The 57,269-nt window shown below is 63.2% G+C and carries 55 protein-coding genes and 1 riboswitch (2 of these 56 cut by a window edge); of the genes, 35 read left to right on the top strand and 20 right to left on the bottom strand.

What is annotated here, in order from left to right:
* Positions 1–281 carry the 3' end of an ABC transporter ATP-binding protein gene (locus WBN73_RS04365; RefSeq protein WP_337339502.1) on the top strand. Its footprint begins 442 nt before the window's first position, so the window shows 281 of its 723 coding nt (coding positions 443–723); its start codon lies off the left edge, out of view; its stop codon occupies positions 279–281.
* Entirely contained in the window at positions 278–1,459 is a 1,182-nt protein-coding gene (locus tag WBN73_RS04360) for an ABC transporter permease (RefSeq protein ID WP_337339503.1), read from the top strand. Before WBN73_RS04365 ends, WBN73_RS04360 begins: the two co-directional genes overlap by 4 nt.
* Here the strand turns inward: WBN73_RS04360 and WBN73_RS04355 are convergent.
* From WBN73_RS04355 to WBN73_RS04330, 6 genes are all read right to left on the bottom strand, one after another.
* Positions 1,437–2,129, bottom strand: coding sequence for an ABC transporter ATP-binding protein (locus WBN73_RS04355; RefSeq protein ID WP_207596738.1), 693 nt, complete (start codon positions 2,127–2,129; stop codon positions 1,437–1,439). The genes WBN73_RS04360 and WBN73_RS04355 overlap by 23 nt on opposite strands.
* 2 nt (positions 2,130–2,131) lie before the next feature.
* The gene (locus WBN73_RS04350; RefSeq protein WP_337339504.1) at positions 2,132–3,604 is read right to left on the bottom strand and encodes an ABC transporter permease; all 1,473 of its coding nucleotides are present in this window, start codon (positions 3,602–3,604) and stop codon (positions 2,132–2,134) included.
* Positions 3,605–3,805: 201 nt separating this feature from the next.
* The gene (locus tag WBN73_RS04345) at positions 3,806–4,903 is read right to left on the bottom strand and encodes a sugar-binding protein (protein WP_337339505.1); all 1,098 of its coding nucleotides are present in this window, start codon (positions 4,901–4,903) and stop codon (positions 3,806–3,808) included.
* A 54-nt stretch (positions 4,904–4,957) separates the two neighbouring features.
* Entirely contained in the window at positions 4,958–6,226 is a 1,269-nt protein-coding gene (gene mmsB / locus WBN73_RS04340; protein ID WP_207596741.1) for a multiple monosaccharide ABC transporter permease, read from the bottom strand.
* Positions 6,227–6,271: 45 nt separating this feature from the next.
* The gene (mmsA, locus tag WBN73_RS04335; RefSeq protein WP_337339506.1) at positions 6,272–7,828 is read right to left on the bottom strand and encodes a multiple monosaccharide ABC transporter ATP-binding protein; all 1,557 of its coding nucleotides are present in this window, start codon (positions 7,826–7,828) and stop codon (positions 6,272–6,274) included.
* 129 nt (positions 7,829–7,957) lie between these two features.
* Positions 7,958–9,148, bottom strand: coding sequence for an ROK family transcriptional regulator (locus tag WBN73_RS04330; protein WP_089594117.1), 1,191 nt, complete (start codon positions 9,146–9,148; stop codon positions 7,958–7,960).
* A gap of 311 nt (positions 9,149–9,459) precedes the next feature.
* Here WBN73_RS04330 and WBN73_RS04325 point away from each other — a divergent pair, with 311 nt between their 5' ends.
* The gene (locus WBN73_RS04325; RefSeq protein ID WP_337339507.1) at positions 9,460–10,266 is read left to right on the top strand and encodes a carbon-nitrogen hydrolase family protein; all 807 of its coding nucleotides are present in this window, start codon (positions 9,460–9,462) and stop codon (positions 10,264–10,266) included.
* Here WBN73_RS04325 and WBN73_RS04320 read toward each other — a convergent pair.
* Together WBN73_RS04320 and alr are read right to left on the bottom strand one after the other, a co-directional pair.
* Complete coding sequence (locus WBN73_RS04320; protein WP_207596744.1) at positions 10,263–11,876, bottom strand: PucR family transcriptional regulator; 1,614 nt, start codon at positions 11,874–11,876, stop codon at positions 10,263–10,265. The two genes, WBN73_RS04325 and WBN73_RS04320, sit on opposite strands and share 4 nt — an antisense overlap.
* Complete coding sequence (gene alr / locus WBN73_RS04315) at positions 11,866–13,098, bottom strand: alanine racemase (RefSeq protein ID WP_337339508.1); 1,233 nt, start codon at positions 13,096–13,098, stop codon at positions 11,866–11,868. Before alr ends, WBN73_RS04320 begins: the two co-directional genes overlap by 11 nt.
* 194 nt (positions 13,099–13,292) lie before the next feature.
* On the opposite strand from alr, the gene WBN73_RS04310 reads away from it, so the two are divergent.
* The gene (locus WBN73_RS04310) at positions 13,293–14,723 is read left to right on the top strand and encodes an amino acid permease (protein WP_337339642.1); all 1,431 of its coding nucleotides are present in this window, start codon (positions 13,293–13,295) and stop codon (positions 14,721–14,723) included.
* Positions 14,720–16,417 (top strand): flavin monoamine oxidase family protein, encoded by a 1,698-nt coding sequence (locus tag WBN73_RS04305; RefSeq protein WP_337339509.1) that lies wholly within the window; start codon positions 14,720–14,722, stop codon positions 16,415–16,417. The genes WBN73_RS04310 and WBN73_RS04305 overlap by 4 nt, the downstream gene beginning before the upstream one ends.
* Before the next feature lie 57 nt (positions 16,418–16,474).
* On the opposite strand, the gene WBN73_RS04300 is transcribed toward WBN73_RS04305, so the two are convergent.
* The 5 genes from WBN73_RS04300 to purU all read right to left on the bottom strand — a co-directional run bounded on the left by WBN73_RS04300 (position 16,475) and on the right by purU (position 19,814).
* Complete coding sequence (locus WBN73_RS04300; RefSeq protein ID WP_337339510.1) at positions 16,475–17,188, bottom strand: hypothetical protein; 714 nt, start codon at positions 17,186–17,188, stop codon at positions 16,475–16,477.
* The gene (locus WBN73_RS04295; RefSeq protein ID WP_337339511.1) at positions 17,185–17,571 is read right to left on the bottom strand and encodes a PadR family transcriptional regulator; all 387 of its coding nucleotides are present in this window, start codon (positions 17,569–17,571) and stop codon (positions 17,185–17,187) included. The genes WBN73_RS04300 and WBN73_RS04295 overlap by 4 nt, the downstream gene beginning before the upstream one ends.
* A gap of 112 nt (positions 17,572–17,683) precedes the next feature.
* Positions 17,684–18,202: a gamma carbonic anhydrase family protein gene (locus tag WBN73_RS04290; RefSeq protein ID WP_089594121.1), complete on the bottom strand. Its 519-nt coding sequence runs from the start codon at positions 18,200–18,202 to the stop codon at positions 17,684–17,686.
* A 73-nt stretch (positions 18,203–18,275) separates the two neighbouring features.
* Entirely contained in the window at positions 18,276–18,941 is a 666-nt protein-coding gene (locus WBN73_RS04285) for a class I SAM-dependent methyltransferase (protein WP_337339512.1), read from the bottom strand.
* A 21-nt stretch (positions 18,942–18,962) separates the two neighbouring features.
* Positions 18,963–19,814 (bottom strand): formyltetrahydrofolate deformylase, encoded by an 852-nt coding sequence (gene purU, locus WBN73_RS04280; protein ID WP_280627422.1) that lies wholly within the window; start codon positions 19,812–19,814, stop codon positions 18,963–18,965.
* 35 nt (positions 19,815–19,849) lie between these two features.
* A riboswitch (ZMP/ZTP riboswitch) is annotated at positions 19,850–19,935 on the top strand.
* 115 nt (positions 19,936–20,050) lie between these two features.
* Here purU and glyA point away from each other — a divergent pair.
* The 11 genes from glyA (at position 20,051) to WBN73_RS04225 (ending at position 29,627) form a co-directional block, all read left to right on the top strand.
* The gene (glyA, locus tag WBN73_RS04275; protein WP_280627423.1) at positions 20,051–21,346 is read left to right on the top strand and encodes a serine hydroxymethyltransferase; all 1,296 of its coding nucleotides are present in this window, start codon (positions 20,051–20,053) and stop codon (positions 21,344–21,346) included.
* 133 nt (positions 21,347–21,479) lie between these two features.
* On the top strand, positions 21,480–22,373 hold the full coding sequence (locus WBN73_RS04270) for a bifunctional methylenetetrahydrofolate dehydrogenase/methenyltetrahydrofolate cyclohydrolase (RefSeq protein ID WP_207596753.1): 894 nt from the start codon (positions 21,480–21,482) through the stop codon (positions 22,371–22,373).
* 147 nt (positions 22,374–22,520) lie between these two features.
* On the top strand, positions 22,521–23,450 hold the full coding sequence (locus WBN73_RS04265; protein WP_337339643.1) for an ABC transporter ATP-binding protein: 930 nt from the start codon (positions 22,521–22,523) through the stop codon (positions 23,448–23,450).
* Between the two features lie 37 nt (positions 23,451–23,487).
* A complete protein-coding gene (locus WBN73_RS04260) occupies positions 23,488–24,306 on the top strand; it encodes an ABC transporter permease (protein WP_443193245.1) in 819 nt (272 codons plus the stop codon).
* A complete protein-coding gene (locus WBN73_RS04255) occupies positions 24,303–25,136 on the top strand; it encodes an ABC transporter permease (protein WP_337339514.1) in 834 nt (277 codons plus the stop codon). Before WBN73_RS04260 ends, WBN73_RS04255 begins: the two co-directional genes overlap by 4 nt.
* A gap of 67 nt (positions 25,137–25,203) precedes the next feature.
* Complete coding sequence (locus tag WBN73_RS04250; protein WP_207596755.1) at positions 25,204–25,770, top strand: hypothetical protein; 567 nt, start codon at positions 25,204–25,206, stop codon at positions 25,768–25,770.
* Positions 25,771–25,780: 10 nt separating this feature from the next.
* Positions 25,781–26,614: an exodeoxyribonuclease III gene (locus WBN73_RS04245; RefSeq protein WP_207596756.1), complete on the top strand. Its 834-nt coding sequence runs from the start codon at positions 25,781–25,783 to the stop codon at positions 26,612–26,614.
* Positions 26,615–26,634: 20 nt separating this feature from the next.
* Positions 26,635–27,756, top strand: a complete 1,122-nt coding sequence (gene trpS, locus WBN73_RS04240; protein WP_207596757.1) for a tryptophan--tRNA ligase — start codon at positions 26,635–26,637, stop codon at positions 27,754–27,756.
* Between the two features lie 4 nt (positions 27,757–27,760).
* A complete protein-coding gene (locus WBN73_RS04235; RefSeq protein WP_207596758.1) occupies positions 27,761–28,438 on the top strand; it encodes a 2'-5' RNA ligase family protein in 678 nt (225 codons plus the stop codon).
* Positions 28,365–29,450 (top strand): YihY/virulence factor BrkB family protein, encoded by a 1,086-nt coding sequence (locus tag WBN73_RS04230; RefSeq protein WP_337339515.1) that lies wholly within the window; start codon positions 28,365–28,367, stop codon positions 29,448–29,450. The genes WBN73_RS04235 and WBN73_RS04230 overlap by 74 nt, the downstream gene beginning before the upstream one ends.
* Positions 29,451–29,474: 24 nt before the next feature.
* Positions 29,475–29,627, top strand: coding sequence for a glycine zipper domain-containing protein (locus WBN73_RS04225; protein ID WP_280627428.1), 153 nt, complete (start codon positions 29,475–29,477; stop codon positions 29,625–29,627).
* A gap of 23 nt (positions 29,628–29,650) precedes the next feature.
* On the opposite strand, the gene WBN73_RS04220 is transcribed toward WBN73_RS04225, so the two are convergent.
* Together WBN73_RS04220 and WBN73_RS04215 are read right to left on the bottom strand one after the other, a co-directional pair.
* Positions 29,651–31,864 carry a hypothetical protein gene (locus tag WBN73_RS04220; RefSeq protein WP_337339516.1) on the bottom strand — a complete coding sequence of 738 codons (2,214 nt, stop codon included), beginning with the start codon at positions 31,862–31,864 and terminating at the stop codon, positions 29,651–29,653.
* A complete protein-coding gene (locus WBN73_RS04215; RefSeq protein ID WP_337339517.1) occupies positions 31,861–32,781 on the bottom strand; it encodes a glycoside hydrolase family 43 protein in 921 nt (306 codons plus the stop codon). Before WBN73_RS04215 ends, WBN73_RS04220 begins: the two co-directional genes overlap by 4 nt.
* 111 nt (positions 32,782–32,892) lie before the next feature.
* Between WBN73_RS04215 and WBN73_RS04210 the strand changes: the two genes are divergently transcribed.
* On the top strand, positions 32,893–34,194 hold the full coding sequence (locus WBN73_RS04210) for an ABC transporter substrate-binding protein (protein ID WP_337339518.1): 1,302 nt from the start codon (positions 32,893–32,895) through the stop codon (positions 34,192–34,194).
* 97 nt (positions 34,195–34,291) lie between these two features.
* Here WBN73_RS04210 and WBN73_RS04205 read toward each other — a convergent pair whose 3' ends face one another.
* From WBN73_RS04205 to sdhC, 5 genes are all read right to left on the bottom strand, one after another.
* On the bottom strand, positions 34,292–35,059 hold the full coding sequence (locus WBN73_RS04205) for an alpha/beta hydrolase (RefSeq protein ID WP_089594135.1): 768 nt from the start codon (positions 35,057–35,059) through the stop codon (positions 34,292–34,294).
* Positions 35,060–35,202: 143 nt separating this feature from the next.
* The gene (locus tag WBN73_RS04200) at positions 35,203–35,985 is read right to left on the bottom strand and encodes a succinate dehydrogenase iron-sulfur subunit (protein ID WP_026542862.1); all 783 of its coding nucleotides are present in this window, start codon (positions 35,983–35,985) and stop codon (positions 35,203–35,205) included.
* Positions 35,985–37,784 carry a succinate dehydrogenase flavoprotein subunit gene (sdhA, locus tag WBN73_RS04195; protein WP_207596763.1) on the bottom strand — a complete coding sequence of 600 codons (1,800 nt, stop codon included), beginning with the start codon at positions 37,782–37,784 and terminating at the stop codon, positions 35,985–35,987. Before sdhA ends, WBN73_RS04200 begins: the two co-directional genes overlap by 1 nt.
* A 97-nt stretch (positions 37,785–37,881) precedes the next feature.
* A complete protein-coding gene (locus tag WBN73_RS04190) occupies positions 37,882–38,343 on the bottom strand; it encodes a succinate dehydrogenase hydrophobic membrane anchor subunit (RefSeq protein WP_017197835.1) in 462 nt (153 codons plus the stop codon).
* 3 nt (positions 38,344–38,346) lie between these two features.
* The gene (gene sdhC / locus WBN73_RS04185) at positions 38,347–38,727 is read right to left on the bottom strand and encodes a succinate dehydrogenase, cytochrome b556 subunit (protein ID WP_089594138.1); all 381 of its coding nucleotides are present in this window, start codon (positions 38,725–38,727) and stop codon (positions 38,347–38,349) included.
* A gap of 289 nt (positions 38,728–39,016) precedes the next feature.
* Between sdhC and WBN73_RS04180 the strand changes: the two genes are divergently transcribed.
* The 18 genes from WBN73_RS04180 to WBN73_RS04095 all read left to right on the top strand — a co-directional run.
* A complete protein-coding gene (locus WBN73_RS04180) occupies positions 39,017–40,114 on the top strand; it encodes a mannose-1-phosphate guanylyltransferase (RefSeq protein ID WP_369746642.1) in 1,098 nt (365 codons plus the stop codon).
* A 110-nt stretch (positions 40,115–40,224) separates the two neighbouring features.
* Positions 40,225–41,430 carry an amidohydrolase gene (locus WBN73_RS04175; RefSeq protein WP_024820064.1) on the top strand — a complete coding sequence of 402 codons (1,206 nt, stop codon included), beginning with the start codon at positions 40,225–40,227 and terminating at the stop codon, positions 41,428–41,430.
* 122 nt (positions 41,431–41,552) lie between these two features.
* Positions 41,553–41,987, top strand: coding sequence for a MarR family winged helix-turn-helix transcriptional regulator (locus WBN73_RS04170; RefSeq protein WP_207596765.1), 435 nt, complete (start codon positions 41,553–41,555; stop codon positions 41,985–41,987).
* Positions 41,988–42,040: 53 nt separating this feature from the next.
* A complete protein-coding gene (locus tag WBN73_RS04165; RefSeq protein WP_207596766.1) occupies positions 42,041–42,472 on the top strand; it encodes an organic hydroperoxide resistance protein in 432 nt (143 codons plus the stop codon).
* On the top strand, positions 42,469–43,482 hold the full coding sequence (locus WBN73_RS04160; RefSeq protein ID WP_337339519.1) for an NADP-dependent oxidoreductase: 1,014 nt from the start codon (positions 42,469–42,471) through the stop codon (positions 43,480–43,482). Before WBN73_RS04165 ends, WBN73_RS04160 begins: the two co-directional genes overlap by 4 nt.
* A gap of 245 nt (positions 43,483–43,727) precedes the next feature.
* On the top strand, positions 43,728–44,834 hold the full coding sequence (locus WBN73_RS04155; RefSeq protein WP_443193241.1) for a BMP family lipoprotein: 1,107 nt from the start codon (positions 43,728–43,730) through the stop codon (positions 44,832–44,834).
* 134 nt (positions 44,835–44,968) lie between these two features.
* Positions 44,969–46,486, top strand: a complete 1,518-nt coding sequence (locus tag WBN73_RS04150) for an ABC transporter ATP-binding protein (RefSeq protein WP_337339520.1) — start codon at positions 44,969–44,971, stop codon at positions 46,484–46,486.
* Complete coding sequence (locus WBN73_RS04145; RefSeq protein ID WP_207596770.1) at positions 46,479–47,834, top strand: ABC transporter permease; 1,356 nt, start codon at positions 46,479–46,481, stop codon at positions 47,832–47,834. Before WBN73_RS04150 ends, WBN73_RS04145 begins: the two co-directional genes overlap by 8 nt.
* Entirely contained in the window at positions 47,831–49,120 is a 1,290-nt protein-coding gene (locus tag WBN73_RS04140; protein WP_089594145.1) for an ABC transporter permease, read from the top strand. The genes WBN73_RS04145 and WBN73_RS04140 overlap by 4 nt, the downstream gene beginning before the upstream one ends.
* Positions 49,121–49,122: 2 nt before the next feature.
* On the top strand, positions 49,123–49,527 hold the full coding sequence (locus WBN73_RS04135) for a cytidine deaminase (protein WP_207596771.1): 405 nt from the start codon (positions 49,123–49,125) through the stop codon (positions 49,525–49,527).
* Positions 49,524–50,834, top strand: a complete 1,311-nt coding sequence (locus WBN73_RS04130) for a thymidine phosphorylase (protein WP_337339521.1) — start codon at positions 49,524–49,526, stop codon at positions 50,832–50,834. The genes WBN73_RS04135 and WBN73_RS04130 overlap by 4 nt, the downstream gene beginning before the upstream one ends.
* 88 nt (positions 50,835–50,922) lie before the next feature.
* On the top strand, positions 50,923–51,573 hold the full coding sequence (locus tag WBN73_RS04125; protein WP_207596773.1) for a DedA family protein: 651 nt from the start codon (positions 50,923–50,925) through the stop codon (positions 51,571–51,573).
* 192 nt (positions 51,574–51,765) lie between these two features.
* Positions 51,766–52,449 carry a DedA family protein gene (locus WBN73_RS04120; protein ID WP_207597504.1) on the top strand — a complete coding sequence of 228 codons (684 nt, stop codon included), beginning with the start codon at positions 51,766–51,768 and terminating at the stop codon, positions 52,447–52,449.
* 49 nt (positions 52,450–52,498) lie between these two features.
* Positions 52,499–53,641 (top strand): adenosine deaminase, encoded by a 1,143-nt coding sequence (locus WBN73_RS04115; RefSeq protein WP_207596774.1) that lies wholly within the window; start codon positions 52,499–52,501, stop codon positions 53,639–53,641.
* The gene (locus tag WBN73_RS04110) at positions 53,619–54,314 is read left to right on the top strand and encodes a MazG nucleotide pyrophosphohydrolase domain-containing protein (protein ID WP_207596775.1); all 696 of its coding nucleotides are present in this window, start codon (positions 53,619–53,621) and stop codon (positions 54,312–54,314) included. The genes WBN73_RS04115 and WBN73_RS04110 overlap by 23 nt, the downstream gene beginning before the upstream one ends.
* 116 nt (positions 54,315–54,430) lie before the next feature.
* Positions 54,431–55,711 carry a phosphopyruvate hydratase gene (eno, locus tag WBN73_RS04105; RefSeq protein ID WP_207596776.1) on the top strand — a complete coding sequence of 427 codons (1,281 nt, stop codon included), beginning with the start codon at positions 54,431–54,433 and terminating at the stop codon, positions 55,709–55,711.
* Between the two features lie 132 nt (positions 55,712–55,843).
* The gene (locus WBN73_RS04100; RefSeq protein ID WP_337339522.1) at positions 55,844–56,584 is read left to right on the top strand and encodes an FtsB family cell division protein; all 741 of its coding nucleotides are present in this window, start codon (positions 55,844–55,846) and stop codon (positions 56,582–56,584) included.
* A 68-nt stretch (positions 56,585–56,652) separates the two neighbouring features.
* Positions 56,653–57,269, top strand: partial view of a DUF501 domain-containing protein gene (locus WBN73_RS04095; protein WP_207597505.1) — the 5' portion only. The gene runs 67 nt beyond the window's last position; 617 of the gene's 684 nt are visible here — the first part of the coding sequence; it begins with the start codon at positions 56,653–56,655; its stop codon lies beyond the right edge, outside the window.

Genomic DNA, 57,269 nt, shown 5'->3' with positions numbered 1-57,269 from the left:
ACATGCTCTCCGGCGGTGAGCAGCAGCGTGTAGCGATTGCCCGTGCCTTGGTCCGGAGGCCACGGCTCATCCTGGCTGATGAACCCACGGGGGCATTGGATGTGGAAACCGGCCAGTCCGTCATGGCACTGCTGGACACCGTCGCCACGGAAACCGCGGCGGCTTTGGTGACCATCACCCACGACACCAACGTGGCAGCCCTGGCCCGGGCCTGTTACCGGCTGGACTCCGGCGTGCTCAGTCCACTGTCGGTTCCCGCAGCAGCAGGTGCCAGGGCATGACCGGCTTTGTTTCCACGCTGGTTGAAGCGTGGCAGGAGCTTCGCATCAATAAAGTCCGGATCCTCTTGGCCCTGATGGGCGTGGCGTTGTCCGTAGCAGCGTTGACCTCCGTGGTGGGCGTCGGGAATCTGGCCCGTGAAGGCTACAAGGTACAGTCCGAACGAAACGGCGGACGGGTGGCAACGTTGTCGCTGAGCGTCAATGGACCAACCATGCCGGACCCGGTGAAACTCGAGAAGGCGTACCAAGGGATCCAGCAGCGCTACGGCATCACCACTTCCACCCACGTCGGTCAGACGCAGGCCGGCTTTCAATTTCCCCGCGGCGTGACCGCCGTGAGCATGACCATCGTGGACATCGGCTACGGCACCATCCACCGGGTTCCGCTTCAACAGGGAAGCTGGTTCGCTGCCGATGACGGTCAAAGGCTCGCACCCGCCGTCGTGGTTTCCGAGTCCTTCTACAACCAGGCGGGCAGGCCCAACCTCACCACCCATCCCACGGTGAGGATCCCCGGTGACCGGCCAGCTACGGCGGTGATTATCGGCGTTGTCCCTGATACGTACCCCGATACGCCGCCGTCCGCGTTCATCCTCAGCGAGGGTGCGGCCATGACTGGGATGGAACCGCAGACGTCCCAGTTCAAGATGTGGGTGGGGGAGGAGCAGTCCGACGCACTCAAAGCGGCGATCTCCGCTGACCTCCAAGGCCAGTTTCCCGGCTATTACGCCCAAGCCGACCGCATGGACTACGCGGCCTGGGGCGACCCCTTGGCTCCCGTGCAGTTGGTGGTAGGCGGTGTGGCCGGCTTGGTACTGCTGCTCGGCGCCGTGGGGATGCTGAACATCTCTATGGTCACTGTGCGCTACAGGGTCCGCGAGATCGGCATCCGCCGCAGCTTCGGAGCAACGTCGGGCCGGATCTTTGTTGGCGTGATGATGGAATCCGTGGTGGCCACCGCAGTCGCCGGCGTGGCCGGTGTCATGCTGGCGGTCGCGGTGGTCAAGCACCCGTGGATTGAATCGAAGGTTGCGCCCGGCCTCACCGAGTACCCGGCATTCCCCATCGACGCCGCGCTCCTTGGATTCGGTGCGGCCGTCCTGGTGGGCGCACTCGCCGGAGCCATTCCTGCACTCGTGGCGGTGCGCGTCAAGGTCATCGACGCGATCCGGTTCTGACCTCCTCCGTGAGCCTGCCCTGCTGAAGCCGGAAGCAACGCTCGGTTTTCTGCGCCAGGCTGCGGTCATGCGTAACCACCAGGATGGTGGTGTTGTGATCGCGGCTTAGTGAGCTGAGCAGCTCGATGATGTGCTCACCGGTTTGCTCGTCCAGGTTGCCTGTGGGCTCATCAGCGAGGATCAGCTTTGGCTCATTGGCCAGGGCACGGGCAATTGCCACGCGCTGCTGCTCGCCGCCGGACAGACGGTTGGTCCGGCGTGCGTGTTTCTCCGGATCCAACTGCACCTGCTCCAGCAACTCCTTGGCCCGCTGCAGCCTGGCTGCCTTGCGGACGCCCGCGAACTCCATGGGCAGCATGACGTTGTCCACGGCGCTGAGGTTGGGAATCAGGTTGAACTGCTGGAACACGAAGCCGATGTCCCGGCGACGGTACTCAGTCAGCTTGCCGTCCGGCAGTCCCGCCAGGCTGACGCCATCCACGACGACGTCACCTGAGGTGGGCTTATCCAGCGCACCCAAGAGGGACAACAGCGTGCTTTTGCCGCTGCCGCTTTTGCCCACGATGGATGCCAGCGAGCCCTTTTCGAGCTCGAAGCTCACGCCGTTGACGGGCTTGATGGTCCGGTCACCGGACTTGAACTGACGGACCAGGTCCTTGACGACGATCACGGCTATTCTCCTCGGAGTACTTCGATGGGACGGATACGGGCAGTCAGCAAGGCCGGGACCAGCGCGCCGATGATGGCCACCGCGAACACTGCTGCGATGCCGGCTGCGAGGACGCCGGGGGAGACACTCGCGGTCACGGAGGTGAGCAGTTGCGACGCGCCGCCGAAGGGGCCGCCTTGTCCGCCGCCCGGGAAGCCGCCGGGCATTCCGCCACCCGGGACCGCGCCGTTGGGCATGGCCCCGGCAAGACCGCCGCCCCGCTGGGTGGTGGTGGCCGCCGTCGTGCTTGAATTCGAACTGATGAGCGCCGATGCGATACCGCCGCTGGCCAGTGAGGCAATCACCGCACCCACCACGCTGCCGAGGGCCACCAGAACCAGCGACTCGAGGACGAACTGCAGGCCGATGGTGCGGTTACGGGCACCGATCGCCTTCAGGACGCCGATTTCGCGGCGGCGCTCGCGGACCAGCATCACCATGATGAGCAGGATGATGATGCCGGCGGTAGCCAGGGCTGCGATGAAGGCGACCAGGGAGATGTTCTTGACGCTGTCCAGTGAGCTGACAGCTGTCTCAAGGTTGCGCTGGCCCTGGGTGACGTCGGCCTTGTCCGTGCCGAGTGCGTCCTGGACAGCGGTTTTGGTGCTGTCTACGTTTTCCATGCTGTTAACCGTGACGATCATGCTTGAGAGTTCGTCAGGGGTTTCGGCCAACGTCTGGGCTTCCGGGAGCGTCACGTAGACGGCGTTGTTGCCAAAGGTGGTGCCGGCGTCGAAGATGCCCGCCACGGTGAAGGTTTTGTCCTGGATGGTGAACGTGGAACCGACTGTCAGGCTGTTCTTCTCCGCAAGCGAGGTGCCCACCAGTGCCTTGGCTTCGGCTGCGGTGTAGTCGCCCAGTCCTGCGCCGCTGGTGATGTCCAAAGCTTTGCCGGTGCTGTCCACTTCGGCACCGATGCCCGTTGCGGTGATCGGCAAAGTACGCACAGGCTGGGTGGGGCTGCCTGTTGTTCCCGCGGAGCCGTTCCGGTTGCCCAGCGTACCGGCGTCGACGGCGGCCGTCAGGTTGGTGCTGACCGTCGCCTGCTGCCCGCCGGGACCGAATCCGCCGCCGGGTCCAACCTGCTGGGTGGCGCCGGCGGCCGCGTCGCCGGTGGCTGTGGCAGTGGCCGCCGTCTGGAGGCGCAGTGCTTTGGTGCCCACCACCGATGTTACGTTGGCGACGGAAGCCGCAGTCTCGGCCTCCGCCGTCGTGAGTGGCTCGCCGCCGCCTTCAAAGCCTTGGCCGCCCGCGGGGTTCACCGTCAGGGTAGTTCCCACGGACGCGTTGAGCTCCTGGACCTTGGCGCCGACGGCCTGGTTGGCCACCAGCATGGCCAGCGCCAAGCCGATGGCGACGGCCAGCACGGCGACTACCGCTGCCGTTCTGATCTTGTTGCGGAAGGCATTGCCTACGCTTCGGGCAAGGACGCTCACGTTTCTCCTCTTGACCTGCAGGTGTGTTCGGCCCGCTGAACGCGGGCTGCAACTCCTACCTTGCTGAGCGCTGCTGTGCGGCAAGCCAGCCGAAGCTATGCGTGGGCTGTGAAAGCACCTGCGTCCGCGGTGCGGGAGGCAAGCGAAAGCCCCGGCCCGCCTGCTGGCGGACCGGGGCTGACTGTCGTGCTTTAAGGGGTGTTACTTGGTGATCGGGCCGAGTACCGGATCGTCAACGTAAGCCGTCTTGACGTTCTCTGCCGTAACAATCTGCGGCGGGAGGAGGTAAGCCGGGACGGTCTTAACGCCGTTCTTGTAGGAGTCCTTGTCGTTGATTTCCAGTTCCTTGCCGGCCTGGAGGTCCTTCACCATGGTGATGGCGTGCTCAACGAGCTTGCGGGTGTCCTTGTTGATGGTGGAGTACTGCTCGCCGGCGATGATCGACTTCACAGACTCAACTTCGGAGTCCTGGCCGGTGACAACCGGGAGCGGCTTGCCGGCGGCCTTGACGGACGTCAGCACTGCGCGGGCCAGGGTGTCGTTCGGGGACAGGACACCGTCCAGGGAAGCGGTGCCGTAGCTGCCGGTGAGCAGCGTGTCAGCGCGACGCTGGGCGTTTTCTGCCTTCCAACCCTGGGTCACAGCCTGCTCGAACGAGGTCTGGCCGGAGACTACCTTGAGGGTGCCGTCGTCGATCTTCGGCTTCAGGACGCTCATGGCGCCGTCAAAGAAGACCTTCGCATTGGCATCATCCGGGGAGCCTGCGAACAGCTCGATGTTGTACGGACCGTTTGCCTTCTTGGCCTTCATGCCGTCCAACAGGGCCTGGCCCTGCAGTTCGCCCACCTTGAAGTTGTCGTAGGCCACGTAGTAGTCCACGTTCTCGGTGTTCAGGAGCAGGCGGTCATAAGCGATGACCGTTGCGCCGGAGTCCTTGGCCTGCTGGAGCTGAGTGCCCAGCTGCGCACCGTCGATGGCACCGACGATGATGACCTTGGCACCCTTGGTGACCATGGCACTGATCTGGTTCTGCTGCTCGGATACGCCGCCGTTGGCGAACTGGACGTCCGGCTTGAAGCCGGCGCTGGTGAGGCCGTCGTTGAACAGCTTCTCCGCGAGGACCCAGTTTTCACTGGTCTTCTGCGGAAGTGCGACGCCGATCAGCGAGTCCTTGGGGAACGCTTCCCCGCCTGCTGTGCTGCTGCTTGAGCCGCTGTCAGAGCGGCCGCAGGCTGTCAGCGCCAGTGCCGCGATGGCAGCGACTGCTGCTGCCTTTCCTGCTTTACCAAACATTCGCATATCTTGGTTCACTTTCTGTGTGGGTGGGGTGGAGCGAGTCTGTGAGGAAGCGGATCACGCTTCCTTGGAGATGACCTCTTTGGTGGATGTGGTTTCGTCGGGCTTGATCTCGTTGTTGCGCTGGAAGTTCTTCATCAGCAGTCCGGTAATGGACCGCTTGCCCTGTGACTTGTTGTAGACATCGAAGGCGACTGCTGCCAGGAGCACCAGGCCCTTGATGATCTGGGTCAGGTCGGCGCCTACGCCCAGCAGCTGGAGGCCGTTGTTGAGCACAGCCATGACCAGGCCACCGACGATCGAGCCGATCACGGTGCCAACACCACCGGTGACGGCTGCGCCACCGATGAACACTGCTGCGATGGCGTCCAGTTCCCACCCGACGCCGTCAAAGGGGCCGGATGCGGTGGAACGTCCGACGAAGATCATGCCTGCCAAGCCCGCAAGGACGGACATGTTCATCATGACCAGGAAGTTGACCTTCTTGGACTGAACGCCGGACAGCTCAGCTGCGTGGCGGTTGCCACCCACGGCGTAGACGTGGCGGCCCAGGACGGTCTTGTCGGCGATGAATCCGTAGATGAGGACCAGGACGGCCAGGATCAAGCCGGGGATGGGGAAGGAAGTGCCGGGGCGGCCGGTGGCGAACAGGTACGTGGCGTAGAGGATCGCGCCGCAGATCAGGACCAGTTTGGTGACCTCGACCCAGAGCTCGGGTACGTCGGCGCCAAGTGCCTTGGCGGTAGCGCGGGCACGCAGGGACATGATGACCACGAAAGCTACGGCGATCAGGCCGAGCAACACCGTGAGGTTGTTGAAGCCCGTTTCCGGTCCAACCTCAGGCAGGTAGCCGGAACCGAGGAACTGGAACTCTTTAGGGACGGGGATGGTGTTGGACTTACCGACGAACTGGTTGAAGCCTCGGAACAGGAGCATGCCCGCCAGGGTCACGATGAAGGCAGGGATGCCCACATACGCCACCCAGAACCCTTGCCAGGCGCCGATCACAGCTCCCAGGACCAGTCCGAAGAGCACGCCTGCCCACCAGGGGAAGCCCCAGTCACGCATTGCGAGGGCTACGAAAACCCCCACGAAGGCAGCCACGGACCCCACGGAAAGGTCAATGTGTCCGGCGATAATGACCAGGACCATGCCGATGGCCAGGATCAGGATGTAGGAGTTGCCGTTGAACAGGTTGATCACGTTGCCGGGGGTCAGCGTGCGGCCCTCGGTGAAGATCTGGAAGAAGACGATAAGTGCCACCAGGGCGAAGATCATGCCAAACTGGCGGGTATTGCCACCAAATAGCTTCTTGAGCGCGTTCATTGTTTTGGTCCTTGTGTCAGGAAGGGGCGAGGCTGGGCCAACGGGTCAGGCGGTTTTGCGGGCGGAAGTCATGAGCTTCATGAGGCTTTCCTGGCTTGCTTCGTTCTTGTCCAGGACGCCGGTGATGGCGCCTTCGAAGATGGTGTAAATGCGGTCGGACAGGCCCAGGAGCTCCGGGAGCTCCGAGGAAATGACAATCACTCCCTTGCCCTGGTTGGCGAGCTTCTGAATGATGCCGTAAATCTCGTACTTGGCACCTACATCGATTCCGCGGGTGGGTTCGTCCAGGATCAGGAGGTCCGGATCGGTGAACATCCACTTGGCCAGGACCACTTTTTGCTGGTTGCCGCCGGAGAGCTTGGCTACGCCTTCTTCCACCGACGGGGTCTTTGTCCGCAAAGACTTCCGGTACTCCTCGGCAACGGAGAATTCCTTGCGGGTATCCACTACCGAGTAGTTGCTGATCTTGTTCAGCGCCGCCGAAACTGTGGTGGTCTTGATGTCATCCAGCAGGTTCAGGCCCAGGGACTTGCGGTCCTCAGTGACGTAACCCAGTCCGGCGTCGATTGCTGCTTTGACCGAGCGGAGATTGACCTGTTTGCCGTCCTTGTAGACCTGGCCCTTGATGAAGCGTCCGTAGGAGTGTCCAAAGAGGGACCGGGCAAGTTCCGTGCGGCCGGCGCCCATGAGGCCAGCAAAGCCGACAATCTCGCCGCGGCGTACATAGAAGTTGGAGCCCTTGCAGATCAGGCGGTCCTGGATCTGCGGGTGACCCACGGTCCAGTCCTTGACCTCGAAGAAGACCTCGCCGATCTTCGGTTCGTGGTCCGGGAAGCGGGACTCAAGGGTCCTGCCCACCATGCCCTTGATGATGCGGTCCTCATCCACGCCGTCACGCTTGACGTTCAGGGTCTCGATGGACTTGCCGTCACGGATGATGGTGATCTCGTCGGCAATCTGTTCGATCTCGTTGAGCTTGTGGGAAATGATGATCGAGGTGATGCCCTTGCCCTTGAGGCCCAGGATCAGGTCCAGGAGGTGCTGGGAGTCGGATTCATTCAGTGCAGCCGTGGGCTCATCCAGGATCAGGAGTTTCACGGACTTGTTCAATGCCTTGGCGATTTCCACCAGCTGCTGCTTGCCGACGCCGATTTCCTTAATGGGGGTATCGGGATCCTCGCGGAGCCCAACGCGGGCCAGGAGTTCGAGGGAGCGCTTGCGGGCCTCGGCCCAGTCGATCACACCCCACTTGGTGGGTTCGTTGCCGAGGAAGATGTTCTCCATGATGGACAGTTCCGGGATCAGGGCCAGTTCCTGGTGGATGATCACGATGCCGGCCGCTTCACTGGCGCGGATGTCCTTGAACTGCTGGGTTTCGGCTTGGTACACGATGTCTCCCGTGTAGCTTCCGTACCCGTAAACGCCGGAAAGAACCTTCATGAGCGTGGACTTGCCGGCACCGTTTTCCCCGCAGATTGCGTGGATTTCGCCGGCCATCACGCGCAGGCTCACGTTCGACAAGGCCTTCACGCCGGGAAATTCCTTCGTGATCGAGCGCATCTCCAAAAGGATGGGATCACCTTGCGTGTCGAGGGATGTCATCAGCCCTTACGCCTCCAATGCATGACTTCGTTGTCGGCCCCGCAATGGCGAGGCTGTCTGATGAAAAAGTAAACTGGATCACCCGTCTTGTCGTCAAGACTTGAACGCATGATCCAGCTAACGATTTCGTTACCTACCGGTAATACCTGCGTGTTGGAACACCAAAGCGGCAGCTCCCAAGGCCTCTGCACGTGCACCCAGCGACGACATCGCGAGGTGGGTTGTCTCGCCCACCACTGGCACGGCGTGCCGCACCAGGCCCCTGCGGATCGGGTCCAGCAAGAGGTCGCCGAGGCCCGCCAAGGGGCCGCCCACCACAATCACTTCAGGGTTGATGAGGTTGGAAACGTTGCCCAAAGCGCGTCCTACCGCCAGTCCGGCGTCGTCCACCACCCGCTGTGTTGCGGAGTCGCCGGAGAGGCAGTTGCGGACGATGTCCTGTGGCGTCAGCAAGGTCTCCTGGCCGCGGCCCAACAGTTCGATCATGGTGGTGGTGGACGCTATGGTTTCGAGGCAACCCCTGTTCCCACAGCGGCACACCAGGCCGTGCTCATGGATGGTGGCATGGCCTATTTCACCCGTGATGCCCACATTGCCGTAATAGGGGAAACCGTTGAGAATCAGGCCCGCGCCGATGCCCGAACCGATCTTGAGGAACATCAGGTTGGACACGCCGCTGTGGGGTCCCCACGTCACTTCGGACAACGCACCGAGGTTGGCGTCGTTGTCAACAAAGACGGGGCAATTCAGCGCTTCCTCCAGCCGGTGGAGAATATCGATGCCCACCCATTCCGGGAGGATTGCGCCTTGCGCCACCGTGCCGGAACGGCGGTCGATCGGGCCAGGAATGCCCGCGCCCGCGCCGACTACGGCAGTGCGGTCGATGCCGTTTTCGCGGAGCAGTTTTTCCAGCAGCAGGACAGCCGCCGCGATGCCTTCTTCCGCTTGGTGGCCCAGCGGTAATTCGATGTAATCCTCGGCAATGACGTGGTAGCCCAGTGAAGCAAGGACTACGCGCAGGTGGCGGCGTCCGAAGTCGATGCCGACGGCCACGGCGCCGTTGCTGTTCAGCCTGACGTTGGTTGCGCGGCGACCGGAGCTGGTGGTGGGTTCGGTGGAAACGAGGCCAGCGTCCTGCATGATTTTCACGATGTTGGAAATCGTTGCGGTGGACAGCCCGGTCTGCCGTGAAAGCTCGGCCTGCGTGGATGGTCCGCTCAGCAGGCACTCGATGATTCGCTGCTGGTTCAGGTGGCGCAGTGCGGACTGCGAGCCGGGTTTTCTTGGGTGGCTCTTCGTTGAGCGCTGCGTAGCGGGCATGACAAGAAGATTGCCCCACAAGCGACGTTGTAGTCAAGAAGTGAACACAAGGAGTCAACTCACCGCGACATACTCCAACGCAAGAACATGGGATAAGTACCCCCTTGAGGGCCCGCTAATCGTTCGAAATCCATGTCGTGGGGCGCAGGGCGGGCCCCGCAACCGAGGAATGGCGGGCAATGCGTCCCGCTTCGGCGGCCTCCGGGTCCAATTGCCCCACCCAGCGTCCGCGGGCCGCGCCTACGCTGGAAGCAAGAAACCTCCCGGGCACGTGTACGAGGCATCGGGAACAGGCGAAAACCTAGGTGGTAATGATGCTGCTCTCAGTCCTGCAGGCGAACGCTTCCGTCATGGACGTCGACGCCAATCTCCGAACGATCGACGACGCCGCGCAGCGCGCCGCCCAGGCAGGAGCAGGCCTGCTGCTCACTCCGGAGCTGTTCCCCGTGGGATACGCTCCGCTGCGCCTCCATGCCGAACTGGATCCGGCCACGCTTCCCATCATCCGGGAACGCCTGGCCGGCATCGCCCGCCGGCACAGCATAGGCCTGGTGTACAGCCTTCCGGCAGTCGCCAACGACCAGAACGCCTGGCACATCACCGCCACTCTGCTGGACGCATCAGGCGCCGAGATCCTGAACTACGCCAAGGTCCACCTCTTTGGCCCGGAAGAGCACAAGGCGTTCATTGGCGCCCAAGAACCTCCCGCCGTCGTGGATTTCAACGGGATCCGCACATCGATGCTGATCTGCTACGACGTCGAATTCCCGGAGGCGGTGCGGGCTGCTGCCACCCGCGGGGCTGAACTCCTCCTGGTGCCAACGGCCCTGTCCGCGGGGTTCGACAACGTGCCGCAGGTCCTGATCCGTGCCCGTGCGTTGGAAAGCCAGCTCAACGTGGCCTATGCCAACCACTCCGGCCACGAGGACGTCTACACCTTCCTGGGTGGCAGCGTCGTGGCCGGTCCTGACGGATCGTTGCTCGCCGCAGCCGGGGACTCCCCGGCTCTGCTGTTCGCGGAGGTCGGTACGGATTCAGTGAACGCAGCCCGCGAGGAAGTCCCCTACCTGCGCGAACGCCGGACGGAACTCTACGAGGAGTGGGACAAGCGCGCCTAGTCGCCGTTCCCGTCCGCGGGAAGGCCCGCCACCAACTCGTCCACGTACTGCAACGCAAACCACAGCTCGGCTCGAACCTGGGCCTGGTTGAGGTCCATGTCCAGAAGGTCGGCCAGCACGCCGATCTGCCGCCGCACGCTGTTACGGTGCAGGCCCAGCAGTTTGGCCGAGCCGTCCCAGCTGCCGTTTTCGCTGAGCCAACCCCTCAACACGGCAAGAAGCGGGTCTCGCCTCTCCGGCTCGAGCGCCAGCACGGGTGCAAGGAGGCGTTCGGCCAGCATGGTCCCGGCTTCGCGGCCCAGGAGGCCTGCGACAGACCACGTGACCTCGTCCACGCGTGCGCTCTTGCCGCTCTGCTGGACGCGGCTGCGCAGCGAGCCCACCCGCTGATAGGCCGCTTGGAGTCCAAGAAGCTCCGTCGGTTCTCCGATGACCAGCCGCCAGCCGAGTTTCTCGATGTCCGCCAGGAGCGAATCGTCCACCTTCAGCCGCGTAATCGCCGCGAAACCATACTCCGTGATCTCCACAAGCTTGGTGTCGAAGAGCCTCCGCCATTGCAGCAGTTCACGGACAGGCCCGTCGTCAGCAGCGCCATCCACCCGGACCCCTTGCACCACGCGCATCTGCCCGGATCTGGTGGAGGACAGGCTCTGGGCGAGCAGGTCCTTGAGGCCGTTGACATGTTTGGTGGAGCCGGACGTCAGCGAGTCCGGGTGAAGCAGCACCGCCGTGGCCAGTTGGCTGGGAGCCAGCGACCCACTGGTCCTTTGCCGCACCAGCAGTTCCAACAACCCCACAGCCGACTGCACCACGTTGTTCTGCGCAGACGTCAGCGGTGCATCGGAGCCCAAGATCAAGGCCCCGAGGTTGGCGTCCTTGGTGCTCCGCAATGGATGCCCAAACACCAGCGCTGAACCGGGTTGTTCGAAGCCGTCCATTTCAACGCGCGGCCCGCTGCCGGACAGCAGCCGCTCCAGCATGGGCGACAGCAATGAATGCTCGACGCCGGTGCTCCCGCCGGCGTTGTGCCCCCGCGCCCGGACCCGTCCGTCAGCCCCCACCAGCACGGCCCACACCGGCACCCGCTGAACCAGCGCTGCCAGCAGTTCGTGTTCCGGTCTGGGGGAGAGGACTGCCCGCATGAGTTGGCGGTTGGTCTCGGCAAGTTGGCGGAAGACCCGCGCATTGTCCGTCTCCAGAAGCTGGGAGAACTCCAGCCCGATCGCAGCGAATGGCACGGATTCCGGGACCTCGAACAACGTGAGGTTGTGCTTGCGGCAAGCGTCCAGCAGCACCTCCGGTACGGCGTCGAAGTACGGCCTGATGCCGAAGCCCAGCGCCGCCACTTTCGCGTCCACCAGCCGCTGGACGTAGGCATCCACCTTGGCCGCCGAGCCGCCCTTCCCCAGGAAAGGCAGCCCGGCGGTGAGGAGGAACTCGCCCTCGGGAAGGTACGGCGTGGGGTCTTCGAGCTCACTCGGTTCCACCCACCTCAGCAGCGAGCCGCCGCTGCCGCCGTCGTGAAGCATTGTCAACTCCGGCGGCAGCTGCTCCACAAACTGTGCGAGCGTGACGAAACTCAGGCGGGCGGTGGCGGGCTCAGGCGACATGGTCCTGCCCGGCGGCGGCCGGCTCCTGGTAGTCGGGGCACTGGTAAGCAGTAGTTGCATACGCACGGGGGAGGCGCGGGGCGATCCTGTTGATGATCTCGTCGCCATGGCTGCCGATCGCGGCTCCCCAGTCGTCGGCGCTCGCCGCTCCGCACGCAGGGTCGCCGAACAACACCGCGGTGTCACCGACGTCGATTCCTTCCGCATCCGGTCCCAGGTCCACCATGAACTGGTCCATGCAGACCTTGCCGATCACCGGCACGCTGCGGCCCGCGATGTTCACTACGGACCGGCCACTGATGCCCTTGGGGATGCCATCTGCGTAACCGAGTGGAATGAGCCCGAGGTAGCGCGGCTCGTACGTGATGGCCTGGTGTTCGTAGCTGACCCCGGTCCCCGCCGGAACCTTCTTGACCATGACCAGCGGCGCCGTCACGCTGAGGGCGGGACGCAGGCCGAAGTCTGCCGGGTTCAGGTGGTCAGCCGGTGCAAGGCCGTAGATGGCCAGCCCTGCCCGGACCATGTCGAAATGGAATTCGGGCCGGTCCAGGATGTTCGCCGAACTGGAAACATGCCGGAGCTGCGGGTTCAGGCCGGCTTCACGGGCTTCCCGCACAGCGTCCTCGAACTCTGCGACGGCGGTGGCGTTGCCCGGGTGGGCGGGCACATCGGCCCAGGCCAGGTGGGTCCAGAGGCCGCGCACGCGGAGGGTCCCGTCCACCTCAGCCTTGCGGGCGGCGGCGACAAGTTCCGCCCAATCTTCCTTGCGTGCACCGCCGCGGCTCAGTCCGCTGTCCAATTCCAAATGTACGACGGCGGGGCGGCCAACGCGGTCTGCGATGCCAGCCAGGACCTCGAGTTGCGTGACGCTTCCGAGCGAAACATCGATGTCGTTTTCCAGCGCCTCGAGAATGGTGGAGCTTGTCTGGGATGCCAGATAGAGCCACGAAAGTATGGGGACTGTGATCCCTGCATGGCGAAGGGCTATGGCTTCGGTGAGCTGGGCTGTTCCCAGCCAGTCCGCCCCGGCCTGGACGGCAGTGCGCGCTACCTCCACCAGTCCGTGGCCATAGGCATTTCCCTTGACTACGGCCATGAAGGAGGGCGCTTCAGTGCGCTTTTTCAGTGCTTTGACATTGTCTGAAATCGCGGACAAGTCAACGGTGACCTGCCCCGACAGGGCCGCCGGAGCGGCTCCTTGATTGTGTGCATTACGTCTCATGGTTGAACACTATAGGTCATTTTGCACCGCAGTGAGAGGTGGCTCACATGCCAGTCTTGTGGAGGGGAAATCGAAACTACTTTGAAGGGACGTCAAGGGTGACTGTGCCTGTGAACACCAAAAACACTGCGGCGGAGAGTGCCACCAGGCCGAGCCTCGGAGCTCAGCTTCTGCGCCGCAAGCCGATCGGCCAGATGGTCAGCGAAGCCGGAAGCAGCGAGGGCGGTACGCCTTTGGTCCGCAGCTTCGGCGTTCTTCAGCTGACCATGATCAGCGTCGGTGCCACGCTTGGCACCGGCATCCTGGTGATCCTTGGAGAATCCGTACCGCTGGCCGGCCCGGCGATCTGGATCTCGTTTGTCATCGCTGGCCTCGCTGCGCTGCTCTCCGCTGTGTCGTATGCCGAAATGGCGGGCCTTGTCCCGGTGGCCGGCTCCAGCTACTCCTACTCCTACGCCACCATGGGCGAGGGCATGGCCTGGGTCTGCGGCTGGTGCCTCGTGCTGGAGTACGCGGTCTCCGTTGCGGCTGTCGCTGTGGGCGCGGGGCAGTACGTCAACGAGACCCTCGCCGCATTTGGCCAGTTCCTGCCGGACGCGATCAGCCAGCCGCCGGGAGACGGCGGCCTGGTGAACGTGCCTGCAATGGTGATCGTGATCCTGGCCATGCTTCTGCTGGTCCGAGGCGCCCGCGAGAGTGCATGGATTAACACGGCGATTGTCGTCGTCAAGGTAGGCATCCTGCTCTTCTTCTGCGCAGTAGCCTTCACCGCTTTCAACGCAGGCAACTTCGAGCCTTTGCTGCCCATGGGCGCCGCTGGTGTTTCTGCTGCCGCGTCCAGCGTTTTCTTCTCCTACATCGGCTTCGACGCCGCCTCCACGGCGGGTGAGGAAGCCAAGAACCCCAAGCGGGATCTTCCCCGGGCCATCATGCTGTCCATGGTGATCGTCACCAGTATCTACGTCATGGTTGCCGTCGCGGCCATTGGTGCCCGTCCGTGGGGTTGGTTCGACGGTACAGAAGCTGCATTGGTGCAGATCCTGCACGAGATCACCGGGCAGCCGTGGATCGCCCTGGTCTTCTCCATCGGTGCAGTCCTTGCGATTGCCAGCATTGTGCTGACCGTGTTGTACGGCCAGACCCGGATCATGCTCTCCATGTCCCGCGACGGCATGGTGCCCAAGGTCTTTGGGCGCATCTCCCGCCGAACCGGCACCCCTGTCGCTGGAACATTGATCGTCGGTATCGCCGTCGCCCTTGCCGCTGGCCTGGTCCCACTTGGTGCCCTTGCGGACGCCACCAGCATCGGAACCCTCTTCGCGTTCGCGCTGGTCAACGTTGCCGTCATCTACCTGCGACGCAACCGTCCAGATCTCGAGCGGAGCTTCCGGGTCCCGCTGTACCCGATCACTCCCATCCTGGGCACGCTGATGTGCGCTTACCTGATGCTCAACCTCGGCGCCGACACCTGGATCACCTTCGGCGTATGGATGCTGGTGGGTATCGCCATCTACTTCGGCTATGGACGCCGGAATTCCAAGGTAGCCGCGCTCAGCGAGCAGGACTACCGTGAACTAACCACCAGGGCCGTGAGCCCGGAACCTGTGAAAGCAGCAAACTCATGACCATCGCCACCGAACTACCCGTCGTCGATGAACCGGGAGCGCCTGCCGGCGCACCGATCACCATGCTGAACCCGGACTTCCCGTTCAGCTATGACCACTACCTGGCCCACCCCGGCGGACTGGGCTCCGTTCCCGAGGAGCTCCTCGGCACGGAAGTTGCCATCATCGGCGCCGGCCTGTCCGGACTCGTCACCGCCTACGAGTTGATGAAGCTTGGCCTCAAGCCAGTGATCTACGAGGCCGACCAGATCGGTGGGCGTCTCCGGACCGCGAGCTTCCCGTCAGCGCCCGGCGTCGTGGCAGACCTTGGCGGCATGCGATTCCCGGTCTCCGGCAAGGCCTTCTACCACTACGTTGACCTGCTCGGCCTGGACACCAACGAATTTCCCAACCCCATGGCGCCGGCAACCTCCTCCACGGTGATTGAGCTCGCGGGTAAGAAGCACTACGCCACCACGGCCGATGAGCTGCCGGAGTTTTTCCTCGAAGTAGCCGACGCCTGGAAAGCCGCAGTCAACGACGGTGCAGCCTTCGCGGAGATGCAGGAAGCCATCAAGGCCCGCGACACCAAGCGGATCAAGGAACTCTGGAACGCGCTCCTCCCGGAGCTCGACGAGCAGACCTTCTACGGCTTCATCGCCGCCAGCAAGTCCTTCAAGGAAGCCGGCTTCGCGCACCGCGAGGCGTTCGGCCAAGTGGGCTTCGGCACCGGCGGTTGGGACACGGACTTCCCCAACTCAATTCTCGAAATCCTCCGCGTGGTCTACACGGACGCGGATGATCAGCACCGGTCCATTGCGGGAGGAGCGCAAAGGCTCCCCGAGGCACTCTGGAACCACGCGCCGTCGGGCCTTAAGTACTGGCCGGAAGGCACCTCGTTGGCGTCCCTGCACAGCGGTTCCCCGCGCGGAGCCGTGGACAACATCCGCCGCGCAGGGAACGGTGACCTGCTGGTCCGTGAAAACTGGGGACGCGAAGCCACTTACCAAGCTGTGGTCACCACGTGCCAGTCCTGGCTGCTGTCCACGCGCATCCACACCGAAGAAGCGCTGTTCCCGGCAGAGTTGTGGACCGCTATCGAGCGCTCGCATTACATGCAGTCCTCCAAGACCTTCGTGATGGTGGACCGCCCGTTCTGGAAGGACATCGACCCGGAGACCGGCCGCGAGGTGTTGTCCATGACCCTCACCGACCGCCTTAACCGGGCAACGTACTTGCTCGACGACGGACCGGACAAGCCCGCTGTCATGCTCCTGTCCTACACCTGGAATGACGACGCCCTGAAATGGTTGGCCCTCAGCGCCGACGAGCGCGTGAAGCTGATGCTCCACTCGCTGCAGCAGATCTACCCGGGAGTGGATATTGCCAGCCACATCGTCGGGCAGCCGATCACGGTGTCCTGGGAAGCGGACCCCAACTTCATGGGTGCGTTCAAGGCCAACCTGCCCGGGCACTACCGTTACCAGCAGCGCCTGTTCACGCACTTCAAGCAGGACCAGTTGCCGGAGCACCAGCGCGGCATCTTCCTCGCCGGAGATGACGTGTCCTTCACCGCAGGCTGGGCCGAGGGCGCCGTGACTACGGGCCTCAATGCCGTGTGGGGCGTGGTGAACCACCTGGGCGGCACGTCCGCTGCCGGTAACCCCGGACCGGGCGACCTCCTGGACGAGCTCGGCCCGATCAGCCTGGACTAGTCTCTGTGCGTTGCGGGGCCCTGCATTCGGCTCTCAGCGACTCTTTGCTGCCGTCACCTACCTCAGTGCAGCGGCGAGGCCGAGCATAGCCAGCGCGAAGATCGGGAAGAGCCAGGTGCCCACCAGTGCCGTGATCCTGTTGCCCCTGCCACTGCCGTGAGCGGCAGGTGTGCTGGGGTCGGTGATCTCGTCCGGATCGGTGTCCCTGGAGCGGATGGTGCCAACTATCGACAAAGCAATCATGGTGGCGGCACTGCCGACGAGCCAAGGGAGAGGATCCAGTTCCAGCCACGCATCCGCCCGCTGCGTCGGGGCTGCAATGCCGGAGAGGAGCCCGGAGATCACGCAGATGGCGACCAGGGCTACGAGCACCCAGATGCGTCGGACTGCTGCCGTGAGGTACAGGGGCAGGAAAGCAATGACCACAAGTGGTGTTGCGAGGAAAGCTGCCTGTGCCGGCGACACAAGCATCATCTCGGACCGGACCCACGGCACCACCGCCTGGTTGAAGAGCAAAAAGGCCAAGAGGCCCAGCAAGGCTGGCCCTAGCGCCTTCTTGACCCATTCATGTTTCGGTGCGGTCGGTAGTTCCAGCCCGGCGGCGTAGCTGCGCGCCGGTCCGAACGCCTCCTCAGCCTGCTGCCCGGTGTCGGCGAGGAGTTCGCGGGCGCTTGCCACGGCGTCGCCAATCGCGTTCCCGTGCACCTGGCGGAGGCGAAGTTCCAGAACGAGTTCGTCAAACCACTTCTTGTCCGTCGTTACCTGCGTCATGTGCTGGACTCCTTCGTGTGCTGACCGTCGTCGAGGTAGGTGTTGCTGAGGTGTGTGAACCGAACCCAGTCCGCGCTGAGCCGGAGCATTTCGGCGCGCCCGTGGTCAGTCAAAGCGAAATACTTGCGGCCCGGACCGCCCTCGCCCGCACGCCACTCGGTAGTGACCAAGCCGGCCGCTTCGTAGCGGGTGAGGAGCGGGTACAGCGTGCCGCCTTTGATGGTGCCAAACCCATGGCGTTCAAGTTCAGTGATGATCGCGTAGCCGTACGAGGGTCCGGCGGCAAGGGCACGAAGCGCCAGGAAGCCCAGTGTCGCCCTCAGCCAATCACTCGGCCAATCGGTGCCTATGGGCCTCGAAGGATCAGGAAGGGAATCGATCATGACTATATTGTCAGTCTAAGTAGTTGGTCTGTAAATCTACTTAAATGGTGCGAGGCCCGCTCTGCATCCCAAAACTTCAGGTTAGGGCGCAGAGCGGGCCCCGCATTCGTGCTTAAGCGTGCATGTCCCGGTGCGCCGCCGCGAGTTCCTTGTAGTGCGCGGCGTTGTGCTTCACGCCCTCAAACTCCTCATCGGTGAGTTCACGGCGGACCTTCGCGGGCACGCCGGCCACCAGGGAGCGTGGGGGAATAACCGTGCCCTCCAACACCACGGCGCCGGCGGCAATGAGCGAGCCCGTCCCGATGACAGCGCCATTGAGGATGGTGGCGCTCATGCCGATCAGGCAGTCATCCTCCACAGTGCACCCGTGGACTACGGCGCTGTGCCCCACGGAGACGCGCTCGCCGACCGTGCAGGGGAAGCCCGGGTCGGCGTGGAGGACTACGTTGTCCTGGAGGTTCGAACCTGCGCCGACGCTGATTGCAGCCGTATCTGCGCGGACGGAGACACCGTAGAAGGCGCTGGAGTCCTGGGCCAACGTGGCCTTGCCGATAATGGATGCGGTGGGTGCCACGAAGGCGGATTCATGGATGGCCGGGGTGTCCCCGGCGAACGTGTAAGAGGGAGCCATGGTGCCCAGCTTATTTCCCAACTGGGTAACAGCACATGTCGCACTGGGCTCTCAGTGGGACGTTTGCTGTTACCTACATGGGCAAAGGGGTGCGGAGGACCAGGAATTGGTAGTGCTGGACCCAGTTGCCCGCGCCGGGACCGGACTCCACGCCCACACCCTCGGGCCACGTCCGGAAATGCTCGATCGCGCCGTGCTCACCAAAGATCCGGCGCACAGTATCGTCGCTGCGGCGGCTGAAGAACCGCCGCGGTTCATCGAGGTCCTCCGGGTTCAGGACTTCCTCATCGTCACCTGACCAGAGTCCGACGGCGATGGGCGCACCAGGTGCGGTGACCCGCACCAGTTCGCTGACGACGTCGTGAATTCCGCTGTTGGGGACATGCAGAAGTGTGCTCATGGTCCACGCAGCTGAAAAGACCGAATCCCGAAACGGCAGGTTCCGGCCGCTGGCCACAGTTGCCTCAAGTCCGGCCGCGCACGCCAGGTGAACACTTTCCGAGGACAAATCCACGCCGGTGTAGTGCAATCCGGCGCGGACGAACTCCAAGCCCTCAACGCCTGTGCCGCACCCCAGCTCGAACAAGGAATGACGGTGTTCGGACTTCAGGAGCCGGATGAACCATTCTCTGCTCTCGACACGGTGTGGCGTGAGCGCGCGGGTGTTCCGGACAGGCGCCTGGCGGTCGTAGTAGACCGCCAAATCAGCCTCGTGCTCGGCGTGAGGAATGCCCCGCATACACCCAGCATAGGAGCGGCGTTAGTTGAACACCACGGTCCGGGTGCCATCCAGGAGCACACGGTGTTCGGCGTGCCACTGAACCGCTTGGGCCAGCGTTCGGCCTTCGACGTCGCGACCCATCTGGACAAACTGTGCAGCCGTGCGCGCGTGGTCGACGCGGATGACTTCCTGCTCGATGATCGGGCCCTCGTCGAGGTCGGCTGTCACGTAGTGGGCGGTGGCGCCGATGATCTTGACACCGCGCGCGTGGGCCTGGTGGTACGGCTTCGCGCCCTTGAAGGAAGGCAGGAAGGAGTGGTGGATGTTGATGGCCTTGCCATTCAACTCCGTGCATAGATCGTTGGAGAGGACCTGCATGTAGCGGGCCAGGACGGTCAACTCGACGTCGTGATCGGCAATGAGCTTCAACAGCTGCGCCTCGGCCTGGGGCTTGGTTTCCGGCGTCACCGGGATGTGGTGGAACGGGATGCCGTAGAACTCCGCCAGCGGCTCAAGGTCACGGTGGTTGGACACGATGGCAGGGACCTCAATGGGCAGGGTGCCGGTGCGCTGCTGGAACAGGAGGTCGTTCAGGCAGTGCGCGTCCTTGGAGCACAGGATGATGGTGCGGACCTTTTCGCCAACAGGATTGATCTGCCAGGTCATTCCGAACGATTCGGCTACCGGACGCAGGGCAGAGGCCAGTTCGTCCTGGGTGCTCGACGTCGTTGCCTCCACGCGCATGAAGAAGTTGCCTGTGCTGGGGCTTCCGTACTGCTGGGAGTCGGCGATATTGCAGCCGGCCGTAAGCAGGGCTCCGGCTACCGCGTGGACGATGCCGGGGCGGTCGGGGCAGGAAAGTGTTACTACGAAAGCGGTGGATTCAGTCACACGATCAAGCCTACCCGTGCCGCGTTGTTGTACTGTTAATGGGTCGCAACTGGCGTTGGGTGGACTACCACCAGGGAGCGGCAATCATGAAGACCACGGATCGTACGCCTGGGCCGAGGGTCATGTCTTACCGCCGCATGCACGTGACCGATCCCTCTGTAATCAAGGGGACGCGGGAATGCTGCTGCCGGTAGCCTGACCTGTAGCACCACCCGTTGCCTAGCCAGGAGATCTCCGTGACTACCACAACCACTTCCGCGTCTGTCAGCAACCAGTCGCTCGCCGATCTCGATCCCGAGATCGCAGCAGTCCTCAACCAGGAACTTGGCCGCCAGCGCGGCACCCTGGAAATGATTGCGTCCGAAAACTTTGCGCCCCGCGCGGTGATGGAAGCCCAAGGCTCCGTCCTGACCAACAAGTACGCCGAGGGCTACCCGGGCCGCCGTTACTACGGCGGTTGTGAATACGTCGACGTCGCTGAGCAGCTCGCCATCGACCGCGTCAAGGAACTGTTCGGCGCCGAGTACGCCAACGTCCAGCCGCACTCCGGTGCCCAGGCAAACGCTGCAGCGCTGTCGGCCATGATCACCCCGGGCGACAAGATCCTTGGTCTTTCCCTGGCACACGGTGGCCACCTGACCCACGGCATGAAGCTCAACTTCTCCGGCAAGCTCTACAACGTAGCTGCTTACCAGGTTGAAGAAGACAACTTCCGCATTGACATGGACAAGCTCCGCGAGCAGGCCATCGCCGAGAAGCCGCAGGTCATCATCGCTGGTTGGTCGGCCTACCCCCGTCACCTCGACTTCGCTGCCTTCCGCTCCATCGCCGACGAGGTTGGTGCCCTTCTCTGGACCGACATGGCACACTTCGCCGGTCTGGTTGCTGCAGGCCTGCACCCGAGCCCGGTCCCGCACTCCGACGTCGTCACCTCCACGGTGCACAAGACCCTCGCAGGTCCGCGTTCCGGTGTGATCCTTGGCAAGCAGGAGTGGGCCAAGAAGCTCAACTCCAACGTCTTCCCGGGCCAGCAGGGCGGTCCGCTCATGCACGTCATCGCGGCCAAGGCTGTTGCCTTTAAGATCGCCGGCAGCGAGGAGTTCAAGGAGCGCCAGGAGCGTGTCCTCGAGGGTGCCAAGATCATCGCTGACCGTTTGAACCAGTCCGACGTCGCCGAAGCCGGTGTCTCGGTCCTCACCGGCGGCACCGACGTTCACCTGGTCCTGGTTGACCTGCGCAACTCGCAGCTGGACGGCCAGCAGGCCGAAGACCTCCTGCACTCCGTAGGCATCACCGTGAACCGCAACGCTGTTCCGTTCGACCCCCGCCCGCCGATGGTCACCTCCGGCCTCCGCATCGGTACGCCTGCCTTGGCCACCCGCGGATTCGGTGCCACCGAGTTCACCGAGGTTGCCGAGATCATCGCCACCGCACTGAAGGCGGGCTCGGCAGCTGATGTCGAGTCCCTCCAGGCCCGTGTCGACAAGCTGGCCGCTGACTTCCCGCTGTACCCGCAGCACGAGCAGTGGTAAATCCGCGATTCCGCGGCTAAGTAACGCATCACCCGGGCACTGAACCGGAGCCCACGGGATCCGCCGCCACATCTTCGGCGGCGGGTCCCGTTGGCATGAGCCATTAGGTCACCCACCAGAAAGAGCAGATGGAATGACACAGTCCACCGCACAGATCCTTGACGGCAAGGCCACCGCCGCAGCCATCAAGGCAGAACTGACCACTCGCGTTTCCGTCCTCGCCGCCCAGGGAATCGTCCCCGGCCTGGGCACCATCCTGGTGGGTTCCGACCCCGGCAGCACCTGGTACGTCGGCGGCAAGCACAAGGACTGCGCCGAGGTTGGCATCCAGTCCATCCGCCGCGACCTCCCCGAGGACATCAGCCAGGAGGACCTCTTGGAGGTTGTGCGCGAGCTCAACGACAACCCGGAATGCACCGGCTACATCGTCCAGCTTCCGCTGCCCAAGCACATTGACCAGGACGTCATCCTCGAAGCCATGGACCCTGATAAGGACGCCGATGGCCTGCACCCGATGAACCTTGGCCGCCTGGTGGCCAACGTCAACGGCGAGATGAAGTCCCCGCTGCCCTGCACCCCCAAAGGCTGTGTGGAGTTGCTCCGCCGCCACAACATTGAACTCAAGGGCAAGCGCGTCCTGGTGGTTGGCCGCGGCGTCACCATCGGTCGCCCCATCGGCCTCCTGCTGACCCGCAAGGAAGTCAACGCGACGGTCATCCTCGCCCACACCGGAACGGTGGACCTGCCGGCGGAACTGAAGCAGGCCGACGTCGTGATTGCCGCTGCCGGCGTGCCGCACATGATCAAGGCTGAAGACCTCAAGCCGGGTGCAATAGTGCTCGACGTCGGCGTCAGCCGCGTGGACGACGGCAACGGCAAGGCTGTGGTCACCGGAGATGTGGACCCGGCAGCTGCCGACGTCGCCGCCTGGCTCTCCCCGAACCCGGGTGGCGTAGGCCCGATGACCCGTGCCATGCTGCTCGCGAACGTCGTGGAGAGTGCTGAGCGCCAGGCGGGCATCGCCTAGTTTCACACGCGCTAAACGAGAGGGCTCTTGCAAGATTATGTGCAAGAGCCCTTTCACATGTCGGTGGGCGCTACTAGTCTGCTGAGGGTGCACAATGAAGCAACCCGCTCCGCAACTCCCACTGAATCGTCGCAAACCCGCTTCGACATGAACCGACCCGCCGTCATCAGCGCGCAAAACCTCACCAAGACCTATGGTGACCTCACTGCCGTGGACAACATCTCCTTCGACGTACCGGCGGGGGAGTCCTTCGGGCTGCTGGGCCCCAACGGCGCCGGCAAGTCCACCACCATGAAAATGATCGGTGGCGTCTCCCAACGCACCTCGGGAACGCTCAGCATCATGGGCTTGGATCCTGAGTCGCACGGCCCTGAAGTCCGGGCGCATTTGGGTGTGGTCCCGCAGCAGGACAACCTGGACGAAGAGCTGAAGGTCCGCGAGAACCTGATTGTCTACGGGCGCTACTTCGGCCTGCCGCTGAGCTACTTGCGGCCGAAAGCCGATGAACTGCTGGAATTCGCGCAGCTGACGGACAAGGCAAACTCGAAGGTCGATGCCCTGTCCGGCGGTATGAAGCGGCGGCTCACCATTGCCCGCTCGCTCATCAACGAGCCACGGATCCTCCTCTTGGACGAGCCCACCACCGGCCTGGACCCCCAAGCGCGCCACATCCTCTGGGACCGGCTCTTCCGGCTTAAGGAAAATGGCGTCACCCTCATCCTCACCACGCACTATATGGACGAGGCAGAGCAACTCTGCGATCGCCTGATCGTGGTGGACAAGGGGCGCATTATGGCCGAGGGGTCTCCGGCGAACCTCATCCGCGAGCACTCATCGCGCGAAGTACTCGAGCTCCGGTTCGGGTCCGAGCGGAACGCGACCATCGGCGTCGAACTTCAAGGCGTCGGCGAGCGGCTCGAAACGCTGCCCGACCGCGTGCTCATTTATGCACACGACGGCGAGGCCGCGCTCGAGCAGGTCACTGCGCGCGGGCTCCGCCCCATGACCTCGCTGGTGCGCCGCTCGTCGCTGGAGGACGTGTTCCTGCGGCTCACGGGCAGGAGTCTCGTTGACTAGCGGCACTGACAAACCACTTACGACGGCGGCGCCGCCGTTGCGGGCCCACTCGCCTGAGGTTTCGGCTGCCCGGGCGCGGCGATGGGGCGCCTTTTTCTACGCAGAGCAAGTACTTCGCGTCATGCGCAACTACGGCTGGTCCGTGATCCTGTACAGCGTGGGGCAACCCGTGGCGTACCTCTTTGCCATGGGCGTTGGCTTGGCCAGCCTGGTGGACGCCAACAGCGAAGCCACGTTCGGCGGTGTCAGCTACTTGGAGTTCGTGGCTCCGGCGTTGTTGGTCTCGGCTGCGGTGATGACTGCCTCCGGGGAGTTCTCCTATCCCATCATGGACGGCTTCAAGTGGCGCCGTGTTTTTTATGGCCCACACGCCTCACCGTTGATTCCCGAGCAAATCGCCAGCGGACACATCATTGCCAGCACCCTGAGGTTCCTCCTGCAGTCGGTGGTCTACTTCGTGGTGGTGGCATTGTTCGGTGCTTCGCCGGGTCCGTGGGGCTGGGTGTCGGCCCTCGTCGCTACCGTTGCGGCGCTGTCCTTTGGCCTGCCGCTGATGGCTTATGCGGCCAGCATCAAACAGGACAAGGGGCAGTTTGCGCTGGTGCAACGCTTCATCGTGATGCCGCTGTTCCTGTTCTCGGGGACGTTCTTCCCCCTGGATTCCCTCCCGATCGCTGTCCGTTGGATCGGATGGATTTCACCGGTGTGGCACGGGACTGAGCTGAGCCGCGTATTCACCTACGGGATGGATCAAAGCCCTGTGCTGACCATCATCCACGTGGTTTTCCTGCTGGCCACGGCCGCAGTTGGCTGGATGGTCGTCCGCCGCCAGTTCGTGAAAAGGATGGGCTCATGAGTGTCCTGACAGGTGGCCACAGTGCCACGGATCGTGCGCGGGAGCGGAAGTTCGGCTCTCTTTATTCACGCAATGCCAAAGCCGTGGTGGGCCGCGGATTGATGGCGGCCAAGTCCAGCACATGGCTGGTCATGGTCTCCGGGTTCTTTGAGCCCGTGCTGTTCCTGCTGGCCATGGGCGTGGGCATGGGCTCCATCGTGGGCACTGTCCAAGGCCCTGGCGGCGAGGAGATCAGCTACGCGGCCTACATTGCACCGGCGCTGCTGGCCGTTTCGGCGATGAACGGGGCGATCTACGACTCCACGTGGAACGTGTTCTTCAAGATGAACTTCGCCAAGCTGTACCAGGGGATGCTCTACACCTCCCTGGGACCGCTGGATGTCGCGATCGGTGAGATCTTCCTGGCGCTCCTGCGGGGCCTGCTCTACGCCACTGGATTCACCGCCGTTATGGGCGTCATGGGTTTGCTCACCAGTTGGTGGGCCATGCTGGTCATTCCTGCCTCGGTGCTGATCGCCTTCGGATTCGCGAGCTTCGGAATGGGCATCACCAGCTTCATGAAGACTTTCCAGCAGATGGACTGGATCAACTTCTTCCTGCTGCCCATGTTCCTGTTCAGCGCCACGTTCTATCCGCTCAGCGTCTACCCGCAGGTCATCCAATGGTTCATCCAGGCCATGCCCCTGTGGCACGGCGTGGAGTTGCTGCGGCAGATCAGTGTGGGCTCGTTCAGCCCGGCCACCGCAATCCACGTGGGTTACTACCTGGTGATGATCGCTCTCGGGATCATGCTCACCACAGGAAGGCTGCGCCAGCTGTTCCTCAAGTGAAAGGTCCGGTGTTCGCCGTCCGTGGAAGCTGGCACAGGCACCTTCGTGGATTTGAGAGAATAGGTCCATGCAATCTCTCGGTGACCCGCACCCGTCCACGTCCCCCGCCGGCAAAGGCATGTTCAAGGGCTTCCGCATTGGCGGCCTGGGGATGACCGTCGTCATCATCGCGTTCCTGGTGGCCGTCATTTTCGCGGCAAACCAGAACGATGTTGTGGGTTGGGTTGTCGCAGTAGTGGCCTTCGGTTGGTTGGCTCTGGCCGCTTTCGTGGTGTTGAGCATCCGCAAGGCCGCGCAGCGGGCAGGTGCAAAACTGACCGAAGCGCAAAATGCCTTTAACGCCGCAGCCGGCCGCGCGCCGTCGTCGTCCGCTGCTGACAGTGGCGGCACGCGCGTCGTGGCCGAACGCAGCAAGTCAGATGAGGTTCGCGACCTCAAACTGGACCACTCCTTCAAGATCGTCCAGGTGCAGGTCCGTGTTGTGGACGAGGAGCGGGCCAAGGGCGGTGCCGCCGATCAGGACACCATCAACCGCGCACTGGAAACCATCGCCATTACGGCCACCAATGCGCGCGACATGATCAAGTCCTCCGGCGGCTCGGACGAGCCCGTAGCCGGCACCATCATCGACTAGAGTGGACCGGGTGAGTACGGCATTGAAGAAGGACTTCCTTCGCATCGCGTCAGTTAACGTCAACGGCCTGAGGGCTGCCTACAAGAACGGCATGGCGGAATGGCTGGAGCCCCGCGAGGTTGACATTCTCTGCCTCCAGGAAGTCCGGGCACCTGATGACATCGTCAGGAAGCTGATCGGCGAAGGCTGGCACATCCTCCACACCGAAGCTGAGGCCAAGGGCCGCGCAGGTGTTGCCATCGCGTCCCGCGAGGAACCTACTGCCACCCGCGTCGGTATTGGCGATGACTACTTTGACACGTCCGGACGCTGGGTTGAAGCCGATTACACCGTCAAGAACGGTGCCGGCGAATCCACCACGCTCACGGTCGTCAGCGCCTACGTGCACTCCGGAGAAGTGGGAACCCCCAAGCAGGATGACAAGTTCCGTTTCCTCGACGCCATGACGGTGCGCCTGCCTGAGCTCGCCAAGCACAGCGACCACGCTTTGGTAGTGGGCGACCTCAACGTCGGTCACACAGAGTTGGACATCAAGAACTGGAAGGGCAACGTCAAGCGTGCCGGCTTCCTCCCGGAGGAGCGCGCGTACTTTGACCGCTTCCTCGGCGAAGAAATCGGATGGAGGGATGTCCACAGGGGCCTGGCAGGAAATGTCGCCGGCCCCTACACCTGGTGGTCCCAGCGCGGTAAAGCCTTTGACACTGACACTGGCTGGCGCATCGACTACCACCTGGCTACGCCGGGCCTCGCAGCAGCCGCTTTCTCGGCTGTCGTGGACCGGGCGCCTTCGTGGGACACCCGCTTCTCCGACCACGCACCGCTGGTAGTCGACTACCGGCTCTAAGCTCCCTAAGGTATTCCTCCATGACTAGTTCCACCACGACTGAAACCGGCGCACCCGCTGATGCATCCGCCGACCCCAGGGCTGTGACATCCACCAAGCCAGCCGTAGGCGCCAAGCATCGCGTCTTGTCCGGCATGCAGCCCTCCGCTGACTCCTTGCACCTGGGCAACTACCTCGGCGCACTGGTCAACTGGGTCCGGATGCAGGACGAGTACGACGCCGTGTACTTCATCCCGGACCTGCACGCCATCACCGTTCCCCAGGACCCGGCCGAGCTCGCCCACCGCACTCGAGTCACCGCCGCCCAGTACATCGCCGGCGGCGTGGACGTGGAGAAGTGCACCCTCTTCGTCCAGTCCCAGGTCCCTGAGCACGCCCAACTCGCGTGGGTCTTGAACTGCATCACCGGCATGGGCGAAGCTGCCCGCATGACGCAGTTCAAGGACAAGGCGCAGAAGCAGGGGTCGGACCACGCCAGCGTTGGCCTTTTCACGTACCCGATCCTGCAAGCTGCCGATATCCTCCTCTACCAGCCGCACGGTGTGCCGGTGGGCGAAGACCAGCGGCAGCACGTGGAGCTCAGCCGTGACCTCGCCAACCGCTTCAACAGCCGGTTCGGGGAGACGTTCCAGGTTCCCGAAGCCTTCATCCAGAAGGAATCGGCAAAGATCTACGATCTTCAGAACCCGAACGCCAAGATGTCCAAGTCTGCGGAATCACCCGCCGGACTGATCAACCTCCTGGATGATCCCAAGACCGTGGCCAAGCGCATCAAGTCGGCCGTCACGGACACTGAAACCGAGATCCGCTACGACCGCGAGAACAAGCCGGGTGTCTCAAACCTGCTGACCATCTACTCGGCCATCAGCGGAACACCGGTAGAGAAGATCGTGGCTGACTACCAAGGCAAGATGTACGGGCACCTCAAGGTTGACCTCGCTGAACTCGTCTCCGGTCACCTGGCACCCATCCGGGAGCGGGCCAACGAGCTCCTGGCCGATCCCGCTGAACTCGACCGGCTCCTGGCCCTCGGAGCAGACAAGGCACGCGACATCGCGTCAGCTACTCTCGCGGATGTCTATTCCAAGGTCGGTTTCCTGCCCTACCGCGGAGATGCCCACCGCGACCTGGGAGTCCGCTAACTCCATGTGCTCCGCTGGCCAGCTCAACGTCAAGACCGACACCCGCAAGGGTGTCGGTCCGGACGACTCTCGCCAGACGGGTGTTGCCGGCACCGACTGCGGCGACGGTGACACCATGTGTGTTGGTGTCATCCTCGGCTTTCCACCGGAGATCGCCCGCGAACTCCAGGAATGGCGCGCCTCCTTCGGTGACCCGATGGCCGAGGTCATTCCTGCCCACATCACACTGATCACCACCACACCTACTCAGGACTGGGCCGCTACCCGCGAGCATGTACGGGAAGTGGCCCGGACCCAGGAACCCTTCCACATCACCATTTCCGGCACGGGTTCGTTCCGGCCCGTGTCACCGGTGGTCTTCGTGAACGTTGAAGAGGGCTTTGAAGAGTGCGTGCAGTTGCACGAGAAACTTCAAACCGGGCCGCTGGAACGGTTGCTCCCGTTCCCATACCACCCGCACGTCACGGTGGCCCACGATGTCGCCCAGGAAAATCTTGATGAGGCCGAAACGGTCCTCAGAGATTACCGGGCGACCTTCCCTGTGGTTAGCATGGGACTTTACGAGCACGACACCAATGGAATATGGCAGCTACGGGAAGAGCTCGACTTTGGCGGCGATACTGACGAAGAACAGCAAACGGATTCACGCCACGCAGGCGGACGCTCCTCCGCTGCCAACTGAGCTGGCCAAGCTCAAACTTGAGCTGCTTCGCAAGAGGCAGGAATGGGGCCAGTCCAAGCGCGCCGGTGATGGCCTGCCGAAGAAGGCCGGAGCGTTCTTTGCCCTCTTCATGGCCAGGCTGAACACCAACCGTGCCTTGCGTTCTTTCCAGCACTACACACGCCAGCATGGGCCTCTGTTGAGTGCGGGTATTGGCTTCAACATGTTCTTCTCCGTGACGGGTCTGCTGACCACTGGCTTTGCAGTGGCGGGAATCGTTTTGGGGGGAAGCCCGGCGCTTCAGGACGCCGTCATCGACAGCGTGGCCGCGGCGGCCCCCGGGCTCCTTCAAGTGGATGGCGGCGAAGGACTGGTGGATCCCCAGTCGTTGCTCAACCCGTCCGGACTTGGCTGGACAGCCCTGATCGCGGCGGTAGTGACTGTCTTCATCTCCCTGGGCTGGATAGCAAGCATCCGGGAGGGCATCCGGGGGATCATGAACGCCGCTCCGTTGGTGCGTAATGCTGTCCTCCAGAAGCTCATCGACGCCGGTACCCTGTTGCTCCTCGGAGTCCTTCTGGTCATCAGCGCAGGCGCCTCCCTGATTTTTGGGACAGCCGCCGATTGGTTCATCGGTTTGCTGAAGTTGGACGAGGCAGTGGCCGCACCTATCGCCGCCACCGTCAAGATTGTGGTTCCCCTCCTGCTGAACTGTGCGACGGCGGCAGTTCTCTTCCGTATCGCCGCCGGCCTTAAGCTGGGGAGGCGCGCGTTCCTTGAAGCGGTGGTGCTCGCCGGCACAGGGACCACTGTCCTTCAACTTTTCAGCACCGAACTCCTGGCCCGGTCAGGAAACAACCCCGTTCTGGCGTCCTTCGCCATCATCATTGGCCTGCTGATCTGGTTCAACCTGGTGAGCCAGGTGTACCTCGTCTCGGCGTCGTGGTCGGCCATTCGTGAGGCCGATACTGAGTCGGGGGAGTCCCCGCGCAAGAAAGTCCTTGGGTCGCGTCGCGTGGCGCCCCGCACCTGACAGTTCTTTCTCCCGGGAGGCGCCATGAACAATCAACTGTGGATCGGCTGCCTCCTCGGGGCTGCCGTTGGTCTCATTGTGGGGCAACTGATCTTTAAGTCCCCTTTCCTGGGCATCCTCATCGGGGTGGGGCTGGGGGCACTTGTCGGGGCTGCAGTGGGACCGCGCCGGGGATAGTGGGCGTGTCCCCTGGGCTGAGGCTAGGGTGCTTGCACCAGCCCTTCCCATGCCACGGTCCAGTCGGCCGGAAACCCGGGGGCGTGGCGGTCCGGACCGTTGTCCCATCCAGCTGCCATGAGAGCGACAGCGGCCAGCAGCCCACCATTTCCTGGCAGGTAGAGCGGCAACGAGTCCGTCTGCCGGTTGTGCCCGTTGGGCAGGACCGTGTTCTTGCCCGCGCTGAGGAGGAGCGCATCCACTGCGGCCTCCGGGTCCTCGAGCCGTGCTGCGGTCATGGCCATCACTGGGTAATCCCAGCCCCAGGTGCTGCCCCAGTCCCAGTCGGCCAGCACGTCCGAGAGTGTTGCCCGCATGATCTCCGGATCAATGATGTCTGTCAGCGGGAGGACTCCAAGGGCGCACAGCATGGACGGATGGTCGGTGCGGATGGTGAAGGGTTCACTATCGATCCCTGCGTACACGCCGCCGATCACCCGCGGAGGAACCATGCCCTCTGCTACGTCGGACCATCCAGGCACCGGTTCCAGGCCCAGCCGCTCCCGCCACGCTGAAGCCGTGCGCAGGCCCCACTGCCAGTAGGCCAGCTCGAAGGTGGGGTTGGTGACCTTGGACCGGATGGACCCGTAGCTTTCCTGCGCCGGGATCAGGGGTGGCCCCAGCTCGAATCCCCGCGAGGTGGGGTGGGCAAAGCCGGCCATGAAAGCAGCTGTCTCAAACACGATCTCCGCGAACTCTTCCAGGACGTCGCGGCTGGGGTTGGCCCGGTACACCAGTTCGGCCAGGTGGATGGGGTGCGGCTGCTGCCATATGAGGAATGTGCCGATCGGACTGGGGCTCTCCCGCCCGTCCGGCCCCACCTGCTTGGGCCAGCGAACGCCGTCGAATCCTTGCGCTTTGGCTGTCTGCCGTGAAGTCTCCAACACCGTGGAGTACCACCGCAACGACGGCAGGAGCAGCTCTACACGGTTCCAGTACGCAAAGTGGGCCGCATGCCACCAGTGCATCTCCAGATGGAAGCGGCCACGCCACGAGTTGCACACGAGCCCCGTTTCCTGCGGCGGCAAGGAACCCGCGCAATTGATCGCCGTGAGGTATTGGGACAACACAATCCGGCGTTCCAATTCCTTGGCGCGCGGATCATCGGTGGCATCGAGCTCGATCGCCCCGCCCGAGGACCAGAACTCCGGCCAGTAGGCGGCGGATGCTTCGAAGATTGAACGTGCCGGTGAAAGTGCGACGCCGGTCCGCATCTCCGCAGGGCCGTCCGGCTGATGGGCGTGGTTGGCTGGCCTGTTGTTGCCTCTCGGGATACAGTCGCCATCCCCGGCCGACACGAACGCCACGGAGAAGTCCAGCACCGTATCGCTGCCCGGTGTTCCAGGCGACGCCGGGGCGATGCGGAGATCATGCTGACCGGCCTGTACCACGGCCAGGCTCTGACCAGTGATCACCACCTCGTAGCGGGAATCGTCCAGTTCGCGCTGGGCGGTCCATGCTGTGGATCCGTTGTTTCCCATTGGTGACGGTCCACTGAGCGTGGTGGTGTGGGCCTCCGGTCGATCCCAGTCCGCGGCGTCATGCCAGGCCTCGGACCCGTAGGGGAAGCCGACACCGACAAACAATCCGGCACCAAGCGCAGTGGACTCCACACGGAAGCCGAGCTCATCCCGGTCCGGGTGGCACGCCGTCGTCACTTTCACCCGGTGACCTGCCACTGTGAACAGGCTGGTGATGGCTCCTGTCCAGAGGTCCAGTGTTTGTTCCGTGTCAATGATGTCCGCTGCATTCAACGGACGCTCGGTGCCATCCTGCAGCCAGCGAAAGCCGATGCGCCCCAAGTCCAGCCGGTGCGCGTTCGACCTGAGCCACGTTTCCGCCACGGAGGTGTCGGTTTCACGATCGTTCACGATGTCACCCACCATGTCCACGTAAGGGACTGGGCCGCGGGGCGAATCGTAAAGGACGGTGGATCCTGCGAGGTGGTAGGGGTGGGGTGGTGGAACGGAGTGCCAGCCCCACTGCGCTTGCGTTCCCAGGAGTGTCCCGGGTGGCAGGTCATCACGTGCGCCCACGGGGTAGTCGGTAGGTAATGACTGCAGCCCGGTGAGGTCCACTGTGAAGGCGAACTCGCCGTTGCCGACGGAGACGGGGCTGCGAGGATCCAGTTGCTGCTGCCGGACGTTGTGCCGCCGGACCAGTGCCTTGCGATCAATAGCGGGGTGTGGCGGGTTCATGTCAGCCTTTCTGAAGGGATGACGCCGGCGAGCGTCACGGTGTCCTCAAGTTCAAGGAGCGGGAAGAACGCTGCCCGTTCGTAGGGAGTTTTGTTTGGCTGGTGCAACGTCAGGAACAGGCTTCCGTCCAGGTGGCGGCCAATCATTCCATGGCCGCCATCTGCGCTCCAGAGAGGATCAGGCTCTTGCTTCCAGGGGCCCAGCACTGTCCCGGATTCGCTGCGGGCAATCCCCATGGCGTAACCGTTGTCACCGAAGCTGGACCACAGCATGATGAGCTTTCCGCTTGAAAGCCGGAAGAGGAACGGACCATCGGTGACATACACAGGAAACCCGCGGTCCCGGACGGATGGGACATCAAGGGCGCGGGACCAAGGAGCCTCCGATGCGCTGAAAAGGAACACCGGCACGCCCTTGGCGCTGCGCAGGTCCGGGTCGAGGCGCTGGGCCATCATGGCGCCGTCGTGCACCTGCTTCCATTCATGGCAGAAGACCAACCACGGCGTTCCGTCGTCGTCCACATGGAGCGTGCCGTCCAAGCATTGCCAATTTCCGGGCGTGACCGGACCGTCGCTCCATGGTTCGTAGGGACCCTCGGGCTTGTCTGCTGCCAGTATCTGCGTTCCGCGGAGGCGCCCGGGCGCAATGAAGGTGGCGAACATGAAGAAGCGCCCTTGGTACTCATGGACTTCGGGGGCCCAGTACTGCTCCTGGCTCCAAAATCCGCGCGGCGGCCTGAACGCCTCAAGGGGGCCCTGCCAGGTGAGCAGGTCGCTGCTTCGATAACAGTCGAATCCAGTGGCCTGTCCTGACCAGATGTTTTTGTCCGTGCTGCCGAACAGTAGATAATCGCCGGACGTGGGCTGGGTCAGCACGAAGGGGTCCCGGATCTGGATCTGGTTCAATCGTAGGTCCACTGCGTCCTCCTTGACGGATCCAAATAGTTCATATTCCAAACTATTGACGAATATACACCGCCTTGATACGTTTCAGGAACCGTTTTCTTGAGCCTGAAAGGAGCTTACCCAATGACGCGTAAATCTCTCCGACATCTCCGTAAGTCCATCGCTTTCGTAGCAGCCGTCAGCATGCTGGGCCTCACTGCGGCCTGCTCCAGCCCGTCCTCCAACCAGCCGGCAGATGGGCCAGTGGAGATCAGGTTCTCGTGGTGGGGCAACGCCACCCGGGCCGACCTCACCAACAAGGCCATCAAGGAATTCGAGGCGGCCAACCCCAATATCAAGGTCAAGCCGGAATACGGCGACATCGGCGGCTACTTCGACAAGCTGGCAACCCAAGTTGCAGCCAACGATGCCCCTGACGTCATCACCATGGGTGGCGCCTACCCGGCCGAGTACGCCAACCGTGGCGCCCTCCTGGATCTGTCCAAGGTGGAGGGTTCGCTGGATCTGTCCAAGATGGACCAGGGAGCACTGGAAAATGGGCAGGTCCAGGGCAAGCAGTACGGCGTCTCCACCGGTGCCAACGCCCTGGCCATCGTCGTCAACCCTGCCGTGTTCCAGGCTGCGGGTGTTGCCTTGCCGGATGACAGCAAATGGTCCTGGGACGATTTCGCCAAGACGGCAGAGGACATCACAGCCAAGAGTCCCAAGGGGACCTACGGCACCGCTACCGTCCTGACGCATGACTCGCTGGATGCCTTCGCCCGACAGCGCGGGAAGTCCCTCTATACCCAGGACGGCCAGTTGGGTCTGGACAAGGACACCGTGCGGGATTATTTCGATTTCTCGATGAAACTCAGTGAATCAGGCGCCGCTCCCAGCGCCTCGGAGACGGTGGAGAAGCTCAACGTCAGCACCGAGCAGACACTCATGGGCATGGGGCAGGCCGGCATGATGTTGACCTGGACCAACTCACTGACTGCCCTCAGCAAGGCCTCCGGTGCAGACTTGAAACTGCTCAAACTGCCCGGCGAGACGCCCACACCCGGGATCTGGCTCCAGTCTTCGCAGTTCTACACCATTTCAGCCCGGAGCAAGCACGCGGATGCTGCCGCCAAGCTGGTCAGTTTCCTGGTGAACAATGAGGCCGCAGCAAAAATCATCCAGAGCGACCGCGGGGTGCCCAGCAACTCCGGCATGCGCACGGCCATCCAGGACCTCCTGACGCCCCAGGGAAAAGTGGAAGCCGCCTATATCGACCAGATCGGCAAGATGGACTTCGCGCCAACGTTCATCGGTCCCACCGGTTCCACGGCGGTCTCCGAGATCACGGCCCGCATCAACACCGAAGTCCTCTTCAAGCGGTTGAGCCCGGAGAAGGCAGCAGAGCAGTGGCTGAGCGAGAGTAAAGCGGCCATCGGCAAGTAGTACCCAACTAGGTGACAGCAAATGCTCCACTGAGGCGTCAGTGGAGCGTTTGCTGTTACCTACATGGGCGGCTGGGCCCTCAGCCGGCGTCGCGGACCTAGCTGACTTCCAGGTAGGGGTCCGCCCACGCTCCGATGATGCGCGCAACCCGTGCGGCCTGGCCCTTTCCGGTAAGGAGATGCTCGCTGCCCTCCAGGGAGATGAAACTCCGGGGGTGCCGGGCCGTACGGAAGATCTCGCTGGCGTTGTCGATCCCCACGGTGTTGTCGGTGGGGGAGTGCATCACCATCAGCGGCTTGTGAAGGGTGCGGATGCAGTCGCGCAAGTCGGCGCGTTCCACGTCCTCCACAAAGTGGCGGCGTACCTCCATGGGACGTCCGCCGAGGTCAACCACGGCGCTGCCGTCGCGCAGGATGTCCTCAATCTCCGTGTCGAACATGTGCTCGACGTGCTTGGGCTCGTACGGTGCGGCAACGGTCACCACGGCGTTCAGGCCAGGGACGTCGCGGGCTGCGGCCAACACGGCTGCACCGCCGAAGGAGTGGCCCACCAGCAAGGAGATTCCCCGGCCCTGCTCCCTCATGAACTCTGCGGCCAGGATGGTGTCGGCCACCTTCACGCTGAACGATCCCGCTGACCATTCACCGGCAGAACCGCCCAAACCCAGGTTGTCGAAACGCAGCATGCCGACGCCCTGCTCAGCCAATCCCTTGCAGATGCGGGAAGCGGCGGGGCTGTCCTTGCCGAGGGTCAGTCCGTGTGAGTACAAGCCCCAGCCGCGGACGGGCCCTTCCGGGACGTCCACGATGCCGGCCAGGGTGTCGCCGGTACTTCCCGTGAAGCTGATCTTTTCAGAGCGTGACACGCTGATCTCCTTGCATTGCGGTGGCGTTTTCCGTGACGGATCCGGCGGCGGCTGGCTTCGACACTTGGTTAACGACGACGGCGCCCCTCACCAGCAGTGGTGAGTGGCGCCGTCGTCGTGGTTGTTCTTGTACGAAACGCGAACTAGATCTTGCGGGACAGGATGGCCTGCTTGACCTCTGCGATTGCCTGGGTCACCTGGATGCCACGGGGGCAGGCTTCCGAGCAGTTGAAGGTGGTGCGGCAGCGCCACACGCCTTCTTTGTCGTTGAGGATCTCAAGGCGCATGTCGCCGGCATCATCACGGGAATCGAAGATGAAGCGGTGCGCGTTGACGATCGCTGCCGGACCAAAGTACTGGCCGTCGGTCCAGAAGACCGGGCAGGATGAGGTGCAAGCGGCGCACAGGATGCACTTGGTGGTGTCATCAAAGCGCTCACGGTCCTCAACGGACTGCAGGCGTTCCTTGGTGGGCTCGTGGCCCTTGTTGATAAGGAACGGCATGACTTCGCGGAAGGACTGGAAGAAGGGTTCCATATCCACGATCAGGTCCTTCTCCACGGGGAGGCCCTTGATCGGCTCGACGGTGATGGGCTTGGTGGTGTCCAGGTCCTTCAGCAGCGTCTTGCAGGCGAGGCGGTTGCGGCCGTTGATGCGCATGGCGTCTGAACCACAGACACCGTGGGCGCAGGAGCGGCGGAAGGAAACGCTGCCGTCGATCTCCCACTTGACCTTGTGGAGGGCATCCAACACGCGGTCCGTGCCATACATGGTCAGCTTGTAGTCATCCCAGCGTGCCTCGTCCGAAATTTCGGGATCGTAGCGGCGCACGCGGAGCGTGATGTGGAACGTGGGGATTTCACCGTCGCCGGCAACACTTGCCGGGAGCTCGATCTTGGAAGCGGGCTCTGCCATTTCGGTCGTCATTAGTACTTACGCTCCATCGGCTCGTAACGGGTGAAGATAACGGGCTTCGTCTCAAGACGGATGCCCGCGACGGATTCCGCCGAGGAGTCGACGGTGACGGAGGTGTCCAGGTAGGCCATGGAGTGCTTCATGAACTTCTCGTCATTGCGGTCCGGGAAGTCTTCGCGGTAGTGGCCGCCGCGGGACTCTTCACGGTGCAGTGCACCAACAGTCATGACCTTGGCCATGTCCAGGAGGAAGCCCAGTTCCACGGCTTCCAGGAGGTCAAGGTTGAAGCGCTTGCCCTTGTCCTGAACGGTGACGTGCTTGTACCGCTCCTCGAAGGAAGCGATGTCGCGAAGGACCTGTTCCAGGGATTCCTTGGTACGGAACACCTGCATGTTGGCGTCCATGGTGTCCTGCAGTTCCTTGCGGATCTGCGCAACACGCTCGGTGCCGTTGCCGGTGAGCAGGCCGTCCAGGATGCCGCGGGTCATTGCCTCGGGGTCCTCGGGCAGCTCGACGTAGTCGGCCGTCTTGGCGTACTCCGCAGCAGCGATGCCCGCGCGCTTGCCGAACACGTTGATGTCCAGGAGCGAGTTGGTGCCGAGGCGGTTGGAGCCGTGCACGGACACACAAGCAACTTCACCGGCTGCGTAAAGGCCCGGGACGATCGTGTCGTTGTCCTGGAGCACTTCCGTGGTGATGTTGGTGGGGATGCCACCCATGGCGTAGTGCGCCGTGGGGAACACGGGAACCGGATCGGTGAACGGTTCCACACCAAGGTAGGTGCGGGCGAACTCTGTGATGTCCGGAAGCTTGGCTTCGATGTGAGCCGGCTCAAGGTGGGTCAGGTCCAGGAGGACATAGTCCTTGTTAGGGCCGCAACCGCGGCCTTCGCGCACTTCGTTCGCCATGGCACGGGCCACGATGTCACGGGGTGCGAGGTCCTTGATGGTGGGGGCGTAGCGCTCCATGAAGCGCTCACCCTCTGAGTTGCGCAGGATGGCACCTTCACCACGTGCACCCTCGGTGAGGAGGATGCCCAGGCCGGCGAGGCCGGTCGGGTGGAACTGGAAGAACTCCATGTCTTCCAGGGGGATGCCGCGGCGGAAGGCAATGCCCATGCCGTCACCCGTGAGGGTGTGGGCGTTGGACGTGGTCTTGAAGACCTTGCCGGCGCCGCCCGAGGCGAACACCACGGACTTGGCCTGGAAGACGTGAAGTTCGCCGGAAGCGAGGTCGTAGGAGACCACGCCGGCAACGCGCTTCTGCTTGTACGGGGTACCGTCTTCGCGCACTGCGTCTTCTTCGACGATCAGCAGGTCCAGAACGTAGTACTCGTTGTAGAACTCAACGTTGTGCTTGACGCAGTTTTGGTACAGCGTCTGCAGGATCATGTGGCCCGTACGGTCGGCTGCATAACAAGCACGGCGGACGGGAGCCTTGCCGTGGTCACGGGTGTGGCCACCGAAACGGCGCTGGTCAATGCGGCCTTCGGGCGTGCGGTTGAACGGCAGGCCCATCTTTTCCAGGTCCAGCACGGCGTCGATGGCTTCCTTCGCCATGACCTCGGCTGCGTCCTGGTCAACCAGGTAGTCGCCACCCTTGATGGTGTCAAAGGTGTGCCATTCCCAGTTGTCTTCTTCGACGTTGGCCAGTGCTGCACACATTCCACCCTGGGCTGCACCGGTGTGCGAACGGGTGGGGTAGAGCTTGGTCAGTACCGCTGTGCGTGCGCGCTGACCGGACTCGATCGCGGCGCGCATGCCGGCGCCACCTGCACCGACAATAACGACGTCGTACTTATGGACCTGCATACCAGATGCTCTCTCTTTCAAAATTCAGATGGTCTGCGGAGGCTGCTCCGCTACGTCAGGCGAACCGGTTCACTCCGCAGAGCCACCGGAAACGCTGCTACGGGGCCGGGCAGAATCCGCCAGGAAGCTGAACGCCGTCAACAACAGGGCACGGGTTGAAGGTGAAGATCACCAGCGTGCCCAGGATGATGATGACCAGGGTGGCCGCGTAGAGGACCATCTTGAGCCAGAAGCGCGTGGAATCCTTCTCGGCGTAGTCGTTGATGATGGTGCGGACGCCGTTGGTTCCGTGCAGCATGGCAAGCCACAGCATGGCGAGGTCCCAGAACTGCCAGAACGGATCTGCCCACTTGCCGGCAACAAAGCCGAAGTCGATCGCGTGGATGCCTTCGCCTACCAGCAGGTTCACGAAGAGGTGGCCGAAGATCAGCACCACCAGGACGATGCCGGAGAGGCGCATGAAGAGCCAGGCGATCATCTCGAAGTTGCCGCGGCTGGAGCCGGTGCGGTTGTACTTCGGGGCGATTTTTCCGCTGCGCGGGGATTCGATGGTTGTCATGGCTTAGTGGCCTCCCAGCGCGAGGGAAAGGTGGCGGATGGCGAAGCCGGCGAACGTGACCAGCCACAGCGCAAGCACGATCCACAGCATCTGGCGCTGGTACTTGGCGCCCTTCTTCCAGAAGTCGATGGCAATCACGCGCAGGCCGTTGAAGGCGTGGAAAATGATCGCAGCGACCAGGCCCGTTTCCCCCAGGGCCATGAGGGGGTTCTTGTAAGCACCAATGACGGCCGTGTAGGCCTCAGGGGACACGCGCACCAATGAGGTGTCCAACACATGGACCAACAAGAAGAAAAAGATCACTACACCGGTAATACGATGTCCAACCCAGGACCACATGCCTTCACGGCCGCGGTACAAGGTGCCAGCTGGTTTTGTCGGCACTGATTAAACCTTCCTGCAACACAGCGGCGCTGGCATGGGATCCACGCGGGGGGAACGCCTGCTGCGAGAGCACTCGTAGCTCACGCCTAAATCTAGGCTTCGCTCACAGCATATTCAATTTAGGACGGGCTTCTCTCCTTGTTAATTCCATGTTTCCTGCCAGTATTCAGGCGATTTTGCCCAGTCCCTGAGACGAACGCCACATGCGTGGCGTACTGCGGGGCTTCGCGCTTGCGTCGGATAAAGTGTTGCGGTGAGTACAGAAGACGCGAAATACCCGGAATCGCCCATGAACCGCTTCCATGCGGTTATTCCGGCCGGCGGTGTGGGGACCCGGTTGTGGCCGCTCTCGCGGGCCGCTGCGCCCAAGTTCCTCCACGACCTGACCGGTTCCGGCAGTACGTTGTTGAGGGCCACCTATGACCGCCTGGAGCCGCTGGCCGGTGAACGGGTGCTCGTAGTGACAGGCGAGGCCCACCGTGCCGCTGTTTGCCGCCAGCTCCCTGAAATCGGGGACGACGAACTGGTGCTCGAGAGCGAGCCCAAGGACTCCGGTGCTGCGATTGGACTGGCCGCTGCCATCCTGTACCGCCGCGACCCGGACACCATCATGGGCTCCTTCGCAGCGGACCAAGTCATCAGCCCGGACCATCTTTTCCAGGAAACGGTGCGCGAGGCCATCTACACGGCCGCCATGGGCAAGATCGTCACCATCGGCATTAAGCCCACGCACCCCTCCACCGGTTTTGGCTACATCCGTTCCGGCGCTGCCCTCAACGTGGAAGGCGCACCGAATGCGCTGGCGGTGGCTGAGTTCGTGGAGAAGCCAAGCCAGGAAGTCGCCAATAAATATGTAGAAGCAGGGGACTACGTCTGGAACGCGGGCATGTTCGTTGCTCCCGTGGCGCTCATGCTGAAGCACCTTGAAGCCAACCAGCCCGAACTGTTCAAGGGCCTCCAGGAAATCGCAGAGGCCTGGGACACTCCCCAGCGCGCCGAAGTCACCGCGCGTGTGTGGCCCACATTGCCCAAGATCGCGATCGACTACGCCGTGGCCGAGCCCGCAGCGGCAGCCGGCGATGTCGCCGTCGTGCCTGGCACTTTCCGTTGGGACGACGTTGGCGACTTCGCCGCGATCGGCCGCCTCAACAATGCAGGCGATGTGGACGAGGTGACCGTGCTCGGTGAAGGCGCCCGTGTGTTCGCGGAGAATGCCAGCGGCGTGGTGGTCTCCGACACCAAGCGCGTCATCGCCCTGATCGGCATCAAGGACGTGGTCATCGTGGACACCCCGGACGCGCTCCTGGTCACCACCAAGGAACACGCGCAACTGGTCAAGGGGACCGTTGACGCCCTCAAAGCCAGCGGCGATACGGACGTGCTGTAACGCAGCTCCTTATACCGTGAGCCACCTCTTTGGTTGTCCTGCACCTGAACGCAGCGTAACCAAGAGGTGGCTTTCGTTCTTTGCGTGCCGCGGATGGCTAGAGTTGTGACGTGCGCAATTACACGACTGAAACCGAGCCCGCTCCCGTTGTGAGTCCTTGGGTTGATGAACTGCTGCCCGGACTCATCGAATTCCGGCGTGACCTCCATGCGCACCCCGAACTTTCCTTCAAGGAATTCCGCACTACGGACAAACTCGTGGAGCGGCTCGAAGCGGCAGGACTGAAGCCGCGGCGGCTGGAGGAGACCGGGCTGACGGTTGACGTGGGCGAGGGCCCCATTGCCACCGCCCTCCGTGGCGACATCGACGCACTGCCGATCATCGAGGAGACCGGCCTGCCCTTCGCTTCGAAGAACCATGGCGTTACCCATGCTTGCGGGCACGACGTCCACACCACCGCCATGCTCGGCATTGCCTTGACGCTGCAGCGGATGCACAAGAACAATCCTCTGGGCGGCACAGTCCGGATCATCTTCCAGCCGGCAGAGGAAACCATGCCGGGTGGGGCGCTGTCCTGCATTGAGCAGGGAGTCCTTGAGGGGGTGCCGCGCATCCTTGCGCTGCACTGCGATCCCCGGATCAACGTGGGCCAGATCGGCACCCGCATCGGGGCGATTACCTCTGCCTCGGACACCATCAAGATTGAACTGTCCGGCCGGGGCGGCCACACGTCCAGGCCACACCTGACCGAGGACCTTGTGTTTGCGCTGGCCCAAATAGCGGTCAATGTTCCGGCCGTCCTTTCCCGCCGGGTGGACGTCCGCAGTGGCGTGTCCGTTGTCTGGGGCCAGATCTCCGCAGGCTCTGCCCCCAATGCCATCCCCGGCTCCGGTTACATGGCCGGCACCATGCGTTGCCTCGACCGCGATGCCTGGCACAGCGCGGGGGAGCTGCTGGACGACGTCGTCCGGCAAGTTGCTGCGCCGTACGGCGTGGACGTCCACCTCGAACACACCCGTGGCGTGCCGCCTGTGGTCAACTCCGAGCACGAGACCGCCCTCATCGAAGCTTCCGCCCGCGCTGAGCTGGGTGAAAACGCTGTGGTGCTCACGCCTCAGTCCATGGGAGGCGAGGACTTTGCCTGGTTCCTGGCAGACCTCCCAGGTGCCATGATGCGCTTGGGCACGCACACGCCCGGCGGCGAAGAATACGATCTCCACCGTGGTGACTTCATCGTGGATGAGCGTGCCCTGGGCTACGCCATCCGCGTCCTGACCGCCGCCGCCCTGCGCACCATCCGCGACCTCGAGCAGTAGACCCAACCAAGCCGCAGTCAAGCGCGTTTTGACCGCTCAAAACGCGCCCAACTGCGGCTCAGTTGGGTGCGGTCGGCGCAGATAAGTTGTGCACAATTGAATTGTGCACTATCGTTTTATCCATGAGTGATGCACCCCGCCTCCGCCACCAGGTCTGCTTTGCGCTGTATTCGGCGTCCAAAGCCGCGACGGCGGTCTACCGCCCCGTGCTGGAGGACCTTGGCCTGACGTACCCGCAGTACCTGGTGATGCTGGTGCTGTGGGAGCAGGAGCCGCGGAGTGTCCGCGACCTCGGCGCCGAACTGGGACTTGATTCAGGCACATTGTCGCCGCTCCTGAAGCGCCTTGAGGGCCTGGGGTTGGTGGAACGCCGCCGCTCCGCCGAGGACGAGCGCCGCGTGGACGTGATCTTGACCGACGCCGGGACCGCCTTGAGCGACCGTGCCCAGGCTGTGCCCCAGCGCCTCGCGGACGCCGCCGGACTTTCTGCCGGTGAGATCGAACAACTCCACGCCACCCTCGGCAAGCTCACGAAAGCCCTCAACGGCTCACTCTGACAAACTCCCGGAAAATCCCGAGACGTCCATTCCCGAAGAGAAACGGAAACACCATGAAGACTCTCTACACTGCCGAGGCACTGGCCTCCGGCGAAGGCCGCGACGGCAACGCCCGCACCAATGACGGCAAACTGGATGTAGCACTCGCCAGCCCCGTGGAACTCGGTGGCAACGGTGAAGGCACCAACCCCGAGCAGCTCTTCGCCGCCGGCTACGCAGCCTGCTTCCACTCCGCGCTGCGCCTGGTGGGCCGCAAGGAACGTGTTGACCTCAGTGATTCCGCCGTTGCCGCCAAGATCCACTTCGGTGCACTGACTGACAGCGAAGGCTACGGCCTGGCTGCAGAACTCGAGATCGCGCTGCCTGCCCTGGACCGCACCACCGCTGAAGAGTTGATGGTCAAGGCGCACCAGATCTGCCCGTACTCCAACGCCACCCGCGGCAACATGGCCGTAGACCTCAAGCTCGTGGAGTTCGCAGCATGAGCGCCGCCGCTACCGAAACCCGCGAAATCCAGCTTGCTTCCCGCCCGGTGGGCCGTCCGGTTCCAGAGAATTTCCGGCTGGCAACAGCGCAGCTCCCCGAGCTCGCCGAGGGACAGCTCCTGGTGAAGAACCAGTTCATGTCAGTGGACCCCTACATGCGTGGCCGCATGAACGACGTCAAGTCCTACTCGGCGCCGTTCCGCCTCGATGCAGCGCTCGACGGCGGTGCGGTAGGTGAGGTCATCGCGTCCCGGTCCGACGCGCACAAGGTGGGTGACGTCGTCGTGCATCAACTCGGCTGGCGTGAGCACGCCGTAGTGGACGCCGCGGCAACCACTCCGGTTCCGTCGGGACTGGCCCCAACCTCCGCGTTCCTTGGCGCCCTGGGCATGACCGGCCTGACTGCCTATGCCGGACTGCTCAAGGTGGCAGAGTTCAAGGAAGGCGACGTGGTGTTCGTCTCCGGCGCGGCAGGTGCAGTCGGCTCAATGGTGGGCCAGATCGCCAAGGCCATGGGCGCCTCCAAGGTCATCGGCAGTGCAGGATCGCCGGAGAAGGTAGCCCGGCTGCTGGAGCTTGGATTTGATGCTGCCTTCAACTACAACGATGCGCCCGTGCTGGAGCAGCTGAAGGCAGCTGCGGGGGAGCGCGGCATCGATGTGTACTTCGACAACGTCGGCGGGGAGCACTTGGAAGCCGCGTTGGCCACCCTCACCGTCGGTGGCCGGGTTGCCATGTGTGGAGCCATTGCGCAGTACAACTCCACCGAGCCCCCGGTGGCGCCAAGGAACCTGGCCGTGGCGATCGGCAAGCAGCTGACACTGCGCGGATTCCTGGTGGGTGGACAACGGCAGCACGCCGCTGAATTCGCGCAGAAGATGGCCGGCTGGCTCGCCGACGGCAGCGTCAGCTATGACGAAACGATCGTCGACGGCTTGGAAAATGCACCACAGGCCTTCATCGACCTCCTGGATGGCGCCAACACCGGAAAGATGCTTGTCCGCCTCTGATCCACTGGTGAATCGCGTGTGACTTGCGCACCCAGCTACTGCTTGGTAACAAAAGGTCAACAATCTGACCTGGAGTGATCAATTGTGGTAGCTGGGTGTGTTCCAGGCCACTAGTGTGGGTTTCATCAATGCGCTTCGGCGCAGCTGCGAGCATCAGTGAAAACAGAATTTCTGCCTCAGGTATAGGAAACGGACACTCATTGACCATCCGTCGTAGCGCCAAACACTTTCTTCCTGGAGGAAAATTGAAGAAACCACTGCGTGCCACCCTGAAGCGCGGTTCAATGGCCGGTGTTGCCACAGTCGGCGCAGCAGCGCTCCTGCTGACCGGCTGCGGGCAGGCCCCCGACGCCGGATCCGGCACCGCTACCAAGAGCGACTTTGTTGGATGCATCGTGTCCGACTCCGGCGGATTCGATGACCAGTCCTTCAACCAGTCCTCGTTCGAAGGCCTCAAGAAGGCCGAGACGGATTTGGGCATCACGGTGAAGTCGGCCGAGTCGAAGGCCAACAGCGACTTCGAAACCAACCTCAACGGCATGATCTCCGCCGGCTGCAACCTCACGGTGACCGTTGGCTTCCTCCTGGGCGATGCCACCAAGGCCGCCGCCGAGAAGAACACCGACAAGCACTTCGCGATCGTCGACTACACGTACGAGACCCCGATCGCCAACGTCAAGCCGATCGTCTACGACACGGCGCAGGCGGCTTACCTGGCCGGATACGCGGCTGCGGCCACCTCCAAGACCGGCAAGGTAGGTACCTTCGGCGGCATCAAGATCCCCACGGTCACCATCTTCATGGACGGCTTCTACGACGGCGTCCAGGCCTACAACAAGGCCAAGAACAAGACCGTCCAGGTTGTTGGCTGGGACAAGACCACCCAGGACGGTTCGTTCACGGGTGACTTCGAGAAGCAGGACACGGGCAAGCAGGTCACCATCAACCTGCTGGACCAGGGCGCGGACATCATCATGCCTGTCGCCGGACCTGTTGGTAAGGGCGCAGGCGCTGCGCTGAAGGAAGCCAAGGCAGCCGGCAAGGACGTCAAGCTCATCTGGGTTGACTCCGATGGCTACCTCACCGCTCCTGAGTACAAGGACCTCATGCTGACCTCCGTGGTCAAGCAGATGGGCGAAGCTGTTGAAGCCGTGGTGAAGGATGACACGGAAGGCAAGTTCAACAACGCAGCCTACGTCGGCACCTTGGAGAACGATGGCGTTGCCATCGCTCCGTTCCACGATCTTGACTCCGCTGTCACCGCTGAAACCAAGTCCGAGCTCGATGCCCTGAAGGCTGACATCGTCTCCGGCAAGCTGGTTGTCGAATCGGCAGCGAGCCCCAAGAAGTAAATCAATTCCTGGACGCGCCGCCAGTACCGAGCCCCGGTACTGGCGGCGCGTTTTTGCCCTGACTACGCTGGGCTCAAAGCCAGTGGCTTTGGAGCAGTACAGCCGTCCCTCGGACTCACAGAACGGTGGGAGTTGTGAAACTCGAATTGAAGGGGATCTCGAAAGCCTTCGGGACCTTCTACGCCAACCAAGACATCGACCTCGTGGTCGAATCCGGCCAGATCCATTGCCTTCTCGGCGAAAACGGTGCCGGAAAATCAACCCTTATGAACGTGCTGTACGGGCTGTACGAGCCCACAGCCGGCCAGATCCTGGTCAATGACCAGCCGATCAGTTTCCGCGGCCCCGGTGATGCCATGGCGGCCGGCATCGGCATGGTGCACCAGCACTTCATGCTGGTCCCCGTCTTCACGGTGGCGGAAAACGTGGCCCTCGGCGCGGAGCCGACCTCGTTCGGCGGTGTGCTCAGCATGGACGAAACCCGGAAGAAGATCCGGGAAATCTCCGATAAATACGGCTTTGACGTGGATCCCGACGCCTTGGTGGAGGACCTGCCCGTGGGCGTCCAGCAACGTGTCGAGATCATCAAGGCACTGGTCCGCGAAGCCAAGGTCCTCATCCTGGACGAGCCCACCGCAGTGCTGACGCCGCAGGAAACCGATGAACTTCTGGACATCATGCGGCAGCTCAAAGCCGGTGGCACGTCCATCGTCTTCATCTCGCACAAGCTGCGTGAGGTGAAGGCTGTCTCCGACGTCATCACCGTCATTCGCCGCGGCAAAGTAGTGGGGGATGCGCCTCCCACGGCCTCCGCCACCGAACTGGCATCCATGATGGTGGGCCGCCCTGTCAGCCTGAGCCTGGACAAGGCACCCGCGCAGCCGAAGGAAACCACATTCGTGGTGGAAAACCTGACGGTCCGCGCTGCCAACGGCACCAACGTGGTGGACGGGATCAGCTTCGACATCGCCCAAGGTGAGATCCTCGCCGTCGCGGGTGTCCAAGGCAATGGCCAAACGGAACTGACCGAAGCCATCCTGGGCGTGCAGGAGCACGTCACAGGTTCGGTGACCCTGGACGGCAAGCAACTGCTGGGCCTTCCGGTCAAGGAAGTGCTGCGTTCGGGCGTCGGCTTTGTTCCAGAGGACCGCACCGTGGATGGACTGGTTGGACCTTTCTCGGTCGCCGAAAACCTGGTGCTTGACCTGTATGACCAAGCACCTTTTGCCAGCGGCATCAGCATGAAGCCGGCCAAGGTTGCTGAACATGCCAAGGCCAAGATCGAAGAATTCGATATCCGGACTCCCTCTGCGGGGTCGGCCGCTGGAACACTGTCCGGCGGCAACCAGCAGAAAGTGGTCATGGCGCGGGAGCTGTCCAGGCCCTTGCGGTTGTTCATCGCGAGCCAGCCGACCCGTGGCGTGGATGTCGGCTCCATCGAGTTCCTGCACAAGCGCATCGTTGCCGAACGCGACGTCGGTACGCCGGTCATGATCGTTTCCACTGAACTTGATGAGGTCATCGAACTCGCGGACCGGATTGCCGTGCTCTACAAGGGCAAGCTCGTGGGCATCGTCCCCGCCGGAACGCCCCGCGACACCCTTGGCTTGATGATGGCCGGCGTCGGCCCGGAAGGAGGCTCTGATGACTGAGAAGGATCAGTCCAAGAGCGAACCAACACCCGCCCTGCCCGCTGAGGACCAGTCCACAGCGGACCTCCGTGCGGCAGATGTCTCACTTGATACCGCGGGAGGCATGCTGGAACCATCCATCGTTCCGGTGTCTTCCCAAAGCGGCGATTCCGGAGCTCAGCAGGGCAGCCTTATGCGCCGCATCGTGATGGGCAACGGCTTCGTGTCCGTCCTGGCCGTCATCGTGGCACTGTTCCTGGGTGGCCTGCTGATTGCCAGCACGGACGCCCAGGTTGCCAAAACCGCAGGCTACTTGTTCGCCCGGCCCACGGACTTCCTCAGCGCGTTGTGGTCTGCCATGACCGAGAGCTATGTTGCCCTTTTCCAGGGGTCGATCTTCAACCCCCGGCAGGGACTGCAGCCGCTGCTTGAAACCATGACGGTGGCAACCCCGCTGATCTGTGCAGGCCTTGGTGTTGCCTTGGCCTTCCGCGCCGGCCTGTTCAACATCGGCGCACAGGGACAGATCATCATCAGCGCCACGCTGGCTGCCTACGCAGGGTTCGCCTGGCACTTGCCGTTCGGCCTGCACCTGCTGGTGGTCATCATCATGGGGGTCCTGGGTGGTGCACTTTGGGGTGCCATCGTTGGCATCCTCAAAGCACGGACCGGTGCACACGAGGTGATCGTCACCATCATGCTGAACTACGTGGCCTTGTTCCTGCTGGACTTCCTGCTGAACACTGCTGCGTTCCGGCGTCCGGGGGACAACAGCCCCATCTCGCCACGCCTGGACGAGTCGGCAACGTATCCCGTCCTCATCCCCGGCTCCCGTCTCCACGTGGGATTCCTGGTGGCCATAGCGCTGACCTTCGGCGTGTGGTGGCTGTTGAACCGGTCCACGATCGGCTTCGAATTCCGTGCTGTCGGCGCCAACCCCATCGCTGCACGGACCGCCGGCGTCAAGGTATCCCGCGCCACCATCCTGGTGATGGCCATGGCCGGTGCCCTCGCCGCTTTCGGCGGTATTGCCCAGGTTGCCGGTACGGAAAAGGTGCTGACCGGCGGCGTCGCTGCCCAGATCGGCTTCGACGCCATCACGGTTGCCCTGCTGGGACGCAGCACGCCGTGGGGGACGTTCTTCGCCGGCCTGCTGTTCGGAGCCTTCCGCGCAGGGGCAGTGCAGATGCAGATCCAGACGGGAACGCCCATCGACATCGTGCTGGTGGTGCAGTCCTTGATCGTGCTCTTCATCGCGGCACCTCCACTCATCCGGTCGATTTTCCGGCTTGAACCCAAGAAGAAGAACAAGACACCTAAGGCGGCTCCCAAGGCTGCCCTCGTCAACGCCTCCGGAGGTGCCAAATGAGCGCGACAACCACCGCTCCGAAGTCGGGTTCAACGGCCCTGCCGGCGTTCCGGCCTTCCATGAAAGTCCCGCTCTCGCTCGGCATCCTTGCCCTCATAGCCTTGGTCTTCTTCGGCTTCCTGGGTCCGGACCAGACAGCCGAGATGAAGATCAGCGACGCCGGTGACGCCGTCGCCGTCCCGGCGCTCATGATTCCGGGGCAGGTGGGCGGGGTGGTCTTCGGCATCCTGCTGCTGGCTATGGCCGCCTACTCCATCTACCTCTGGACGCAGGGGGAGCGTTCACCCAAGTGGCTGCCCATTGCCTTTGCCGTGGTATTCGTGTTCGCGTTGCTCGTCTGGATCGTGGCCGGCGCACGGCAGCCGTCCATTTCGCTGGCAGGCCTCGTAGCGGGGTCGGTAACACTGGCCGTACCTCTGGTCTTCGGTTCATTGTCAGGCGTGTTGTGTGAGCGCGTGGGCGTGGTGAACATCGCCATTGAGGGACAACTCCTGGGCGGCGCCTTCACCGCCGCGCTGGTAGCCACCATGACGGGCAGCCCCTATATCGGCCTGATCGCGGCGGCTGCTGCCGGTGCCGCAGTCTCCATGGTCCTGGCGGTCTTCAGCATCAAATACCTGGTCAACCAGATCATTGTGGGCGTTGTCCTCAACGTGCTGGTCTCCGGCCTCACCGGCTTCCTTTACGGCACGCTGATGGTCCCCAACAAGGAGCAGTTCAACACCCCGGGGCGCCTGGACATCCTGCCGATCCCGCTGCTCTCGGACATCCCCATCATCGGGCCCATCCTGTTTGAGCAGTCCATTGCCGGCTACCTCATGTACATTGCCGTGGCCGTGGTGTGGTTCGGCCTGTTCAAGACCCGGTGGGGCCTGCGGGTCCGCGCCGTCGGCGAGCACCCGCAGGCTGCCGACACCCTGGGTATCAATGTCAACGCCACCCGCTTCTGGAACGTCACCCTGGGTGGTGCCATCGCAGGTATCGGTGGCGCAGTCTTCACTCTGGTGACCATCGATTCCTTCACCAAGGACATCTCCGGCGGCCGAGGCTTCATCGCCTTGGCAGCCTTGATCTTTGGCCGGTGGAACCCGATCGGCGCGTTCCTGGCATCGCTGCTGTTCGGCTTCGCGTACAACCTGCAATCCATCCTGGGCATCATCGGTACACCGGTGCCCAGCCAGTTCATGGCCATGCTGCCGTACTTGGTGACCATCTTCGCCGTCGCCGGTTTGGTGGGTAAGTCGCGGCCACCGGCCGCAAGCGGCATACCGTACGTGAAGGGTTGACGATGCCTGCGGATGACATCGATTGGCAGGCGCTGGAAGCGGCAGCACAGCAGGCCATGCGCCACGCCTATGCGCCCTACTCCAAGTTCCCGGTGGGCGCTGCGGCCCTCACCGAGGACGGTCGGATCGTTACTGGCTGCAATGTGGAGAACGCCAGCTACGGGCTGACCCTCTGCGCCGAATGCGCACTTGTTGGGCAGCTTCACATGACAGGCGGTGGCCGGCTCGCCGCGTTCTATTGCGTGGACGGGCAGGGCAACGTCCTCATGCCGTGCGGCCGGTGCCGCCAGTTGCTCTACGAGTTCCGGGCGCCCGGCATGCAGCTCATGACCACGCAGGGAATCAAAACCATGGACCAGGTGCTCCCTGATGCCTTCGGTCCCGAAAACCTGGAGGAAACCACGTGACCAACACTGAAGCGTTCGACGCCGTCCAGATCATCTCCATCAAGCGCGACAAAGGCACCCTCACTCCCGAGCAGATCGACTGGACCATTGATGCCTACACCCGGGGTGTCATCGCCGAGGAACAAATGGCCGCGCTGAACATGGCCATCCTGCTCAACGGAATGGACCGCGCCGAAATTTCGCGGTGGACGTCCGCCATGATCGCCTCGGGCGAGCGGATGGACTTTTCGTCCCTGACAAGGCCCGACGGCGGACGCAAGGCTACCAGCGACAAACACTCCACCGGTGGGGTCGGGGACAAGATCACGCTCCCCCTGGCGCCGCTCGTTGCCGTGTTCGGCGTCGCAGTTCCTCAGCTCTCAGGCCGCGGGCTGGGCCACACGGGTGGAACGTTGGACAAGCTCGAAGCCATCCCCGGGTGGCGCGCCAACCTGAGCAACGACGAGATCATGGCCCAGCTCCAGGACGTGGGTGCAGTCATCTGCGCGGCAGGTTCCGGGCTGGCTCCTGCCGACAAGAAGCTCTACGCGCTGCGTGACGTCACGGGCACGGTGGAGGCGATCCCGTTGATTGCTTCCTCGATCATGAGCAAGAAGATCGCCGAAGGCACGGGCTCCTTGGTGCTGGACGTCAAGGTGGGTTCCGGTGCCTTCATGAAGGATGAGGCCCGGGCCCGCGAGCTTGCCGAGACCATGGTGGCCCTGGGCAAGGATGCCGGTGTGCACACCGTCGCCCTGATGACAGATATGTCCACGCCGTTGGGTTTGACCGCCGGAAACGCGATCGAAGTTGAGGAATCCGTGGAGGTCCTTGCCGGCGGCGGCCCGGAAGACGTCGTCGAACTGACCGTCCGCCTGGCTGAGGAGATGCTGGCCGGCGCCGGCATCCACGACGCCGACCCCGCGGCTGCCTTGAAGGACGGCCGTGCCATGGATGTCTGGAACCGGATGATCGAAGCACAGGGTGGCGACCCGCGTGCTGCGCTGCCGGTGGCCAAGGAATGCGAGGTTGTCTATGCTCCCGCGGACGGTGTCCTGGTGGAACTGGATGCGCTTTCTGTCGGTGTTGCGGCCTGGCGCCTGGGCGCCGGGCGGGCCCGCAAGGAGGACCAGGTCCAAGCCGGTGCCGGTGTCCGCATGCACGCCAAACCGGGCGCATTGGTCCGTGCGGGGGAGCCTCTGATGACACTCCTGACGGACACTCCCGGGAAGTTTGAACGGGCCAAGGAAGCGCTCCAGGATGCCGTTGTGATCGCGCCCGAGGGGTCACGCCCGGCACATCAGCTCATCATCGACCGCATCGCCTAGGCTTAAGTGTTCCGGGCCGTTCGGCAAGAACGGCCCGGAACACCAGTCATCCGGCGCCTGTGGGGGAGCCGGCTACCGTAAGGAAACCGTGCAGGGCATCAACGATTTCATCCTCGCCGCGGCGGAGCAGCCATGGGTGTTGTTCCTGGTGTTGGCCTGCTGCGTGATAGATGGCTTCTTCCCACCCATTCCGAGCGAATCCGTGGTGGTGGGCCTGAGTGCCGTGTCCGGGAGCAGCGGCGCGCCCAATGTATGGCTGCTCGGCGTGATGGCAGCCTTGGGAGCGTTCTCGGGGGACAACATCGCGTACATCATCGGCCGCCGCATAGGGATCCAGCGGTGGCGGTGGATGCGCACGCAGCGGATGCAGGGCGCCTTCCGTTGGGCAGGCAAGGAACTCCGACGCCGGTCGGCCTCGCTCATCATGGTGGCCCGCTTCATCCCCATTGGCAGGGTGGCCGTCAATCTGACGGCCGGTGCCACGCACTTCCACCACCGACGCTTCGTGGCCCTTACTGCCATGTCCGCCGTCCTGTGGGCCACGTATTCGGTAATCCTGGGCTACTTCTTCGGAGTCTGGTTCGAAGACAACCATCTCCTGGGCGCCGTCATAGCGATCGTGGTTGCCGTGATCCTGGGCATCATCATCGATCGGATCATCAGCAAAGTCCGTGGATCAGTGCCGTTGGACGGCAAGAACATCCCCGAGGAAGACGCTCCGACTCCACCCACGGTATGACGCCTCCGGCCCCGGAAGATCAGCCCGGCGGTTGACGACGGCACCTTATCAGCCCCTATAGCGTTAAGCGTGTGATCCCAAGGCTGGGACGTAGCGAACGACGTCCCGGCCGTGGGACACTAGAGCGACTTCCGTCACACCGTCAAGTCATATTCGTCTAGGAGCTACCGCCGCGTGGAGTTTTTGAACCAAATGCTCGAGCATGCAGCCGGGCAGCCTTGGATATACCCGGTCCTGCTGGTCTTCTTCTTCATTGACGGATTTGCCACCATCCTTCCCAGCGAAACAGCCATCGTTGGCCTCTCGGCGCTGTCCCTTCACAGCGGAGAGCCCAACCTGTGGATCCTGGGAGCCACCGCACTGGTAGGTGCCATGGCAGGCGACAACATGGCCTACTTGCTGGGCCGGAAGATCGGCCTCACCCGCTGGAAGTGGATGCGCCGGCCCAAGGTCCAGAAGATGTTCGCCTGGGCGCAGTATGAGCTGGATAAGCGCGGCGCGGTCCTCATCTTCACGGCCCGCTACATTCCCTGGGGCCGCGTAGCAGTGAACTACGTGGCCGGACAAACCGGCTTCCGCCACCGGACTTTCTTCTGGTTGGACGCCTTCGCCTGCATCACCTGGGTAGGTTACTCCATCGGTATCGGCCTCCTCGCGGGCCAGTGGGTGCACCACAACCCGCTCCTGGGAGTCGGCATCGCGGTTGCCTTCGCCGTGGTCCTGGGCATTGTGGTGGATCACGCCCTCCGTTGGTGGCACAAATACCTGGAGAAGAAGGACCTCGCCAGGGAGGCTGCTGCCAGCACCGAAGTGACAGCTGTCGATCCCGCTGAAAAGGCGATCGCCGGCGTCGACCTCTCCAAGCCCGCCAGCTAAGGCGACCGGCAGTACCAGCCAGAGCGGCTGTGGGGATTAGTCTTAGTACGTGACTGAGCCCATACTTGACGCCGCCCCTGCCCTTGACTTCGATCTGAAGAGCCTCCCCAAGGTTTCCCTCCACGACCACCTGGACGGAGGCCTCCGCCCCGCCACCATCATCGAGCTCGCTGAGGCGGTCGGCCACACGCTGCCGTCCACCGACCCCGTTGCGCTGGGTGAATGGTTCCGCGAATCAGCCGACTCCGGCTCACTGGTCCGCTACCTCGAAACGTTCGACCACACCATTGCTGTCATGCAGACCAAGGAAGGCCTCTTCAGGGTCGCCAAGGAGTTCGTGGAAGACCTCGCCGAGGACGGCGTGGTCTACGGCGAAGTCCGCTGGGCACCGGAACAGCACCTGCAGAAGGGCCTCACCCTGGACGAGGTTGTTGAAGCCGTCCAGACCGGCCTTGAAGCCGGTGTTGATGCTGCTGACGAGCGCGGCCAGCAGATCCAAGTGGGCCAGCTCATCACCGCAATGCGCCACGCCGATCGTGGCCAGGAGATCGCAGAGCTCGCTGTTCGCCACCGTGCCAATGGCGCTGTCGGCTTTGACATTGCCGGCGCCGAAGACGGTTTCCTCCCGTCCCGTTTCAAGGACGCTTTCACGTACCTTGCCGAAAACAACTTCCCGGCCACCGTCCACGCCGGTGAAGCAGCGGGCCTGGAGAGCATCCAGTCAGCCCTGGTCGATGGCCGTGCCCTGCGCCTGGGCCACGGCGTCCGGATCGCCGAGGACATTTCGGTGGAGTTTGAGGACAACTCCGACGACGACGGCGAGGACACCGTCGGCATGGTGACCATCGGCAGCGTGGCGGCCTGGGTCCGCGACCGCGGCATCGCCCTGGAAATCTGCCCTTCCTCCAACCTTCAGACCGGTGCGGTTTCCGGCTTTGGCGATGGCATCGAGAGCCACCCCGTGGACATGCTGTTCCAGCTCGGCTTCAACGTCACCATCAACACGGACAACCGACTCATGAGTGGCGTCACCCTGACGGACGAGTTCGAACTGCTGGTGGAAACCTTTGACTACGACCTCGATGACCTCCTTGAACTGACGCTCAACGCCGCCGAGGCAGCCTTCCTGCCGCTGGACGAACGCGAAGCCTTGGTTGAGTACATCAACGATGCCTACGCCAACCTCGGCTAACAACGCCGACGGACTCACGGAGCTCATTGGGACGATCGCCGCGCTGCGTGAGCACTGTCCTTGGATGGGTGCGCTGACGCACGAATCGCTGGTGGAATACCTGATCGAGGAAGCCTACGAAGTGGTGGATTCGATCGAAGCCGGCGACTCCCCGGAAAGGGACAGCGAGCTCCTGGGCGAGCTGGGCGATGTACTGCTTCAGGTAGTACTCCACGCCCGGCTCGCCGAGGAGCGCGGCAGCTTCGATTTCGCGGACGTGGTGCGCAGCATCAACGCCAAGATGGTCCGGCGGAACCAGCACGTCTTCAAGGCCGATGGTTCCCTGCGGGAGAGTTTCCCGGCCAGCGTCGAAGAAATCATCGTCAAGTGGGACGCCGCCAAACGTGCCGAGAAGCCGGAACGGAAGGATCCCTTTGAAGGCATCCCGCCGCACCTTCCTGCGTTGGCAGCAGCACAGAAGTCCCTGGATAGGGCAGCCCGCGCAGGGGTGAAGGTCGACGCGCAAGGCCCCGTGGCCGCCGTCGGGCTTCCCGTCATCCCGGCCTCGGAAGAGGAGCTCGGTGAGCTGCTGCTGACTGTCGTGGCCGGTGCCCGGGAGCAAGGACTCGACGCCGAACGGGCCCTCCGTTCCGCTGTTCGATCGTTTCAGAACAGCCAGTCCCAGCCTTCATGACGTGGGTCTTTGGAAGTTGTTCCGTAACCTAAGCCACTCTGGACTACGCTAGTAGCGACGAGGACGTTGAGAATTTCCCTCCTCATTCCTGTAATTTGCCCATAAGGAGCACATCCATGGCGCTTATCGATGCCATCCACGCACGCGAGATCCTTGATTCCCGCGGAAACCCGACCGTAGAAGTTGAGGTCCTGCTCTCCGACGGCCAGATCGGCCGTGCAGCAGTTCCCTCCGGTGCTTCCACCGGCGAGCACGAGGCCGTTGAGCTTCGCGACGGTGACAAAGGCCGTTACCTCGGCAAGGGTGTCCAGAAGGCCGTTGACGCCGTCATCGACGAGATCTCCCCGGCCCTGATTGGTTTCGACGCCACTGACCAGCGCAGCATCGACCAGGCCATGATCGACCTGGACGGCACGCCCAACAAGGGCAAGCTCGGAGCCAACGCCATCCTGGGTGTTTCCCTGGCCGTCGCCAACGCTGCAGCAGCTTCGGCTGACCTGCCGCTGTACAAGTACCTGGGCGGCCCGAACGCCCACGTCCTGCCGGTTCCGCTGATGAACATCCTCAACGGTGGCTCGCACGCGGACTCCGACGTGGACATCCAGGAATTCATGATCGCCCCGATCGGTGCCGAGACCTTCTCCGAGGGCCTGCGCTGGGGTGTTGAGGTCTACCACAACCTCAAAGCTGTCCTCCAGGAAAAGGGCCTCTCCACGGGCCTCGGCGACGAGGGTGGCTTCGCCCCCAACCTGCCGTCCAACCGCGCTGCACTGGATCTGATCCAGGAAGCCATCAAGAACGCCGGCTACACCCCGGGCACGGACATCGCCCTGGCACTGGACGTTGCATCCTCCGAGTTCTTCAAGGACGGTGCCTACCAGTTCGAAGGCAAGGCACTTTCCGCTACCGAGATGAGCGCGTACTACGCTGAGCTCGTTGCCGACTACCCGCTGGTTTCCATCGAGGACCCGCTGGACGAGAACGACTGGGAAGGCTGGAAGACCCTCACCGATACCATCGGTGACAAGGTCCAGCTGGTGGGCGACGACCTCTTCGTCACCAACCCGGTCCGCCTGCAGCAGGGCATCGATTCTGCAACGGCCAACTCCCTCCTGGTCAAGGTCAACCAGATCGGTTCCCTGACCGAGACGCTGGACGCCGTTTCCCTGGCCCAGCGCTCCGGCTACACCACCATCACCTCGCACCGCTCCGGCGAAACCGAGGACACCACCATTGCTGACATCGCCGTTGCCACCAACGCGGGCCAGATCAAGACCGGTGCCCCGGCCCGCTCCGAGCGCGTCGCAAAGTACAACCAGCTGCTGCGCATCGAAGAAGAACTCGACGACGCCGCACGTTACGCCGGCCGCAGCGCGTTCCCGCGTTTCAAGGGCTAGCCTTCAGCGAAAACACGTAACCGGTGGCTATGGTGGAAAGACCATGGCCGCCGGTTCTGTTTAACGCGGGCCAGGTCAACAACAGCAAGCGCAGCAACCCGCCAGGCAAGCACCGGGCATTACAGGAGTGTCATGGCCACCCGTCGTCCAAAGGTACCCAGGGCCGACGCACTGGGCCCCTCCAGTGCAGGCCGTTCCTCCAGCGCGGGCCGTCCCGTCAGCGAAACCCGGGCCACCGGCGCCAGTCCGCGAACTGCCGCCAAGAGCACTGAGGGTGCAGGGACAAAAGGTTCCGGTTCCAGTAGCGGCGATGTCATCAAAGCAGAGTTTGGCGGACCCCGGATAACTGCCAAAACCCCGACGCCGGCAGGCGGCACCAAAGCACCCGCCGGCAAGAAGCCATCCGTGGGCCAACAAAAGCCTACGGACAAGGCATCCGGCAAGCCGGGCACCAAGGCCACATCTGACCATGATCTGGATCCAGTGCCGGCCAAGGCGTTTTCCGGCAGGATGCTGGCGCTGGCAGTGGTCATGATTGCGATCACCATTATGCTGGCCCCCACGGTGAAGATTTTCCTGGAAAAGCGCGCCGAAATTTCGGCGCTGGAAGCCGAAATTGCAGGACGGAAAGCAGAGCAGGCCGAGCTCAACAAACAGCTTTCCCGGTGGCAGGACCCCAACTACGTGAAACAACAGGCCCGCGACCGCATTAACATGGTTATGCCGGGTGAAACAGGTTACTGGGTGTTTGGGGGAGAAGAAGCCGCCGGCACGCCGGGTGGCCGCACCGGCTCCGGATCGTCTGCAAACCCGGAAAATCTGCCCTGGGTGGATGCCCTCTGGGAGTCAATCAGACGATCGGCAACTGACTAGACGCGGTGCCCACCGCCGTCGTGTCCGCAGTGGACACGGCAACAAGGGCAGGAAGGGTGGCAGCGCAAGTGGAAGAGAACACGGCAGCCGTGCCGCAGGAATCCCGCCAGCCATCAGCACATGATCTTGAGGTCCTCAGCCGCCAGCTCGGCAGGCCGGTACGGGATGTCGTTGAGATCCCTGCGCGGTGCGTCTGCGGCAATCCACTGGTGGCCGCTACCGCACCGCGGCTCAGCAACGGAACACCGTTCCCCACCACGTTCTACCTGACCCACCCCGTCATTACCTCCGCGGTGTCGCGGTTGGAAGCGGGCGGCCTCATGAACGAGATGAATCATCGCCTCACGGCCGACCAGGACCTGGCGGGCGCCTACCGCAGCGCCCACGAGGCCTACCTCCAGGCCCGCGATGACATCGCCGGCCGCTCTGGAACCGGCGCTGTCCCCGAAATCGACGGCATCTCCGCCGGTGGCATGCCCACCAGGGTGAAGTGCCTCCACGTCCTGGTTGGGCATTCCCTGGCTGCTGGGCCGGGAGTCAACCCGCTGGGAGACGAAGCACTGGGCGCCATCACGGAGTGGTGGACCAAGGACCGTTGTTACTGCGATGGTGCGTGGGACACTGCCGGTGAGGCACCGTCCCGGGACCTGAGCCGGCACGGACCGCAGGGGCTGCCGGACATCGT

It is taken from the genome of Paenarthrobacter sp. CCNWLY172 (genome assembly GCF_037402035.1).
Taxonomy (GTDB): Bacteria; Actinomycetota; Actinomycetes; order Actinomycetales; family Micrococcaceae; genus Arthrobacter.
Note: the sequence above shows the minus strand (reverse complement) of the source record. Positions and strands in the feature narration are given on the sequence as shown.

Bases quoted from the DNA above. Each gene is read 5' to 3' on its own strand.
- WBN73_RS04270 (WP_207596753.1), top strand. From the start codon at position 21,480: ATGACACAGTCCACCGCACAGATCCTTGACGGCAAGGCCACCGCCGCA.
- WBN73_RS04285 (WP_337339512.1), bottom strand. From the start codon at position 18,941: ATGCGGGGCATTCCTCACGCCGAGCACGAGGCTGATTTGGCGGTCTAC.
- WBN73_RS04345 (WP_337339505.1), bottom strand. From the start codon at position 4,903: ATGCGAATGTTTGGTAAAGCAGGAAAGGCAGCAGCAGTCGCTGCCATC.
- WBN73_RS04160 (WP_337339519.1), top strand. From the start codon at position 42,469: ATGAGCGCCGCCGCTACCGAAACCCGCGAAATCCAGCTTGCTTCCCGC.
- alr (WP_337339508.1), bottom strand. From the start codon at position 13,098: ATGAGACGTAATGCACACAATCAAGGAGCCGCTCCGGCGGCCCTGTCG.
- WBN73_RS04265 (WP_337339643.1), top strand. From the start codon at position 22,521: ATGAACCGACCCGCCGTCATCAGCGCGCAAAACCTCACCAAGACCTAT.
- WBN73_RS04135 (WP_207596771.1), top strand. From the start codon at position 49,123: ATGCCTGCGGATGACATCGATTGGCAGGCGCTGGAAGCGGCAGCACAG.
- WBN73_RS04200 (WP_026542862.1), bottom strand. From the start codon at position 35,985: ATGACGACCGAAATGGCAGAGCCCGCTTCCAAGATCGAGCTCCCGGCA.
- WBN73_RS04310 (WP_337339642.1), top strand. From the start codon at position 13,293: ATGGTCAGCGAAGCCGGAAGCAGCGAGGGCGGTACGCCTTTGGTCCGC.
- WBN73_RS04330 (WP_089594117.1), bottom strand. From the start codon at position 9,148: ATGCCCGCTACGCAGCGCTCAACGAAGAGCCACCCAAGAAAACCCGGC.
- WBN73_RS04140 (WP_089594145.1), top strand. From the start codon at position 47,831: ATGAGCGCGACAACCACCGCTCCGAAGTCGGGTTCAACGGCCCTGCCG.
- mmsB (WP_207596741.1), bottom strand. From the start codon at position 6,226: ATGAACGCGCTCAAGAAGCTATTTGGTGGCAATACCCGCCAGTTTGGC.
- WBN73_RS04235 (WP_207596758.1), top strand. From the start codon at position 27,761: ATGTGCTCCGCTGGCCAGCTCAACGTCAAGACCGACACCCGCAAGGGT.
- WBN73_RS04145 (WP_207596770.1), top strand. From the start codon at position 46,479: ATGACTGAGAAGGATCAGTCCAAGAGCGAACCAACACCCGCCCTGCCC.
- WBN73_RS04290 (WP_089594121.1), bottom strand. From the start codon at position 18,202: ATGGCTCCCTCTTACACGTTCGCCGGGGACACCCCGGCCATCCATGAA.
- WBN73_RS04220 (WP_337339516.1), bottom strand. From the start codon at position 31,864: ATGAACCCGCCACACCCCGCTATTGATCGCAAGGCACTGGTCCGGCGG.
- eno (WP_207596776.1), top strand. From the start codon at position 54,431: ATGGCGCTTATCGATGCCATCCACGCACGCGAGATCCTTGATTCCCGC.
- WBN73_RS04180 (WP_369746642.1), top strand. From the start codon at position 39,017: ATGAACCGCTTCCATGCGGTTATTCCGGCCGGCGGTGTGGGGACCCGG.
- WBN73_RS04305 (WP_337339509.1), top strand. From the start codon at position 14,720: ATGACCATCGCCACCGAACTACCCGTCGTCGATGAACCGGGAGCGCCT.
- WBN73_RS04255 (WP_337339514.1), top strand. From the start codon at position 24,303: ATGAGTGTCCTGACAGGTGGCCACAGTGCCACGGATCGTGCGCGGGAG.
- WBN73_RS04165 (WP_207596766.1), top strand. From the start codon at position 42,041: ATGAAGACTCTCTACACTGCCGAGGCACTGGCCTCCGGCGAAGGCCGC.
- WBN73_RS04250 (WP_207596755.1), top strand. From the start codon at position 25,204: ATGCAATCTCTCGGTGACCCGCACCCGTCCACGTCCCCCGCCGGCAAA.
- mmsA (WP_337339506.1), bottom strand. From the start codon at position 7,828: ATGACATCCCTCGACACGCAAGGTGATCCCATCCTTTTGGAGATGCGC.
- WBN73_RS04320 (WP_207596744.1), bottom strand. From the start codon at position 11,876: ATGTCGCCTGAGCCCGCCACCGCCCGCCTGAGTTTCGTCACGCTCGCA.
- WBN73_RS04295 (WP_337339511.1), bottom strand. From the start codon at position 17,571: ATGATCGATTCCCTTCCTGATCCTTCGAGGCCCATAGGCACCGATTGG.
- WBN73_RS04110 (WP_207596775.1), top strand. From the start codon at position 53,619: ATGCCTACGCCAACCTCGGCTAACAACGCCGACGGACTCACGGAGCTC.
- WBN73_RS04170 (WP_207596765.1), top strand. From the start codon at position 41,553: ATGAGTGATGCACCCCGCCTCCGCCACCAGGTCTGCTTTGCGCTGTAT.
- WBN73_RS04325 (WP_337339507.1), top strand. From the start codon at position 9,460: ATGATGCTGCTCTCAGTCCTGCAGGCGAACGCTTCCGTCATGGACGTC.
- WBN73_RS04120 (WP_207597504.1), top strand. From the start codon at position 51,766: ATGCTCGAGCATGCAGCCGGGCAGCCTTGGATATACCCGGTCCTGCTG.
- WBN73_RS04190 (WP_017197835.1), bottom strand. From the start codon at position 38,343: ATGACAACCATCGAATCCCCGCGCAGCGGAAAAATCGCCCCGAAGTAC.
- sdhA (WP_207596763.1), bottom strand. From the start codon at position 37,784: ATGCAGGTCCATAAGTACGACGTCGTTATTGTCGGTGCAGGTGGCGCC.
- WBN73_RS04300 (WP_337339510.1), bottom strand. From the start codon at position 17,188: ATGACGCAGGTAACGACGGACAAGAAGTGGTTTGACGAACTCGTTCTG.
- WBN73_RS04360 (WP_337339503.1), top strand. From the start codon at position 278: ATGACCGGCTTTGTTTCCACGCTGGTTGAAGCGTGGCAGGAGCTTCGC.
- trpS (WP_207596757.1), top strand. From the start codon at position 26,635: ATGACTAGTTCCACCACGACTGAAACCGGCGCACCCGCTGATGCATCC.
- WBN73_RS04100 (WP_337339522.1), top strand. From the start codon at position 55,844: ATGGCCACCCGTCGTCCAAAGGTACCCAGGGCCGACGCACTGGGCCCC.
- WBN73_RS04210 (WP_337339518.1), top strand. From the start codon at position 32,893: ATGACGCGTAAATCTCTCCGACATCTCCGTAAGTCCATCGCTTTCGTA.
- WBN73_RS04225 (WP_280627428.1), top strand. From the start codon at position 29,475: ATGAACAATCAACTGTGGATCGGCTGCCTCCTCGGGGCTGCCGTTGGT.